Genomic DNA, 57,671 nt, shown 5'->3' with positions numbered 1-57,671 from the left:
GATTAAAACAATAAAAGCAAATGCAGCAATTTTCTGAACAACTGCATCGTGACTTAATCCTGCCATGAAAGGCGCCAAATCATTTGTATATCGCGCACCTAGAATAAGTGCACAGATCCAGCCGATCAGGTTAGCCAAGGATTTTATGAGTCCTTGTCGCAAACCACCTAACCCTCCAATCACCAGCACAATCAACAGGATAATATCAATAACATTCATAATTTATGATGTTTGCATTGCATTTACACTGTCCTGAATCAATTTTGGACCTGTGTAGATAAGACCACTGTATAGCTGAACTAAACTTGCACCAGCTTGCTGTTTCAAATGCGCTTGCTCACCCGATAGGATGCCGCCTACACCAATAAGTGGAATCTGATTTTTTAGAACAGCTGCAAAGTTTTTAAGACATGTCGTACTTTTATCAAATACGGGCGCTCCCGATAAACCGCCTGTTTCCTTTCCAAAAGGTAAATCTTCAACACCATCACGAGATAGTGTTGTATTCGTTACAATTAGGCCATCCACTTTATAATTCAAGAGTTGCTTGGCAATAAATGCAATATCGTCTGTTGTTAAATCTGGAGCAACTTTCAATACGAGCGGAACATAATGCCCAAACTCTTCTGCAAGCTCTGCCTGACGACTTTTCAAAGTTGCAAGCAAGTGTGTTAAGGCTTCGCCACTTTGTAAGCTACGGAGGTTTTTTGTATTCGGAGAAGAAATATTAACGGTAATGTAAGAAGCATAATTATACACTTTTTCTAAACAGATCAGATAATCATCAACTGCTTTTTCGACAGGCGTATCAGCATTTTTACCAATATTAATGCCAAGCACACCTTTGTAGCGCGCAGCTTTAACATTCTCAACTAATTTATCAACGCCATCATTATTAAACCCCATACGGTTAATAATCGCTTTTGCTTTAGGTAGTCTAAATAGTCGAGGTTGAGGATTACCTGCTTGAGGGCGTGGGGTTACAGTCCCAATTTCGATAAAACCGAACCCTAATGCAGCAAGTGCATCAATATAATCGCCGTTTTTATCAAGGCCTGCTGCTAATCCAACTGGATTAGGGAATTCAATTCCCATACAGGTCGTTGGCTTTGCAACAAATGGCCCATTGACCAAACCAATTTTATGACCAGTTTTTAGCCAAGATAATGTAAGTTCATGCGCACGCTCTGGTGCTAAAGAAAACAACAAAGGGCGAGCCAGAGAATACATCATAACGTCATCAAGTCTGTAGATTTGAGTTTGGCATATTATAGGCATGACAGCGGAAAAACGCTATGCTCTACAACGCTTTATTTATACGATTCGTAACAGACTCGATGCTAATTTCATCAATATTTTAGATCTTGAGTATTTTGAGAAAGCCTTTAGAAAACTTTCTCAAACGAAAGAATGATTTATACGTTAGGAATGAAAACAGCCTGCTGTGTAGATAAACCTTCGGCAATCACGGCTTGTTCATAAATACGTGCCTCAGCCAATGAAAATGGATGAAAATGCTTATCAGTTAGAATTTCCTCAATATAAGCCACAACGTTCATATGACAGACCACCACAATAGATTCATACGGTAGTTTTGATAACCACTCTACGGCTACTTCGGCATCATCATCAGGTTTAATATCATCACAAATCAACACTGGTATATTAGTGAACTTCTTTTGAATATAAGCCAATGTTTCTTGCGCACGAAGCAATGGACTCACCACAAAAACATCTGGTTGAATCTTTTCTGCTACAAAATCGGCAGTTTGTTCCGCTTGAGCATGTCCTCTAGCCGTTAAAGGTCTTTTGGTATCATTACCGTTTATTGGTGGTGCTGCTTCGCCATGACGAACTAAAGTCAGTTGCATATATATCCCCAGAAATACAACATAAAAAAACAATAACTCAGAAATATTTAACTTCGTTTACATTTGTTGGTGAGGTAGCACAAATTCAACATCACTGCGATGACCATTTTTCATCAATGAAAGTGCAATCGTGAGTGGTGGTGCATTTTCAAAAATGACTTCATACAAGGCATTGGTAATTGGCATATAGACATCAAGTGCTTTTGCTCGGGTTCGAACTTGAACAATGGTGTTAATACCCTCAGCCGTTTGCCCCAGCTCTTCTGTTGCCTGCTGCAATGTTTTACCTTTTCCTAAAGCAAAACCAACCTGATAATTTCGGCTTAATGGACTGTTACACGTTGCGAATAAATCCCCCACACCAGACAGCCCCAAAAAGGTTAATGGATTCGCCCCAAGCTTAACGGCGAAACGACTCATTTCTGCCAAGGCACGGGTTAAAATCATACTGCGCGTGTTTTCACCAATATTATGCGCAGCCGCCATCCCCATTGCCACAGCATAAATATTTTTAAGTGCTCCACCCAATTCAACACCATGCACATCATCACTTGCAAAAACACGGAATAATGCACTATGTAATGCTTGCTGAACCACTGAACGCACCAATTCTGAATGGCTCGCGATGACTGTTCCAGCAGGCATACCCGCCATAATTTCTTTTGCTAAATTTGGCCCAGACAATACCCCATAAGGAACTTCGGGTAATTCTTCCCGAATAATTTCACTCATAAAATAAAAGGTTTCAGCTTCAATACCTTTTGTAAGCGAAATAATGGCCTGAGACGTAATAAAAGGTCTAATTTGTTGAACAACACTGCGGAATGAATGACTCGGGATAGTCACCAGAATTAAATCACGATCACACACTGCTTGTTGCAAATCAGATAACACTTCTAAGTTTTTATCTAACTGGAAATCTGGCAAATATCTTTTATTGACATGCGTTTGATTAATTTCTTGTGCTGTTGCTGCATTACGGATCCAGAGTTTGGTATTACAACCATTTCGAGCTGCAATATTTGCAACGGCTGTACCAAAACTCCCACCACCTAATACTGTCACACGTAAGGCCGTGGTTTTATCTACATTGGATGGCTGAACCAAATCCGCAAAGTTTAATTCTGACATTCTATTTCTCTTTTAATTTTTAGATGGTGACCAAATTTGAACAAATTCATTAACATCATATTCAGGTCGAGGCGGAATTTGCTTGTCCGCAGTCCCGATATAAAGAACACCCGAAATCAAATCTCTGGCCTGTAAACCCAATGCCTGTTTTAATGTCTCAGATTCAGCAACCGCACCTGTTCGCCATATGCTTGAAAATCCCTGACTTTGCAAAGACAGCAAGAAGTTTTCGACTGCCGCACCCGTACTTAAAATTTGCTCATAGTGCGGAACTTTCAGATGATCTTGTAAAACAGTTAATGCTAAAACCAATAACGGCGCACGCAATGGATGGTTTTTGACACGTTCCACCTGAACAGGGTCAAGATCTGTAACTGCAAGAGATGACGAAAGCAACATCCCAAAAGCTTCACGTGCTTCGTGTGGAACAATAACAAAACGTGTTGGTTTTAAACGATGATGATCAGGTGCTGCCAATGCAGCCTCAAAAGCCAATTGCAATTGTTGTTGATTCGGTGCAGGTTCTACCAAATGCCCTACGGATTGACGCTGACCAATCGTGTCATGAATCATTTCTACAAGCGTGTTCGTCATGAAATTCTTAATCTTTCTCATCTTAACCAGACTGATTAGATTAGCACACTCTAAAAAATGAACTCCAGATAAATGCACAAAATCCATAAGATTAGATGTATCGATGATTAAGTAGAAGTCTTTACCTCTCTACACATGGCTGCATTTTGTATACAGAGTCAGCCTTGAATACGATATCGTTTCACCTCAAACTCAAATATGTATCTACGATAAAGGGAGATAAAAGTGAAAAACTGGCTGTATCTATGTTGCATAACAACAAGCCTTGGACTTACTGCATGCACTTCCAACCCGACATCAACACTTGCTATTCAAAAAGAAAATCAACAATTTGAAGTCACTGGCTTAGGAAAAACAGCAATCCTTTCTAAAAACAATGCCATTGTTGCTGCTAATCGAACCTGTGGTCGAAACACGACTATCGTCAAAGATGAAAAAATCGAATACAAGGGCGTTTTGAAAAATGTCGTTGATGAAAAAACAGGACAAACCATTGCCGCAGCGACAGAAGTTCTTGGTGGTATCATCGGGACAACCCCAACCCTACAACGAGATGATGATTATCAAACAACCTTATCTTTTTATTGTCAGAAATAATACTCAAAAAACCTCAATCTGATCGACTGAGATTTTTTAATGAAACATCTATTGTTCGAGCAAACAACTCAAGGGATTGCTCGAACAGCAGTAAGCTTTGATTAGCAATATCCGTCTAAACGTGTCAAAGGTAGTTTTTGACCAATCGCTTTTTCAATCTCAGGCAGTGAAAATGCGTCATCTTCGGAAAGGAAGCTGATGCTGACGCCATGAACGCCTGCACGACCTGTACGCCCAATACGATGCACATAATCATCAGAATGTTCAGGTAAGGTAAAGTTAATTACATGTGAAACGCCATCCACATGAATTCCACGCCCTGCTACATCTGTCGCAATCATGATGTTATGTTGACCGTTTTTAAACTGATCTAACATTTTTATACGTTTATCTTGTGCAATTTCACCAGATAACATCACTACCTTATAACCATCTCGTTTAAGGTGATCGTACAAATGTCGTACCTGATCTCGACGGTTGGCAAAAATCATCACTTTTTCAATTGGCTCGTCACTCAAAATTTCTTTAAGCAAACGATATTTATCGTGTTTTCCAACGACATAAACACGTTGTTCTACATCGGCATTAGTTTTTTTCTCAGGCTCAATTTCAACCGTGACAGGTTCAAACAACCATTGACGTGCTAAATTCAAAACGTCGTAACTAAAAGTTGCAGAAAACATCAACGTTTGTCTTTGCTCTTTACGTGGAGAATATCGCACAATACGTTTAACAGCAGGGATAAAACCCATGTCTAGTAAACGGTCTGCTTCATCAATGACCAAAAACTCAACCTGATCTAACCAGACTTCTTTTTGTTCAACGAAGTCAATCAAGCGTCCAGGTGTTGCCACAATGATGTCAACAAAATTTTGATCTAACTGCTTTTTCTGCTTATCAAAGTCAACACCACCCAAAAGCGTTACAACATTTAAGTCACTAAATTTTGTTAAAAATTTAGCATCACTTTCAATTTGCAAAGCCAATTCACGTGTCGGTGCCAAAATCAGTGCCCGAGGCTCTCCACGGTAACGCTGTTCTTTAATCGGATGATTGAGTAAATCATTAATAATGCTAATTAAAAAGGCAGCAGTTTTACCTGTTCCCGTTTGTGCACGCCCAATTGCATCATGCCCTGCAAGAGTAAACTTTAAAACCTTTTCTTGGATTGGAGTCATGTGAGTAAAGCCGAGCGCATCAATCGCCTGCTTTAACTGTGGATGTAAATTTAAGGTTTCAAAACCAGATGGCATAAATGAGTTAACCCATGTCCGCTTGAAAATAGCGCCCATTATAAACAAAAATATTAGACAAATTCATTTATTTCACAAGTTGTCATCGTTCACCTACAATTTGCGGGTGATCATACATCATGAAGATGCCGAAAAACGGCAATATATCGCGCAACAATATAGACATTATTTCCATTCAGTTAATTAAAATAAAAAATTATTTTTCAAATACTTATACCAAATAAGATAATAATTCATCATCTACAAAAACATCCGAACAACTTAACTCTGGTACGTTAGAATAAAAGATCCCTAATTAATCATTAAAAATAAAAAAACCAAGTTAGTATTCCTAACATACCAACTTGGTTTAAATCGACCAGATCAGGTGTTATTTTTGATTAGGATAGTCATAGTCGCCCCATTTACTGGTACGAATTCCCAGACCATGCAATGCCTCTATTAACTTCACGGCAGCAGTCACACCATCAATCACAGGAATATCAAGTACTTTCGAAATGTTTTCAGCATGTTTTGCCATTCCACCACAGCCCAAGACAATTGCACCAATTCCATCATCTTGTTTAGCAGACTGACACATTTCCAGTAACTTTTGATAAGTTTCCTGTTCATTGGTTTCAAGATCGAGCACAGGCAAATCTATACAATGAATTTTTGCACACTGATGTGTATAGCCGTATTGGATTAATAAATGTTCTGCGATAATTTTTGTACGGCTTAATGTCGTTACAATCGAGAATTTTGTCGCAATCAAACTTGCCACATGGAACGCAGCTTCGGCAATTCCAATCACTGGTGCTGTTGCCAACTCACGAGCAGCCGCTAACCCTGGGTCACCAAAACAGGCAATAATATGACCATCGACATGTTGTTGTTCTCCTTGCCGAATCAACTCTAACAAATGAAATGCTGCAATAGCCTCATCATAATGACCTTCTATAGAAACAACACCTTGACTCGGTGAAACTGCAATAATCTCTGTTTTTTCTGATGCAACTTGACTGGCACTTTTCCCAATTGAATTTGTCATTTCCAGACAAGTATTTGGGTTAATAACTTGAATACGCATAACCAACCTTCAGTATTTTGGCTTATTTAAAAATCTAGAAACGAATTGCAATTATTGATATTTCATCATGACATGTACTTTTGGCTCAAAAAAATGAAAGCAATTACCGAGTTTTATTGATGAAGCTCAAGTTCAAACATCTGTGAAATATCAACGGTGTTTCATTTGATCATTGTGAAAAAATATCCCCACTACGACACACGAATGGGGAGTTAACTCAGATTGTTGATTTCAATACTTTAACGGGTGACTTCATGCAAATGGTGCTATAAATTACAAGTCCTAACCCCATCCCCATAAACCAGCTAAAGTTTGCCAAGAAATGTAACTGTGGCAATAAAACACACAGAATTGGCAGCATTGCTGATGGGATCAAGGCATAAATTGCATTTGGGTTATAACCATTTTTGTACCAATAATGCCCTGAAATATTTAGAGTATATAAATCATCTACAATGATATTTTGCTTTTTAATCCAATAATAATCTGCAAGTAAAATACCAAATAAAGGACCAATAAATGCACCTAAGATATCGATGGTGTAGTGGATCACCTCTGGATTATTAAATAAATTCCACGGCGTAATAAAAATCGAACCTACTGCTGCAATCATCCCCCCTGTCCGCCAACTAATTTTGTTTGGTGCAACATTGGAAAAATCAAATGCAGGAGATACAAAGTTTGCCACAATATTGATGCCAACCGTTGCAATCATGAGGGTCAAGCTGCCTAAAATCACAACAACTGTATTATCCAATTGACCAACCATTTCCACTGGGTCTGTAATTAACTTGCCATAAATAGGCAGCGTTGCTGCAATACAAACCACCGTTAATAATGAAAAACCCAGAAAATTAATAGGCAAACCCCAGAAATTTCCCCGTTTTACAGCTTGGAAAGTTTTTCCATAACGTGAGAAATCCCCAAAATTTAAAACTGGCCCCGAAAAATAAGACACAACAATTGCAATCGCCCCAATCATTACAGGTAAAACCTCTGCGCCTTCATATTTAACGCCGCTCAGGTTTAGATCTATATTTTTCCATCCTGCTTGATAAACCAACCAAACAGCCATTGCCAACATCACCACATAAACGGCTGGCCCTGCCCAATCAATAAATTTACGAATGCTATTCATTCCAGACCAGAAAACTACAGCTTGTAAAACCCACAGCAGCATGAACCCAATCCAGCCGAGGTAAGATAACCCTAAGAAACCATAATGCTGTACGTTCGCATATACCGCCATGTCTGGGTAAAATTTAAGAATAACCAGAATAAAAGCACTTGATGCCAAATAGGTTTGTATCCCATACCAAGCAACAGCAATCAATCCTCTAATAATGGCGGGAATATTTGCTCCCAAAACACCAAAAGTTGCACGGCAAATCACGGGAAATGGTGTGCTAGTTTTTTGACTCGGCTTTGCAATCAAGTTAGCAAAAAGCTGCACAATCAAAATTCCCACGAGTAATGAAGTTAACACCTGCCAACAATTCAACCCTAATGCAAACAAACTTCCCGCTGTCACATACCCACCGACACTGTGAACATCTGACATCCAGAAGGCAAAAATATTATATGAGCCCCAAGTCTGCTTTTTTAATGGTGCTAAATCATGATTGGTAAGCGCAGGATCATAGCTGGGTTTAATCAATGCTTGTGTTTTGTTATCCATTGTGAACTCGCTTCTTATTTATTGGGGTCCATATAAAAGGTAGATTGACTACAGCCAAAGCACTCTTCTTCATCCATAAACAACACATCAGCTTTGTTTTACAATTCATCGTATTCAGCATTTAAATTGTTAATCATTAAATGAAAGGATTGTGCACAATCTTAATTATGCAAAATACAAGCCAACCTGAATCAAATTCGATATTCTGAAATTATTTTTGAATCTAAGTTGATATAAAATAAATAATATTCATATTTTTTTATTTTTATCTTTCAGCTATTCATTGTTCACATTCATTGATAAAATCACATACATGCGAAGCTTAAAATGCTGCTTTTGTCTAAAAAAGCCTCATTTTGAAGCCTTCATGCACCAAGGAGATTCAAACATGTCATCACAACCCAAAGGTCTTAATCATTCTTTAAAAAACAATGATATAGATGAGTATATTTACAATACAATTCTTGATGCCATTTTAAATCGCCAATTAATGCCAGGCACTCGACTGGTCGAAGCCCCTCTCTGCAAGGCTTTTGGAGTGACTCGTGGGGTAATTCGCCGTATTTTTGTGAAATTGGCTCATGATAAAATTATTCAGATTCAGCCCAATCGTGGTGCAATTGTGGCTCAACATGACCCTGAGGAAACATTTGCTATATTTGAAGCACGTAGTATGCTCGAACTTGGTACCGTGAAAAAGTTAGCCCAAAAATCAGCACAAATTAATTTAAAAAGTCTAAGAGATTTAGTACAAAAAGAAGAACAAGCCCTTTCTCACGGGCACTGGAAAGAGTGGATTAAACTTTCTGGAGAATTTCATCTAAAACTGAGCGAAATCAACAACAATGCGCTGATCACCAATTATCTTCAGACCTTAATTGCCAGAACATCACTCTTGATACGAATGTATGAAACCCCGACCCACCACAGTTGCTCCATTGAAGAACATACCGCAATCCTTAATGCTATCGAAAATGGAGATGAACAACTCGCAGCATCCTTAATGGAGGAACATTTAGACGATTATGGAAAGACGTTACTAAAAGAACAACCGACATCTCATCATACGGATTTATTGGAAATCTTTAAGAATAATAAGATTGTGAATTAAAACCCGATCAATCATCGTCAGATGAGCTTATCTCGTTATATTTTCCGTATACATTGCTATCCGTATAATTTTAGATAAACCTCAATATAGCAATCATCATACTAAACTGCTTTTGAAATGTGAGCCTAATCTGACCTATATCATTAAGCTGTGGAATGATACAAGACTGAGAAAGCCACTAAGAAGTAGTGAATATCGTATGGGCAGACATCACCATTTTCTCATCACATCTAACGATTTCTCTCGAATATTCATAATTTTCGGATCAGGTTTAAACTCGTCCGAACAAGTATATTCAGCCCCCATTACCACGACATTATATTGACCTGCTTTCACCCTTATCTATTTTCTTAAAATACTTTAAATTTAGTAAATTATGCAAAATTAACGATAACGCTTATTCCCATCAGAGGTATAACAATATGTACCACCTCTTGGCCCCACACAATCATTTGAGCCACTACATGGGCAAGAGCCCGAAGAACCTTCACTTGATGAACCTGAACCTCGATGGCTCCCTGATCTACTTTTTGAGGAATAACCATGACTACTACTAAAAGAGTGATACGATTTTCCTCCACCGCCACGACCGCCGCCGCGCGCTTCAGCATGCGTCAAAAAAACAATTTGAAGAATGATGACCCAAAATAAAACAAAAACTTTCATGATTACCTCTGTATTTATTAATCAATAGCTTGATGAAAACTTAAGTCACAGACCTCAACCACGGCGTAACTGTTAGGCCTGTTAATATTCCTTCTGGACTAAGAAACCGCGTAACTGACTGCCCCCAAGGTTCAACACGATGACAAACAAGCAATTGATATCCCTTAGACACCATCTCTACTGAGGCAGCTTCGATATCCTCCACTTCAAACTCAATCCAACTCTGAGGAATGTTCAACTCTTTTGGCCATTCATTGACACCAAAACAAGACTCTGCGGCCTGTGATAATGGCCATAAAGCAAAATGCTTAACACCATCAAGTCCGCCTTCTTCAACACTCATATATGATTCATTGCCTTGCATTGGGCGTAACGGAAGACCTAATGTGTCGACATAAAGTGACTTACTATCTTGATCTGACTGGGTAATCGGCCCAAAACCCGCAACAAAAAGAATATTTATAGGCTGCATTCGTATTGCTCTTTATTTTAATGATACCAGTACATTTTATACCTTAAATTATAAAATCATAAAACAATAGAAAAAGGCAAATATATAAATTCCTAATGACATTACTGGCAATCTTTTATATGACTTTCTAACAATTACAATAACTGGCTCAACCATCTACAAAATTCGATAAATGACGTACACAAAACACAAGTGAATTAAAAATAATATATTGTAATTTACAATGTTTTTAAGCATTATTCATTATTAAAATTCTCAGTAAATCTTAGCATTTTTCCTGTACTATATAGCCGAAATTATGTTGAGAGAAACCGTTTTTGTTGAAATATATACTGCCGCAAAACACTTTTGATCGGATTAATTTTTTTCTTTTAATACTTTGTGCAGTTGGACTAGCATATTTTATTCCAGTCAATGGTTCTATAGATCATGCACTTAGTCTGCCATGGGTTGATTCGACAGGAAATTACTATTTAAGAGAAAATCATTATTTAGTAAAAATAGGACACCAGTTTTTAAAAAATGTTGTGATTGGTATTGCGGTTATTCACTTAGCAATATGGATTGCAAGTTTCTGGAAACCTAAACTGGTTCAGTTTCGAAAAACTGCAATTTTTGTCATTTTTACTATGTTGGCATCAGTCTCTATTATTGCCATTTTGAAATCGACCTCACCACATGCCTGCCCTTGGAATATCGTGCAACTGCACAATCACGTTGTGATGTGGGATAAGATTCCCACTAAAAAAGGTGCTTGCTTCCCTGGAGGTCATGCTTCCGCTGGTTTTTCTTTGCTTGCACTTTATTTTGCTTATCGAGATCGTTTTCCTTTTCTATCCAAATTATGTTTAATTTTTGCTTTGATCATGGGTGGACTAATGAGTGGTGTTCAAATGATCCGTGGTGCTCATTTCTTAAGTCATAATTTATGGGCGCTGTGGTGGTCATGGTGTATTGATTTCTTCTTATATAAATGGTTTATCGTGAATCATGTGCATTTAAACTTCTTTGGAAAAAGTCGCAGGAACATGGCGTAAAGCAAACAATTGGATAAATAGAAAGCAATCAATCAAGTTTTATGTAGAAGCATCTTGCCTTTCATTATAAAAATGAATATGATGCAATCACTTTAGGCGTATAGCTCAGTTGGTTAGAGCGCTACGTTGACATCGTAGAGGTCTCCAGTTCGAGTCTGGATATGCCTACCAAAGATTAAAATTCATATGTCGTTACATAACTTTATATGAACAAAAAAGCTCTAAATCATAACGGATTAGAGCTTTTTTTATTGCTTCATATAACACTTTATTAAGATATATATTACTATTCTTAAAGGTGTACTAATCATTGGTCACAGTTTAAGAACCATCATTCTGTTATTTAAAAGAATTTAATATCTGTCGGTGTTGATATTTTTGCTGCATCGCCAGCAGGTTTTAATGTTCCTTTATTTGCATCAAAGCGGAACAAGCTAATGTTATTACTAAAAACATTCGCCACATACAAATATTTACCAGTCTCATCAAATGCAAAAGCACGTGGTTCAATACCATTGGCGTTATAAATAACTGGGTTACCTAACAACCCATTCTTTTGAATTTTAAACACCAAAAGTTTATTGTCTGCCCCCCGATTGGCAGTAATCACAAATCTGCCATTTGGACTAAGGATAATTCCACTCGCACTTTTGAATTTAGGTGCTTTATCTTCAGCAATCAGTTTTGTTTGGGCAACTTTTTTCAAATGACCATCTTGCACATTAAATGTCACAATTTCACTCGCCATTTCTGCTGTGATGTATGCCTGTTTACCATTTGTTGAAAACACCATATGACGCGGGCCAGAACCACGAGCAAACGTTACATCTCGGCTACTGTCCGCTTCAAGTGGTTGTGGTTTGTTCGGGCTATAGTGAAAAGCATAGACTTTGTCATTCCCAAGATCGGCTGCATATAAATATTGACCATCTGGGCTAAAAGTTGTTGAATGCGCATGACCACTCTCCTGACGACCTTTGACAACACCAGAACCTTCTGCAAAAACAATATTTTGTACTTGCTCACCCAATTTTCCATTTGGCAAAATTGGAAAAACGGCCACACCACCACGGCCTTTGTCGAATGCTGAATAGTTTGATACAAACAGGAATTTACCATCTAAACTCATTGATGCATGTGTTGGATGCCCACCATGACTATCCACCGTGTTCAACACTTCTACTTTTCCCTGTTGAACCGATAATGCAGTCACCGCCCCTACATTTTCTTCATTAGTTGTATATGCAAAACGACCATCTTTAGACTTCACAATCCACGATGGACTTCTCATTTTAAACACCTTAACTGGGGTTAAAGTCCCATCATGATTCATTTGCAATTGATACAAACCTTCACTGGCTTGATTTGGCTTTTGTACAAGCGGAGCATCAGGGATAGATGTCCATGTTCCAACTAAAGCGGTTTGTTGTGCAGCATTTACAGTAACACACCATCCAAATGATAAAAGCGTCAGTGACAATGTTGCGGTTAATTTTTTAATTAACCCACGATGCTTAGTATTTGTATACTTACTTGCAATGGCGCCCTTGCCATATTGATTTTCAATATCCGTATTCATTTTTATTCCTTAAAAAAATATACCTTCCTTGCAACTATCATTAAGTATAGTCAATCGTAATTTCACTTAATGATTCTAAAAATTAATTTATAAAGTGACAATTTTCAAGCGAATTCTATTGGAGGAAGTGGCTTAGCACCAAACAAGGTAAAATCAAATTAAATAGAAATTATGCTAACCCCAGTTACGTTATATCTAACCGAGAAATACAGCTATATTTAGCTCAATTTGCATACATCAATGCAAATTCCACTATTTTCATATTAAAATCCTACATAACAAAACCCCGATTAAACCTATATTTAATCGGGGTTTTCATTGGTTAAAGTAGATCTAACATCCACTTTATTGATTAGTTCGGTGAGGTATTACCTAACTTTGGATGATCCAGTGCATCCTTACACTCAGCTTTATCCTGCAAATAGATTTGCTGGCTTTCTTTTTCAGAAGCATCGCCCTCTTTGACTGCTCTGGCCCAAGTATCTAGACTCGTAAGTGCTTTTCGGCATAGTGCATACTTGCCTTCTGTCACTGCGTCAGTCATTTTGACATTAATCTTCCAAGCAGTCCCTAACTCACGTAAAGGTTTTCTGACTTTTTCATCAATCACGGCTTTTTGTGTTGCCGTAACCAAAGGCTCAACATCGTTCATCAGCACCCAAGCTTGTTTGGCATAAGCAGTTGCATCATTGCTCAACTTAGGTGCAGGCTTAATCACAACTTTTTTTTGTGCGTCATCAGACTGGTTACAACCCGCTAACCCAAAGAAAATTCCGAAGGTTAGCCATTTCATCAAATTACTTTGTTTTTGCAACATGAGCCTCAGACCATTCAATATTTTTCCGCACGATACGGATAATTTCATTTACAATCATTTCGCATAGTTTAGAGGATATTAGGGTGTATTGCACCTGACATTGTATGGATCAACAAGCAACTTTTTGGCACGGCGTAAAAGATGCTCAGGCAATTATGCTGACCTACCTCCCCGTTTCGTTTGCCTTTGGTGTCTCGGCATCACAATTCGGTTTTTCTGCATTTGAAGCATTGTTTCTATCTTGTACCATGTACGCAGGCGCTAGCCAGTTTCTTGTTGTTGCACTGTTAGCAAGTGGTTCTTCTATTTGGCTCGCTGCCTTAACCGTCATTGCATTAGATATTCGGCATGTCCTCTATGGCCCTGCTTTAAACTTTCTTATTCAAGACAGACTAAACCTACCTAAGACAGCACTATGGGCATGGGGACTGACAGATGAAGTCTTTGCTCGTGGCATGATTCAGCTTTCACAAAACAAAAAACAGTGGTCTGAGTCATGGATGTTGGGCGTGAGTCTATCTAGCTGGTTCTCATGGGCACTTGGTAGTTTTCTGGGTGGCCTGTTTGCAGATCAAATGCACCGGTTGCCTCATTTTTTACAGGCCGCACTCGATTTTCTACTCCCCGCCTTATTTTTAAGCTTTCTATTGGCAGCGTTTGATAAAAAACAAAGCCATGTTGTGATGACAAGTTTAATTGTTGCGAGTTTGTCTTGTTATTTTCTTAATTTATCTGCTGCGATTTTTTTAGGAATTTTAGCTGGAATTCTTGCTGGCTTATTTAAACATTACGTCTTACAAATCCGAGAAGAACATCCATGAATCTGTCTATTGTGCTGATTGGCATTATTGTTGGCATTGCAAACTTTTGTTCTCGTTTTGCACCACTCTGGTATGTGCAAACCAGGCACAAGCTTGGTCAGAAACGAGGGGCAATCTGGCTAAAAATTACTTTAGGCAGTATCGGAATCGCTGCTATTAGTTCTATGCTCATCGTTGCAACACTGCCACCTTTAATTCAGTCTCCTGATAAAACATTTGCAATGATCGTTGGATTTATTACTTTAATCATTTTATATTTTTGGTTAAAACGTATGGTGTTTGCTACATTGGTTGCTGCTTTGGTATATGGTGTTGTTTATACCTATTTACCCCATGTTTTTTAACGATAAATACTTTATATATGTATACAAATCAATCAACATACATAAGTTAAGATACTTTTTTGGTTTTTCTTTTTCCACAAGGCTTAACAGCTACGTCAGTTCTGTTATGCTAAAAGTCCACCTGAAATAAGGATGAATTGCATGCAAGTCTCTATCGGTACTCCTCTTCAATCTTCAGCATTTAAAGTCTTATTATTAGGCTCTGGTGAATTAGGTAAAGAGGTAGTGATTTCTTTACAGCGTTTAGGCGTAGAAGTTCATGCCGCAGACCGATATGACCATGCTCCTGCTATGCAAGTCGCCCATTATTCCTATGCAATTAATATGGCTGATCCTGAAGCCTTAAAGCAACTCATTCATCAGGTTCAACCTCATCTTATCGTTCCAGAAATTGAAGCCATTGCAACAGAAGTTCTGGTTGAAATTGAAGAAAATCAAAATGCTATTGTCATTCCTTCTGCAAAAGCCGTAAATTTAACCATGAACCGTGAAGGGATTCGTCGCTTGGCAGCAGAAGAACTCGGTTTAGCAACTTCAGCTTATCGCTTTGCCGACACACTTGAAAGTTTCCGTGCAGCTTGCGACGATATCGGCTATCCAAACTTTGTCAAACCTGTCATGTCATCATCAGGTAAAGGACAGTCTCGTGTTAAAAGCTTTGCCGAAGTAGATGCAGCATGGGGCTATGCCATGCAAGGCGGACGTGTCAATCAGGGTAAAGTCATTGTAGAAGCACAAATTGATTTTGACTTTGAAATTACCCTACTTACAGTTCGTTCTAAGAACCCTGAAACAGGTGCAATCGAAACGCATTTTTGTGATCCAATTGGACACCGTCAAGATGCAGGCGACTATGTAGAAAGTTGGCAACCTCAACCCATGTCTGCACTTGCGCTTGAAAAAGCACAACAGATTGCAGACAAAGTTACTGTCGCACTGGGCGGATGCGGTATTTTTGGTGTAGAACTATTTGTTAAAGGTGACGAAGTTTGGTTCAGTGAAGTTTCACCACGGCCACACGACACAGGTTTAGTAACACTCGCAACCCAATTTCAAAGCGAATTTGAATTACATGCACGTGCAATTTTAGGCTTACCTGTGAATACCAAACGCCATAGTGTAGGCGCAAGTGCAGTGATTTATGCGGGTGTCGATGCTACAAACTTGAGCTTTGAAAATATTGAAAAAGCACTGGCTCATCCAGATACCGATATCCGTCTGTTTGGCAAGCCCGAAGGTTTTACGCGTCGTCGAATGGGGGTTGTCACTGCCCGTGCCGAATCAACAGACCACGCACGTGAAATTGCACAACAAGCGGCTCAAACTGTTACTGTAAAACAAAATTCCTAATTCGTCACAATAGGCCAAAACCATGATTAAAACCTTACCCCTATTGGATTATATCAAAGATGATCAGGACATCCTTGCAATTAACCAATGGAAACCTGCTGTAGAGGCACAACTCGAACAGTTGTTTGAGGAAGGTCATAGTATTCGTCAAATCGTGCTTGCCCGTTCAAATATGATTGATGAAGCACTGACATTTTTATGGCAACACGCAGGACTACAAGACAGCGAACTGGGATTATTTGCTGTAGGTGGTTATGGTCGTAAGGAAATGCTGCCATATTCTGATGTTGATATCATGATTCTTTCCGAACAGGAATTAACACCAGAACTCGAAAAACAGGTTTCAGCATTTATTGCATCCTTATGGGACGTTGGTCATTTTAAACCGGGGGTAAGTGTTCGTTCTATTGAAAGTTGCATCGAACAAGCACGTGAAGATTTAACCGTTGCAACCTCTTTAATTGAAGCTAGACTGCTAACGGGTAATAAAAATCTTGCTAAATGGCCTAGACGAATTGTGGCCCAAACATGGTCGGATAAAACATTCTTCGATGCAAAAATGGAAGAACAAGCCAAACGCCATGCTCAACATCACAACACCGAAAGCAACTTAGAACCCGATATAAAAAATGCGCCCGGTGGCATTCGTGATATGAACCAGATTGGCTGGATTGCAAAACGTCATTTTCGGGTCAATCGGGTCTATGATCTTGTTCATTTAGGCTTTATTTCAGAATTTGAGCTTAAGGTGTTAGAAGAAGCCGAAGTCTTTTTCTGGGAAATTCGTCATTATTTACATCGTCTAACCAAACGTGATGAAAATCGACTTTTATTCGATTATCAACGTGAAATTGCCACAAAATTTGGTTATGAACGTGAAGAAGGTAAGTCTCCGAATTACCCGATTGAACAGTTCATGAAACGGTACTACCGTACTGCACAACAAGTTTCTACTTTAAATGAAATTTTGTTGGCCTATTTTAATGAATCGGTCATTACCCCACGCCTACCCGATTATCAACGAAACATTGAAGAGCTCAATCAAAACTTTAAATTGGTCGATGGCAAAATTGCCGTTCAACATCACAAGGTTTTTGCAGAAGACCCAAGTGCTGTTTTAGAGATTTTTTACCTGCTTACGATTAGCCCCGAAATCCAAGGCATTCGTGCCAGAACACTGCGTTTACTCACACTTGCAGCCAAACGTATTGACCAGACATTCAGGGAAAATCCGAAACACCAAGCGTTATTTATGTCCATTATCCGTACATCTTCACGGCTATATGAAATCCTTTCCGCCATGAAACGCTATGGTATCTTGGGCAACTATATTCCTGCCTTTGGGCAAATTATGGGGTTAATGCAGTACGATTTATTCCATATCTACACTGTAGACCAACATACATTATTGTTACTTCGCAATCTGAGTCGCTTTAAAGAACCTGAATTTGCTAAACAATTTCCTGTGGTCAGCTCAGTGTACCAACGCATGCAACGTCGTGATATTGTCATGATTGCAGCACTTTTCCATGACATTGCCAAAGGTCGTGGTGGCGACCATAGCGAACTTGGTGCAGAGGATGCGCTTGAGTTTTGCCGCCATCATGGTTTTACCGAACGTGAAGGTAAACTGATTGCATGGATGATTCAAAATCACCTACTGATGTCTTTGACAGCACAGAAAAAAGATATTTCAGACCCTAAAGTCATTAAAGATTTTGCAGAAAAACTTGGGGATATGGAACATCTAGATTGTTTATATGCGCTCACCGTTGCAGATATTAATGCCACAAATCCTAAACTCTGGAATACATGGCGCGCGTCATTGATGCGCCAACTCTATGCACAAACCCGTGACAGCATTCGCTTAGGGCTAGACCGACCTGTTGACTATCAAATGCTCATTGAAGACACAAAATTTACAGCGAGTGAATTATTAGTCAACGAATTTTCTCTTAATGATGTTGAAAAGGTTTGGCAAGAACTCGGTGATGATTATTTCTTAAAAGAGTCCTCTGAAGATATTGCATGGCACACCCGCGCTATTCTTGAGCATGGCGACAACCCAACACCACTTGTCATGCTACGTGCGCACCGTAAATCTGCACCCGATGCAGTTCAACTGTTTATCTACACACAAGATCAGCCGAACCTGTTCGCAACAACTGTGGCTGTACTCGACCGAATGAACCTAGATGTACAAGATGCACGGATTATTACCGCAACCAAAGCTTTTAGTTTGGATACCTATATCCTACTTGACCGTTTTGGCATCTTACTGACAGATCCAGAACGTGAACAAACGGTTAAAACTGCATTAATTCAGGCACTCAGCCATTCAGATAAATATCCGGGACTAATGCAACGCCGTATTCCGCGTCAACTTCGTCATTTTGATATTGAAAATACGGTTGAGATCAGCTTAAATCCTGTTTTAAATCAAAATATGATTGAAATTTCAACCCTCGACCATCCGGGTTTATTGGCACGTGTCGGTGGAATTTTTATGATGCAGGGACTCGATATTCATTCCGCAAAAATTGCAACGCTAGGTGAACGTGCAGAGGATATTTTCTTTGTCACCAAGAAAAATGGTATTCCGATGTCTGATGAAGAAGCTGCAATGTTTGCATCACAGTTAAAAGCAACACTAGATGAAGCTTCTAACCAAGTCGTTATTCAACATTAATTTTAAAGTTTGGTAATTGTTCCATGAACTCGAGTTTATCTCTTTTACATCCTTATCCATTTGAAAAATTGAATCAATTATTTCAGGATATTCAGCCTGTTGATCTCCCGCTGATTCCACTGTCAATTGGTGAACCAAAACACCCAGCACCAGAGTTTGTCAAAAAAGCCATTGCTGATCATTTTCAACACTTATCGACTTATCCAAACAGCAAAGGTGTACCTGAACTACACCAAAGTATTGCCAATTGGTTAACCCAGCGTTTTCATCTAAAAACAATGAGTGTCGAAGATCAAATCTTACCTGTTTCAGGGACACGTGAAGCATTATTTTCATTTGTACAGGCATTAATTAACCGCGAAGACGCGCCATATGTTGTAATGCCAAACCCGTTCTACCAAATTTATGAAGGGGCGACATTACTGGCAGGCGCTAAGCCGTATTTTATTAACTGTACAGAAGAAAACGGCTATTTAGGCGACTTTGATGCTGTACCCGCAGAGGTTTGGGAAAAAACAGCATTATTATTTGTCTGCACACCAGGGAATCCGACAGGTGCGGTTTTATCAAAAGCACAGTTTAAAAAGCTGATTGCGCTTTCTGACCAATATAATTTTGTTATTGCCTCAGATGAATGTTACTCAGAACTTTGGTTTGACCAAGCACCAACAGGTTTGCTCGAAGTCTGTGCGGAAATTGGTCGCCACGACTATAAAAATTGTGTCGTGTTCCATTCACTCTCTAAACGCTCGAACTTGCCGGGTATGCGTTCAGGTTTTGTCGCAGGCGATGCAGAGCTTTTAAAACCTTATTTGAAGTATCGTACCTACCACGGTGCCGCCATGCCTGTTCAACACCAAATTGCATCGATTGCTGCTTGGGATGATGAACAACATGTTGAAGAAAACCGTAAATTGTATCGGGCAAAATTTGACTTATTCCAAAGCGAATTGGGACATTTACTTCCACTTAAAAAGCCCGATGCAGGTTTTTATTATTGGTTACAAGTCGACAATGACGAAGCTTTTGCACGTCATTTACTAGAGAAAGCTAACATCAAAGTCTTACCGGGGCGCTATTTGTCACGAGATACAGTACAAGGAAATCCTGGTGAAAACCATGTGCGTATGGCATTGGTTGCCGATATTGCTCAATGCGAACAAGCCATTCAACGTTTGAAAAATATTCTATAATGAAAAAAAGGCTGATATATCTGTATATCAGCCTTTTCATTCGGAATAAATCTTCTATCTCACTGCTACTGTTCTTTTTGCTTAAAATGCTCAAAAACCAGATTGGTCAACTCATGATTATTCAATTTATTTTTATAAATAAAAATATTTTGCGTCACCACAACTTGCGATGTAGATAATTCAATTAATTTTTTCTGTTCCAATTCTTCTGTAATCGTGATTCTCGGCAACCAAGCCACTCCTGCACCTTGTAACACCAGTTGCTTTAAATTTTCTGCATTGTCGGTTTCATATAAAATATGACAATTCAAACTATTATTTTCGATGACCTGATCAACCAAATGACGTAAATATGCATTTTTACTATACGTCAATAATGGAAAATCTTTATTAAGATCGTAGGTCTGACGATTTTCTGTTGGTGCAAAAACAGGAATAATTTCTGTTTCACCAATTTTCACAGCCGCTAGACTTTCTGACTGTGCCTTTTGTTTCACTGTTTTTGAAGAATACGATACTAAAAAGTCGATTTTCCCTTCCTTAAGCAACTGCAACCCTTCACCAATATTGGTTGCCATAATTTCAAACTTAATCCCATGCTCTTCTATCGGCACAAAGCGCAAATAATGCGCAAAAAAACGATTCACTAAAGAATGAGCAACAGCAAATTTGATCGTGTTTTCCTTGGTATGTTTAATCTCATAAATCAAATGCATACTGTCGTTTAACTGTGACTGTAATGAGTGTGCCGTGGTTAATAAAATTTTCCCTAACTCGGTAAATGACACTTCTTTTGTATTTCTGTCAATAATATTAAACCCTACGGTTTCTTCCAAATGTTGCAGACGGCGACTAAAAGCAGACTGCGAGATATAGCGTTTTTCTGCGGCTTTTGAAATAGATCTTTCCTGATCCAAAGTAATTAAATCAAGCGCCCAGCGAATTTCCAGATTCATATAACACTTTTCAGATACTTTATATAATACCGTGCATTATAAATGGTTATGCAAAAAATGCATACTCAGTGCATTTTATACATTATCAATTTTATTTTTTTATTCCTATGATGACTTCACCATACTTTCATAAGTTAAGAAAATGAATACAAATGTCGCTGTTCGTACAGAAAAGGATCTTTTAGGCAATCGTGATATTCCAAACCATTTTTATTTTGGAGTTCAAACACTTAGAGCTATAGAAAACTTTAATCTGACTCAGAATAAAATTAGCAACCACCCAAACTTAATTCGTGCATTGGCGATGGTAAAATGGGCGTGTGCAGATGCAAACCACTCATTAGAAAAATTAAATCAGGATAAATATCAAGCGATTATCTTTGCTTGTAAACAGTTAATCGATGGTCATTACCATGAACAGTTCCCGATTGACATGTTACAAGGTGGTGCAGGCACTTCAACCAACATGAATGCCAATGAAGTCATCGCAAACGTGGCATTGGAACATATGGGTTATGCAAAAGGTGAATACAAAAACCTTCACCCAAACAACGATGTGAACATGTCACAATCAACCAATGACGTCTATCCAACGGCTATTCGTGTTGGTTTATTATTAAGTTTAGCTGGATTACAACAGGCTTTTGCAACCCTCATTCAAGGCTTTGAACAAAAAGCTGAAGAGTTCAAATCTGTACTTAAAATGGGACGTACCCAGTTACAAGATGCTGTTCCAATGACTTTAGGTCAAGAATTTGCCGCTTTTGCACACACATTGCAAAAAGATCTCGACAAGATCAACAGCATTGCGCCAAGCATGTTGGGTTATGTCAATCTCGGTGGTACAGCTATCGGTACAGGTATTAATACTGAAGCAGCCTATGCACCGTTAGCAATTGCAGCGCTTAGCAAAATTTCAAATCATGAAATTAAAGCTGCACCAGATTTTATCGAAGCAACTTCAGATATGGGTGACTTTGTCCTGTTCTCTGGTTTACTTAAACGTACAGCAACTAAACTTTCTAAAATTGCCAACGACTTACGTCTTTTATCTAGCGGCCCACGTACAGGTATTGGCGAAATTAACCTTGAACCACGCCAACCGGGCAGTTCAATTATGCCGGGTAAAGTGAACCCTGTCATTCCTGAAGCAGTCAACTTAGTTGCTTTTCAAGTGATCGCCAATGACTTGGCTGTTACACTTGCAGCAGATGCAGGTCAATTACAGTTAAATGCAATGGAACCATTAATTGCCTTCAAACTTTTTGAATCTGTCGATTTGTTGGGCAAAGCCATGTTGATGTTCAATGAAAAATGCATTAGCACCATTACGGCAAACGAAGCACATTGCAAACAGTTGGTTGAAAACTCTATTGGTATTGTGACTGCACTCAACCCATACCTTGGTTATGAAAACACAACACGTATTGCAAAAACAGCAAATCAGGAAAACCGTAACGTCCTTGATTTGATTCGTGAAGAAAACTTGTTGTCTGAACAACAACTATCAGAAATTTTGGCACTCGAAAACATGATCCAGCCTAAAGCTTCTGTTTAATCTTTAAAGTAAGATCAATCATCGTCATGATGGTTGATCTTTTTACATCTAGCGATTTTAAAAGAAATGGCTATTCAACTTGGTCAGAAATATCAAACGGCTACCATCTATCATGCTCTGATTCATTCCATAAACGATGTACTTGTATATTTACGGAAATTATTTTCAAAGATGAACGCATAAAAAAGGCAGAGTCATTGCTCTACCTCGATTTGAATACATAAGTTTAAATACGGCTCAGCATATTATAGCAATTAAACACATCATATTTTTTAATAACAAAACTTGAGTGCAACGCCACAACATTTTCAATTTTGGCAATACGACGCAGCAAAATCTCACTGTAGTCTTCCATATTTTTTGCTACAAGCTCTACAATAAAGTCGGCACTCTGCCCTGTAACCAAATATGCATTAATCACTTCGGGAATGGCTTCAATTTGTTCAAGAAAACGATCAAAAGTTTCACTATCATGTTTATTTAATGAAACTTGGAGCAAAATATGCAGTGTAAAGCCTAACTTGGCGTAATTAATCTCACGCTTCAAGTTGGTCATAATATTTGATTCGATTAAATTTTTAATACGGCGATGGACGGAGCTAACAGAAAGATTGATCCGTTCAGATAATTCATTCAGATTTAAATCTTCATGCGTTAATATTTCAAGAATTTGTTTGTCGTAACGATCTAATTGCATGAGGTTTTCCCTGTAGTTATAGGAAAAACAAAACAAAATGTAGGACTCGACTATATTTTTATTAAGTCAAGGGAAAACAAATGTTTACTTCAGACAACTTGACGTGGGTTACATCAAACCTGAACAAGCGACTTGTGGTCGATTGTGTCTAAAAGCCGAACTGTTACCTTTTCGGTACTGGCAAGCATTTATCTCCCAATAGAACTTGCCGATCAGTTCGATCCCTCTTACACCCTGACTCATACTATAGCGATCTTCATTTCGAATTATTTTTCTTTATCTGGATAATTTAATAGTTTTAAAGAAATATTTTTCTTAAATCAACAAGTTTTTAAGATAAAAAACCATATTGATATTTTTTAACCAGATTTTTTTCTTAAATTGAATCAAAAAATGCAATTTTTTCCTTTAAAGGATGCAAAAATGACACTACTCTTGCCTTGTTTCATTATTTTAGCCAATAACACAGAGCATAAATGACATATCACCACTAAAACTACACGCCTCGCCAATCCACCCGAGCATTCCGATGTGTTACATACGTTTGAACCACATATTGCCCCAACGGTAAATCCAGCAAGAAATTTTTCAATGCTAATGTTTCAGCATGAATGTGTATAGATGACTCTAGTTCCCATGGCGTACCCTCTATATTCAAAAGTGGTGCCAACATGCTACACACAGCAATATCCGCTAGGCTAAACCGCGAATTGACCATACAACCTGTAGACGATAGAAACTGCTGATTGAGTGTTTGTGCAATCTGCTGAATTTTTTTACTTACCCCTTTTCTATTTTCATCATTTAAATGAAAGCCTTTCGCCATAATGGTTTTAATGACAGGTTTTGAATAACGGGAAAATTTACGTAGATAACCATTTTCACCTAGCACAGTTTCTATGGCTTCATCTTGTTGCAATAAATCCGTCAGCAACCATTGCCAAACGTGCTGCCCAAGTTCATTACACAGCAGATCAACTTCTAAAATTTTTTCACGTGTCGAGAGTGTTGAACCTAACAATAAATGTTCTGGATAATGCTGATCAAGATGCACCGCTATGGCAGTCGATGTTGCGACCCAATGTGTTTCATCTTTTAAAATCGGCAAATGGTTTTGACCTGTTTTAAGTCGAGCAAATGCCTGATGCAGACCTGGAGTCAAATTCTGCGCAATATAATCCAGCTCTTTATAATCCAGCAACCATCGGGCTTTCTCACAATAATGTGATAATGGAAACTGGTATAAAATACGCATAACGATTCCCCATTAAATCCAAAAAATCATGTTTTTATCTGTCTGCTACTTTAGACAGCCCATCATCGAAACTCAATTGCATTTTTGCGCAGTTTTCACAAATATGAACCATTAGGGAAATTTAAGTTGCTAGATTCTGTTGAAATTCTATACAGACAAGCAACAACAACCTTATTTCATCAAATACAATTTCTTCATCTTTTAAAACCAGAAGATGAGCGCATCATTTTCAATACATCTTTTCATTCTAAATCCTCAAAATTGCCAAACCTTCAAACATTGTGACAAACCCATATTTAAACTTCGTTTCATCCCTCGTTTGTCAGTTATTTTCACCTGTAACATCAGTCATGGATAGAATGCCGATAAACCTTAAGCATTCACCCTCAGCAAAACCCCGAACATCCCCTGACTTTAAACAGACTTTGTAGTAGAATGACACCAATTTTGATAACAACTTTTTGTGAGTCTTGCATGGGTTTTAATTGTGGTATTGTTGGTTTACCGAACGTTGGTAAATCTACCCTGTTTAATGCGTTAACAAAAGCAGCGATTGCTGCTGAAAACTTCCCTTTTTGTACAATTGAACCTAACACAGGGATTGTACCTGTTCCTGATGCTCGATTAGACAAATTGTCTGAAATTGTAAAACCGCAACGCATTTTGCCAACCACAATGGAATTCGTAGACATTGCAGGTTTAGTTGCAGGCGCATCAAAAGGTGAAGGCTTAGGCAACCAGTTCTTGGCAAACATCCGTGAAACTGATGCCATTGCCCATGTTGTTCGTTGTTTTGAAGATGAAAATGTCATCCACGTTAACGGTAAAATTGATCCGCTTGATGATATCGCAACCATCAACACTGAACTTGCTCTGTCAGATCTTGAAACAGTGAATAAATCACTGCTTCGCCTCACTAAAATTGCTAAAGGCGGCGACAAAGAAGCGCTTGCAACCAAAGCAATTCTAGAAAAAATTCTGCCGTTGCTTGATGAAGGTAAACCTGCACGTGCGGCTGACTTGTCTGACGATGACAAGAAACTCATTCGTGGCTACGGTTTATTGACCCTTAAGCCAACCATGTATATTGCAAACGTAGCTGAAGACGGTTTTGAAAACAATCCACATTTAGATGCAGTACGAAAACTTGCTGAAGAAGAAAATGCGATTGTTGTGCCTTTGTGCAACCAAATTGAAGCTGAAATTTCATTGCTTGAAGATGACGAACGTGCAGAATTTTTAGAAGCAATGGGCATGGAAGAACCGGGTCTAAACGTGGTGATTCGTGCAGGTTATAAATTGCTTGGCTTACAAACTTACTTCACTGCTGGTGTACAAGAAGTTCGTGCATGGACAGTCAAAGTGGGTGCTACAGCACCGCAAGCTGCTGGTGTTATTCATACCGACTTTGAAAAAGGCTTCATTCGTGCCGAAGTCATCGCTTATGATGATTTTATTGCATTTAATGGCGAATCAGGTGCTAAAGAAGCTGGAAAGTGGCGTTTAGAAGGCAAAACCTATGTCGTTCAAGACGGCGATGTGATGCATTTCCGCTTTAATGTGTAATATTTTGTAACAAATACAATAAGCTGCATAAATATGCAGCTTATTTTTTATAGATAAAACCAACCAAAATAGTTGAAATTCCACACAAAATAAATAAAAGAAAATAGCGTGTCTTTGAAAAGATTAAAAATCATTAAAAACTTTCCGACAAGTAACAATTATACAAAATTGAATTATTATGTGAATTGCATCACAATAAATTAACTAAAAACACGAAAAATAAGCATGAAAACTAAATATGATAAATATCTCCCATCCTCAGATGGTTATGATACAGAGTTATGTCCATTACATTGGATCTCAGTTATTCATTTAAAGTACATACAAAAAATCGATGCTACTTTAAAAAAACATGGGATTGATACGTCACGGCATCAGATTATGAATGCATTATATTTAAAGCCCAATGCCAGTGTTTCTGAATTATCCGCATTTCTGGTCTATAAAATGTCAACAACCACCAAATTAGTCTATCGTTTAAAAGATGAGGGGTTTGTTGTGACAACATCTTGTATAGAAGATGCCCGTATTACTCGGGTAAAACTAACTGAATACGGTATAGCTACAGTACTCAAAGTGAATGATCTTGTTGGCATAAAGCTTGATCAGGCATTTAACGGCATGACGCCATCACAAATTGAAAAAATACTTCAAAACCTAAAACAGATTTTTCAAAACTTATCTCATTAATTTTTTAAACATAATATAGAGGTTAAATCCGGTATTTAATTTTCAGCTCTTCTTTATTTCTGAGTTGTTGTTGATGTTCAGCAATATAGGTTGTCATCATTTCTATTACCTGCTGATCAGCAAAGCCCAACGTATGTGCTTTCATGATAATACTACTTGGCAAACTAAAGAAAAAATAGTGTAGCTCTTGCTCTGAAACATGAGCGAACACTTGTTGTTGCTCTAAAAAAACCTTTAACTGCTGTTTATTCTGCTTTACGGTAAGAGAATCTTCATGCCAATAGCGAACACGCATTGCCATTAGATTATTATGTTTATAACTCACTTGCCCTACTCTATGTAAATACGCATGCTTTACTATACTGCTGTTTGAGCTTCGTGTCATATACCTGTTTTATTACGCCTGTTTTTAGGTTACATAAATAGAATACGATGAAAGAAGCTATCCACTCATGATAATATCTATCGGCTAATTGAGTAATATCTCTCCGAATGGCATCAATATCGCCCAAATCAAGTGTTTTAATGCCATTCATCGGTTATTTTAGATATAATACAAGCGTATTTCTCCCTTTTACTCCCAATTGAAGGTGTTTCAATGTCTGACCAGAAAGATAAATTAAAAAACTTAAAAACATCTTCTGTCGATAGACGTCTTTCAATTGTTAAAGCTTCATTACTTGCGGGTACACGTTGGGCAACTTCCAATGCAACATCTATTTTTTCAAGCGAAGAAGAAAAGGAAAGAAAACGTAAAAGAGCATTAAAAGAGCAAGCAGATTATTTGGTCAGCGAAATAGGCAAATTAAAAGGTTCAATTGTTAAAATTGGACAAATGATGGCGTTATATGGTGAACACTTTTTACCTGAAGAAGTCACTCAAGCACTCAATACTCTAAACAATCAAACTGTTGCATTAGAATGGAATGCCATTCAACCTCACCTTGCACAGGAACTTGGAAGCAAAATCCACGATCTTGAAATTAACCCCGAACCGATTGGTACAGCATCTTTAGCGCAAGTGCATCGTGCAAAACGAAAATCAGATGGTTTGGAAATCGTCCTCAAAATTCAATATCCCGGTGTGGCAGCAGCAATTGATTCAGATATGAATCTTTTTAAAAGCATGCTTAAACTTACGCATATTGTGCCTCAAACACGTGAATTTGATCAATGGTTTGAAGAAGTTCGGGAAATGATGCACCGTGAGGTGGATTATCATATTGAAGCCGCAACCACACGTCGTTTTGCTCAATACCTTCAAAATGACACGCGCTATATTGTTCCGCAAATTATTGATGAATACTGTACATCTCAAGTGCTATGTATGACGTTCGAGCAAGGACTTCCTGTTAATAGTCCTGTCATGCTGTCACTTCCACAGCGCAGACGCAATCAACTCGGCGAAGCTGCATTGGATATTGCTATTCGTGAATTATTCGAATGGGGTGAAATGCAAACTGACCCGAACTTTGGGAACTACTTGGTTCGTCTTGGTGATGGGGACGTACAACAAGACCAAATTGTACTCCTCGACTTTGGTGCAATCCGCCAGTTTGATCAAACCTTATTAAAAGTTGCACATGCATTAATTGCCGCAGGTTACCACCACGATTTAGACATGATGGTCAGTGCAATGACAGGTTATGACTTCTTCGATAATATTCCTGTGAGTATCAAACCAGATATGGCAAAAGTCTTTTTACTTGCAACTGAGCCTTTTAGCAGTTTAGACAATAATCCAGACATTCCAGCAGGAATCATGGATGAAGAAAACCGATACCACTGGAAACAAAGCCAATTACATAGTCGAGTCATGCAAAGAGCCAGCAAATCGATGGCTTCTCGTTATTTTAGTATTCCCCCTAAAGAATTTATGTTTATCAGCCGAAAATTTATTGGCGCATATACCTTTATGACGGTACTAGATGCACAGACCAATGTCCGAAAAATGGTTCAGCCTTTTATGTAAAGCACATTTGAGCATAAAAAAGACCGAATATCATCGGTCTTTTTTTATATGACGTGCTTAGATCAAAAATGTACAACTGTACGAATAGACTTACCTTCGTGCATGAGATCAAAAGCTTCATTAATTTGTTCTAACGGCATGGTATGCGTCACGAAAGGTTCAAGCTCAATTTCACCTTTCATTGCATCTTCAACCATTTTTGGCAATTGTGAGCGTCCTTTTACACCACCAAAAGCCGTTCCTTTCCATGTGCGTCCAGTCACCAACTGAAATGGACGAGTAGAAATTTCCTGACCTGCACCCGCAACACCAATAATCACCGACTGCCCCCAACCACGATGGGCACATTCCAACGCTGAACGCATCACATTCACATTGCCGATACATTCAAAGGAATGATCTACCCCCCAACCTGTCATTTCGACAATTACTTGCTGAATGGGTTTGTCATAATCTTTAGGATTTAAAAAGTCCGTTGCACCGAACTGTTCTGCAAGTTTAAATTTCTCAGGGTTCATGTCGACAACAATAATCCGCCCTGCCTTCGCCTGGCGAGCGCCCTGTACAACTGCAAGTCCAATTCCGCCTAAACCAAACACGGCAACACTGTCACCCTCTTGTACTTTGGCAGTATTATGTACAGCGCCAATACCAGTTGTCACACCACAACCTAACAAACATACTTGCTCATGGTTCGCTTCAGGGTTAATTTTTGCTAAAGACACCTCGGCAACGACTGTATATTCGCTAAAGGTTGAACAACCCATATAATGATAAATCGGCTGACCATTATAAGAAAAACGTGTCGTACCATCAGGCATTACACCTTTCCCTTGTGTTGCACGTACAGCTACACACAAGTTGGTCTTACCCGACTTACAAAACAGGCATTCGCCACATTCAGCAGTATATAAAGGAATCACATGATCGCCAGGTTGAACACTGGTCACGCCTTCACCGACTTCTACAACAACACCTGCACCTTCATGTCCCAATACTGCTGGGAATACACCTTCAGGGTCATCTCCAGACAATGTAAATGCATCCGTATGGCAAACACCTGTGTGGGTAATTTTAATTAGAACTTCACCTGCCTTTGGTGGTTCAACATCCAACTCCACGATTTGTAGAGGTTGACCAGGACCAAAAGCAACTGCTGCACGTGACTTCATAGAATATTCTTCCTGAGAATTGATTTAGAATAAATCCGCGTTGGCTTAAATTTTAAAAATGACTGACATAGTAGGCTAAAAACAAAGTTATCAAGATATACATAAATAGAGGCTGTTGATAATGGCTCTTTTTAGAATAACGTCATCACTATTTCGCTTGAGATTTCTAAAAATAGCGCAACCACACGTCTCTATAAAATATCAACAGACTTTAGGGAGAAAGTAATACCTTTTCAAAATTTAAAATCGTTTCTAGCTTTACATCAAAATAGCACAAAATATTATAATCTTGCAGCACAAAGACTATAACTTCGCACCACACATCAACACCCGTTTGCAAGCGTTCAAATTTGCAAACAAAATCATCCTTGATTGCGCAAATTTAGATTTATTACTCTATCTTCAAAGTGATTTTATTTTTGATTAAAGATTGTTCGATTTTTAGTTAATTTGATAAATTTTTAACCTGAGAGAATTACATAAGACTAAAGTATAATTCTTCAAGTATCTATTTTTTAGTCAAAAAATATAGGATTGAAGACTAACAAAAATACAGCTCATAAACATAACCAATTGTTATTAAATAATATTTATATAAAAACACACCATTTCTCTTATTTTTTTTAATTATTTATTCTAATTTTACATTTCCAAATTTTATGGCTACATTTCAGCTTCTAATATTTTTTTACAGTAAAATCCGTTTTGCACCTGAGCAATAAATTGGCAGCCACTATATTTGGAATATCTATAGGATTTTAATTAATGGACATTCACGCACACCAACCTCCAGTTTCGGAGAAAAAACCGAAGTTCTATCAAATACTCTATGTACAAGTTATCTTCGCAATTGCAATCGGTATTTTATTAGGACACTTTTATCCAAGCGTTGGTGAGAGCCTTAAACCCTTAGGCGATGCTTTCATTAATATTGTTAAAATGATCATTTCTCCTGTTATTTTCTTAACGGTTGTAACGGGTATTGCTGGCATGAATAACGTCGGAAGCGTTGGACGTGTCACAGGAAAAGCAATGATCTATTTCATTACTTTCTCTACACTTGCATTATTTGTAGGGATGGTCGTTGCCAATGTTATTCAGCCTGGGCATGGTTTAAATATTGATCCTGCGACATTACATGCCGATAAAGTGAGTGATTATGTCGAAAAAGCACATGACTCTAGTGTTGTCGGGTTCTTAATGGCAATTGTTCCAAAGACCTTGCTTAGTCCATTGGTTGGCGGAGACATTCTGCAAGTACTGTTTGTTGCTGTACTTTTTGGTATCGCACTTGCAACAACACATGAGCACTCTAAGCCAATTATCGAATTTTTAAACACACTCACTACACCTGTATTCAAGCTAGTGGGAATGTTAATGAAGCTTGCACCTATTGGGGCATTTGGTGCAATGGCGTTTACGATTGGTAAATATGGTATTGGCTCGATTGGTAATTTGGCTCTTCTCATTTTAACCTTCTATATCACAGCAGTCTTATTTATCGTAATCGTTCTTGGCGCTGTTGCGCGTTATAACGGTTTCTCTATCATTGACCTTGTTCGCTATATCAAAGATGAATTATGGTTAGTGTTGGGAACAAGCTCTTCTGAAGCAGCTTTACCTTCCTTAATGGACAAAATGGAAAAAGCAGGTTGTGAAAAATCTGTTGTTGGTTTGGTTATTCCTACAGGCTATTCATTTAACCTAGATGGTACCAATATCTATATGACTATGGCGGCATTGTTCATTGCACAAGCATGTAATATTGAACTGACAATTGGTCAGCAATTAACACTATTATTGGTTGCAATGATCAGCTCTAAAGGTGCTGCGGGTGTTACTGGTGCGGGCTTCATTACCCTTGCGGCAACTTTATCTGTTGTTCCAGATGTTCCTGTTGCAGGTATGGCACTGATTTTAGGTATTGACCGTTTCATGTCTGAATGTCGTGCATTAACAAACCTTGTCGGAAATGCTTGCGCTACAATTGTGGTGGCACGTTGGGACAAAGCTTTAGATAAAGAACAATGTGATGCTGCACTAAAAGGTCATAAAGTAAAAGCTAAAGCTTAAAATCAAAATTTATTGCCTACGCAAAAAAGCCGTGAAAATTCACGGTTTTTTTATTGCTATTTTTTGAGACTCATAAACCAAATTATTCCTATAAATCGGATAGTATTTACTGCTAAATTGAGCAAGATTTGGATATTTATTTATAAAAGATTGCGTACAATTACTTTTAAATACCACCAAATAATTACGCATGACAAGGAGTGTATGCTATGCGTTCATCCGATTACATCAGATTATTGTCTCTTGCAGCGATATGGGGCGCGAGTTTTCTTTTTATGAGGATTGCTGTTCCTGAATTTGGTGCGATAAATACTGCTTTTTTAAGAGTTCTGTTTGGATTTTTAGGGCTGACTCTTATTTTATTCACGCTTAAATCTTCATTTAATTTTCAGGGCAAATTTAAAGCGACACTCATCTTGGGTATCATTAACTCAGGTCTGCCTTTTTTGATGTATTGTTTTGCAGCAAAATGGCTACCTGCGGGCTACTCTGCCATTTTAAATGCAACGACACCACTAATGGGAGCAATGATCGGATTTAGCTTCTTTAGTGAAAAACTGTCTTTAAAAAAATGGATGGGGGTATTGCTTGGTCTATTCGGCATTATGGTGATTACAGCGATTGGGGAAGCGAAAACAGCTCAAGGAACAGCGTTTGGTATTGTGGCGTGTCTCATTGCGACAAGTTGTTATGCTTTTGCAGGATTTTTAACACGACGCTGGATTTCCAATCAAGGTGGTTTAGATCCAAAGATCGTTGCTTTTGGCAGTCAAGCGGGAGCACTCTTATTTCTTTTTCCATTTTTTATTTGGTCACTTTTCACAGGTCCACGTATTCATTGGCTACAAGGCAATGTGTGGGCCTGTGTGATTGCTGTTGGGCTAATTTGTACGGCTTTAGCTTATATTGTTTATTTCAAACTCATCGCAGATATTGGCCCACTCCGTTCTTTAACCGTAACCTTTATGATTCCACCTTTTGGCGTGTTATGGGGGTATCTTGCATTGGGTGAAACCATCACCAAAGGATTCGTTCTTGGTGCAGCCATCGTCTGTATTGCGGTATGGATGGTCGTCAGTCCAGATAAAACACCACTTCAGCAAAAGTCAGCTTAATACTCATTTCAAATGTAACTGCTTCAACTGCAAATTTATGCCATAAAAAACACTCCAGAAGTAAGACTACAATGTCCCGCTTTTGGAGTGTAATTCAACCTGAAAAGTACCGTCAGGATTGTTAGTGCAATGACTCGCTTAAACTGTGCCGTTTAAAACCGCGTCTGGCACATAATCTTTCCACTGCTCACGTAGTGTAGGCAAATAAAACTTTTCACCAATCTCGACCAAATCAGCATCGATTAAGGCATGTAAATCTTGTAAGAACAGATAATCTAATTGCAAATTACCCAATTGAGGACTTTTTTTACGTTTATCCTGACGCGCCACATTTGCTTTTTTCACAAACTGATCTGCATACGCCTTATCTTTATAACGTGTTAAGGCACTCAAGCGTAATTCAACCAACCCCCAACCATTTAAGAGCAATTTAAACATCTCGAAATCACGCGTTGTTGACTCCCATGTCATATCTTCTAAATTTTCATCTGAAGGCAAAACGGGTAACAATAACTCCATGACACTCGGAAAGATTTTTTTGAACTGTAAAATAAATTTGACAGGATGATCACCCGGATAATCTTGAAACTGAACGTGTTGTTGCGTATCGGTTAAATATATATCGAGCATAAAAAGATCATCAACTATTAATTTAGAGCGCTCTATTGTACGCATAAATTCTATAATTTTCACGTGGTTATAATTTGTATAAAATAAAAATATTTTCACACCACTCAAAAATCTCTGGCAAAACCAAAAAATTCAATACCTTGCTAGTGGCTTAATGCTCAGTCCATTCAAATCATCCATGCTATTGATGCCTAGTAACACATTCTATGCACTCAAACGGAACGCTATGACCCTTTTCTTCTATTACATTAGAAATAACAATAAATTATCGAATGTTATTAATACAGTAATATACAGTTTCATGAAAACCCACTACAATTTCAACAGTATTTTTTTAGCTATCAAAATTGGCTAGAGCACTTAGTGTTGGGCAGTATGAATAAATTTTCTCGTTTCAGTCGTATTTTGGGCACTTTATCGATTTTGACACTTTCGGTTGGCCTAGTGGCATGTGGAGATAAATCATTATTTTCACAAGATGATGAAAAACATCTCACAGAAAAACAAATTAAGCATCTGATCCCACCGCGTGTACATGATCGTGAGTCATGGGCTAAAGATATGAATGACATCATGGACAGTCTTAAAATCGAAAAAAATAAAGAGAATGTCTGTAGCATCATTGCCATTGTAGATCAAGAATCCAGCTTTGTAGCCAACCCTCAAGTGCCTGGGCTTGGTCGAGAAGCCGTTGCTGCGGTGAACACACGCTTACAAACCAAATTTTCAGATAAACTTGGCACAACCATCGGAACACCAATCGCACATTATTTCGAGCAGGTGCTTAAGACCCAGCCAACCCCAGAAGATAACTATTTAAAACAATTATCGAAAGTCAAAACCGAAAGAGATATTGATCTTTTATATCGACAAATTTTTGATTACATGTCCAAACATTATCATGTCAGCGCCCTGACAGGTGCAGCAAAATTGGTAGGACAGGATATTGGCGAACGCATGAACCCAATTACAACATTAGGTTCAATGCAGGTTTCAATTCAGTATGCGCAAGATCATCAAAAAGACCATATGAGTGTCAATGATTTGCGGGATGATTTATATACGCAATACGGCGGTTTGTATTATGGAATACATCGTCTGATGATGTATTCAAATCAGTATGATAAACCGATCTATCGTTTTGCCGACTATAACTCGGGCATGTACTCAAGCCGTAATGCCTCTGTGCAAAAAGCATTAAATGTTTTAACGGGTTCTGAGCTATCTCTAGATGGTGATTTATTGCAGTATGATAAAAATGATAATGTGCAAGCTGTGCAAAGTAACACCGAGCTTACGTTTATCAACTTATTCACACAGAAAAAAGTGATCATCACCCCACAACAACTTCGCAGTGATTTAAAAACTGAGAAAACCATCGACTTCGAAAAAACGCAAACATACTTAACCCTGACTAAACTCTATAAAGACCAAACAGGCAAAGAAATGCCTTATGCAGTTATGCCTCAAGTCATCATTACAGGGCCAAAACTGAGTCGGGACTACAACACCAATTGGTATGCAACTCGGGTTAATGGACGTTTTGAAAGTTGTATGCATCGTGGACGAAAAATGAAGTCATGAAAAAGGCGCTGGCACTCTTTGACTTTGACGGTACACTTTATTTAGAGGATAGCTTCACACAGTTTATTTTTTATACACTCTCTAAACGCCATATTATGCGTAGAGGTATAAAAATTTTACCGTGGATTCAGGCATATTATGCCAAGGTCTATCCTGCACATGCCATGCGACAAAAACTCTATCAACACATGTTTAAACATCAAAAATATGTGCATATCCAAAAATTGGCCGAGCGCTATAGCCATCGTTTGCTCAAACAACTAAACCCTGTTCTTCTGGCTCAACTCAAGCACCATCAGGCACTTGGTCATGAAGTTGTGATTGTGTCGGCTTCTCTAGATCTCTATTTACAACCTTTAAGCCAGCTATTGAATGTCAAACTAATTTGTACACAAACCGAACAGCGACACCAGCATTTAACAGGTGAATATCTCACACCAGACTGTAGTGGCGAACAAAAAAAATTTCGGATTCAACAACAATTTAAAATAAATGAATTTGATGAAATTTATGCCTATGGCAATAGTCATGAAGATTTAGCCATGCTCGCACTGGCCAAACATCGTTTTATGGTAGGTGTTGATCAGACCTTGCCGCCCTTACCTCATCCACAACAGTTTTTTGAAGCAGTTTAAAGGGATTTTTTAAAAATCCCTTTATTTTTCATTTATTCAACTATTAGTTGCTTGTACTTAAAAATGTACACGTTTTGACTCAGGCAGTCTTAAGCCACTTTGGGATAAATACTAGATTGTCCAGCAACGAGACTTTGAATACTTGCTGGATGGAATTGAACTTTCAATACATGATTATCAAAATGAATCATGTAACTTTGAATTAACGGCAAAGCTCCCATCTGTGTTTGAAATTGATATTCGTCAGCAATATTTAAAATGCCTTCAAGGTTAATTGAACTTGATGCACGGTCATGCCCGAAAACCTGATGATGAATTGATTGTAAGTTGAATTCGGCTTCTGTATGAGGATGTTTACGTAAATGATCCTCTAGAAACAAAACCAAGCGATGTGCAAAGAAAAAATAGTCGGGTTGATGTGTGTATTCCATATTCATTTCAAACTCCTTGATCACAACATTTTTTTGATATTTCGTGATCTTATAAAATAAGAATACTCCATTAAAATAAACTTAAAATAGTTTCAAAGTTACATTTATTATCATAATGTGAGTCTAAAACTATAAATCAGAGATTTAGCATTCAAAATCATACAAAGCATGACTTTGAAGCCTTAATCGGATTGATTCCAAAGTTATCGCTCCATGACAAAATGATAAAGAACCATCCCCACCAACATCGAAGCAATAAAATAACCAATCTCAAAATGCCCAAGCCCAATTAATGTAATTGCGGGCGCAGGGCAAATTCCAGATAACCCCCAACCAATCCCAAATAAAAGTGCGCCTGTGACCAAAGGAGCGTCCAGTGTTTTCTTTGAGGGCAATTCAATCGGCTCATGAAATACGGTTTGTACACGTGAATGTTTGACTGCATACTGAAATGGCAAAAACGCGACTAAGATTGCCCCACCCATTACAAATGCCAAACTGGGGTTCCAATCACCAAATACATCTAAGAAAGCCAAAACTTTTGCAGGATTAGACATTCCAGACAACATCAGCCCGATTGCAAAAAGACTGCCGCAAATGAACGCAAAAAACTGTTTCATCTCAACCTCCGATCACATGGCGAGTTATCAATACCGTTATCGCTGCAATCAACATAAAACTGCTGGTTGCAACCATTGAACGCTTAGACAGACGGCTCAGACCGCAAATACCATGCCCACTGGTACAGCCCGAACCCAAGCGAGTTCCAATTCCAACCAGTAAACCACTTAAAATTAATAACCAAGGTGAGGCATCTAGCACAATTGGAACAGCTGTCCATTTTGCATAAAAGAACGGCGTAACCAATAAACCTAAAAAGAACCATAATGCACTATTTTTAAAGCCATTCTTAAAAAATAATACTTGCGAAATAATGCCGCTAATGCCAGCAATACGCCCATTCAAATACAAATAACCGACAGCAGCACAGCCAAGTAGTAACCCGCCTAAGAAACTCAGTAACCATTCATGCATAATGATTCCTCCCAATAAAATGTGGCTTTAACTGATCACAGATAAAGTAAGAATAGATTTAATTACCATAAATAAAGCAATCACAACCACGACTGTTGCAAATGTTCGCTGAATCATGACAGACGATAAATAATGAACCCAGTAACGCCCAATGATTAAGCCGATTAGGCAACTTAAAGTAAACAAAATACTAATTTTTAATGGATAGTGAAAACCTTCTAATGCATGTAACCCTATGCTAATACCACCAATTAAACAGATGATCATTAAAGAGGTCGCAACGATTTGCTGCATTCCCAAATTAGTGGCTTTTTTTAAGGCTGGAATAATCACAAATCCTCCACCAACGCCAAGCAGCCCTGTTAGAAAACCAGCCAATAAACCAATCGCAGACAGCACCCAAAAGGTACTCCAGTCCCAAACCAGTTTGCCCGTCAATGGATTGATGCGACAAGGTGGGTTATGAAAGTCATCTTGTACATGTTTAAATAAACGATATGCAACGACAAACATCGTGATGGCAAACAAGAGTACAAGGATTGCAGTTGGAATTTTATGGCTAAGTGCAATTCCCCAATGTGAAGCAGGAATTCCCATTACTGCAATCCAGATTGCAGCCCGATACCTGATGGTTCTTTTGTACAGACCTTGGAGTGTGCCGATACATGTCGCAAGCGTAACGGCCAGCAACCCCACAGGGGCTGCCTGCGTTACCGTCCAACCTTGTATGGTCATAAGCACAGGAACCGCAAGGATTCCACCACCCGCACCTGTTAAGCCAAGTACACACCCAATGGCCAAACCTGAAATAAATAAAATGAGCATCATACTGCTCCTTAAATCCAAAAATTGGCCATACCTTGCCTGTCCCACAATAAAGAGGCGCTTTTAGTGAACCAACTATATGTATAGATGATCTATCAAATGAATAACAAAATAGATTATTTTGTGCTAATCACAATGACGTAGATCAAATGTTGGTTATATCTACCGACTTAACCCGCAACTTTTTCCTTCGGTTTAACTAGCCACTCTCGCCCTTTTAACATTCCTTGCCAATAAATAGCAGGTAGGCACTGTGCTTTTAATATCCATGCCAATGAAGTCGGTTGCCGTCCATCTAGCACCCAAGCTGGAAATGTCGGGAGTAGCTTTCCACCATAACCGAACTCCGCCAACACAATTTTTCCACGTTCGACAGTAAGCGGACAGGAACCATAACCATCATATTGGTAAAAGTCAGAGCGACCACATAAAAACAATAAGACATTCATTGCCACAATCGGAGCTTGCTTTCTTGCTGCTGCGGCGGTTTTTGCATTACTGGTATTCAGAACATCTCCCACACCAAAAATGTTGGGATAATGACGATGTTGCAATGTTTCAGGGTCAACATCTAGCCAGCCTGTAGCATCTGCCAAAGAACTTAAGCGAATAAAATCGGGCGCTTGTTGAGGTGGAACCACATGAAGCATATCGAATTTTGTTTCAACAACATGCTGCTGACCTTCTTGTTCATAAGCAAACCACGCGGTTTTATTCGCACCATCCACTCGAACCAACCGATGCTGAAAATACAAATGTGCCTGATACTTTTGCATATATTCCATTAATGCAGGCACATAATCTTTCACCCCAAATAACACTGCACCCGCATTATAAAACTCAACTGAAATATCATTTAAAACACCTTGTTTCAACCAATAGTCAGAGGATAAATACAACGCTTTTTGTGGTGCACCTGCACACTTGATTGGCATAGGTGGTTGGGTAAAAATTGCTTTACCTTTTTTCAGATTTTGTACCAATTGCCATGTATATGGTGCAAGGTCAAAACGATAGTTTGAGGTTACCCCATTTTTCCCCAGTGTTTCAGGTAAGCCTTCTATTGCTTCCCAATTCAACCGTAGCCCTGGGCAGACAATCAGCACCTGATAACCAATCACATCTCGATTTTGCAAAACAATCTGATTGTATTCGGGTTGAATATCAATAACCGCTTCTTTAATCCATTTAGCGCCAGCAGGAATCACATCCTGCATGGGGCGAGCGGTCGAAGCCTGTGTAAAAATGCCACCACCCACCATTGTCCAACCCGGCTGATAATAATGTGTCGTCGCTGGGTCAATTATTGCAATTTCAAGATAAGGCGAACGCGCCAATAAGCTTGCGGCAACAGAAATACCCGCAGAGCCTGCACCAATAATCACGACCTGAAACAAGGATGTATCTTGAGCATTTTCTAAATAAGACTGTGATTGCATAAAAATCTCCTTATTGGACGCTGGTCTGGTGCCCACATTCCTGATTTGCAGGAAGTGCTTCCTTGATTTTTGCTGGATATGGCAGTTTTAGATTGTTCATCAACTCGATAAAACCTTCACGGGTTTGCTGATGACCTAAACGCGGATTATATTGACGTTCATGCCCGATGGTAGATGACGTATTACCATGATAGTCATGCCCCGGAAAGACCTGTATATCATCGGGTAATGTAAATAATTTTTGATGAATACTATCGTACAAACGTCCAGCATCGCCTTCCTGAAAATCGGTACGCCCACAACCACCAATCAACAAAGCATCCCCTGTAAAAACTTTATTTTCCCAAACATAGCTCATACAGGCATTGGTATGCCCCGGGGTATAACGCGTTTCGATTTCTAGTTGACCAATTCTCAATAAACAATCATCGCCCAAAAGTAAATCACCACATTGCACATCGGCATTTCGATGTAACACCGATTTCGAGCCTAAACGCTCTCGTAAAATACCTGCTCCTGTAATATGGTCAGCATGAACATGTGTTTCCAGCGTATAGACCAAAGTCAGATGAAGCTGTTTTAGACGTTGAATGTATCGTTCAATTTCCGATTGCACTGGATCAATCAAGACTGCTTGCCGAGTTTCTTCACATGCCAGTAAATAGGTATATGTACTGCTTTCTGGTTCAAAAAGTTGTTCAAAAATCATTGCACTGCCCATCCTATGTCATGATCTGATATATGGCAAAATTAATGCCAACTTTTCATATTCTATAAATAGAATTAAATATCAATAACTTAAAATCAACCGACTCTCTATAACTTTATACTTATGTTTCATTGATGTTTCAATAAAATCCCTTTATCCTGTAGATATGAAACATTGCTTGAAACAACATAAATATGGACCTGCTTTCTTTTTCATCATTAAATCAAGTCAAATTATTTTTTAATCAACTCAAAAAGCTCTTTCCCAACGCAGTTAGCTTCATTCTGAATGATCAACACGAACTGATCTGGAGTTCATCTCCAACAGATGACAGCTCAGAAAATACCACCATACCTGATATTTCGATGACGACACACCCCCTCAGAATTGATCAACAAATTGTTACGCTCTACCTCTCACTCTCTGCAAACGATAACGCACCGACTGAAAACAAAAAACAAATTCTAAGTGCTGAAATTCAGGAACTTGCTCAGCGTTTTAATAGCAATGCACCCTCAATGCTGGCAATGTTTTCAATTATTCAGCGTGTAGCAAGCACCCAGTTTCCCGTTTTGGTACGCGGTGAGTCTGGCAGTGGTAAAGAATGGGTTGCACATGCGATTCATGACTACAGCCAAAGACGGGATAAACCGTTTATCGCAATTAATTGTGCCAGTTTAAATGCCAATATTTTAGAAAGTGAATTATTTGGTCATGTCAAAGGTGCCTTTACAGGGGCAATTCGAGATCATAAAGGCGTTTTTGAACGAGCCGCAGGTGGTACACTTTTTTTAGATGAAATTGCCGAAATCCCCTTAGAGCTACAGGCGAAATTACTTCGTGTTTTAGAAACAGGTGAATACACTCAGCTTGGGGGAGAAAAAACCTTAACCAGCGATGTGCGTATCGTGGCTGCAACGCATCGAGCTTTACGTGAAGAAGCACGATTAGGTCGATTCCGACAAGACTTATTATATCGTCTACGTGTTATTCCGATTTTTGTTCCGCCACTACGCGACAGAAAAGTAGATATCCCATTGATTATTGAAAAAATCTTACAAGAAAATAGCTTTCACCAACACCAGCAACCACCCCAATTAAGTATTGCAGCATTGCACACATTGTTACGTTATGACTGGCCAGGAAATATACGCGAACTCAAAAATACCCTGCTTTACGCCTTAACCATGGCACAAGAAAAGTCTTTGATAGAAGTTTCAGATTTACCTTATGAAATTTCAAATATTCAGCCTTCACTCAATTTTGCGAGACACGATCTTGCTGCTACGCCGCAATTGCTAAATAAAACTAATCTTGAAGCATTACTACACCAATATCCTCAAGATTTGCATAAAGTTGCAGAGATGTTAGCAATTAGCCGCACGACGTTATGGCGCTATCGAAAAAAATGGAACATCTAACTGAAAAATATAAAATTTATGCATTTTTTAGGCTCTTTTAAAATAACCATCAACTTCAATAAAAAAAGGGAACGTATTTGATACGTCCCCTCTTCAAAAGCAATTTCTGAATTAGAATGAATATTTCATTCCCAAATTTAAACCTAAATTATCAGCATTACGATGAGAAAAATCTGTATTTGCTGTTACCCATGCACTCATATTTTTAGAGTATTGTGTACTGAGCCCAATACTTGCAGATCCCCAATCTTTTTCAGGTGTATAACCCGTCATCATAAAACTTCCGCTCATGGTGTTTAACCCTGCACGGACAGATAACGGATCTGCCTGAAAATCATGATTCCACGCAAGTTCAGCAAATGGAGAGAAGATGACTTTTTTATAGTCCCAATCTCCTTTTAAACGCCACCCCAAAGTGGTCACAAATGAATCACGTTGTTGCTTACCAAACCACATCGCTGTGCTATCTGCACCATCTTCAGCAAAACGATTAATCTTGATCGTTTGCCATTCTGCATGTACAAATGGCCCTGTTTTTAAATCTTTAAAATTAAACCAGTAGCCGCCATCCAGACCGCCACCCATGTGATACCCTTGAGCATCTGCATTTTCAACCCGTGTTGTATTACCAAGCTGAATATGACGTTTTATATTATTGAAATGCAAGCTTCCCGCATTGGCAAACCCACCAAGATACATACCATCTTTATGATATAGCGCATAACCTAATGCACTGACATCAAATAAGGAGTATTTACCTAAATTATCCGCCATATGACCATCTTGTTGATTGAGGCTCATGCCAATACCCGCAGAAACCTGATCATTCACCTGCGTATCTGAACCAAAAGTCAGGTTCACATTATTATTGGTTAATGCAGGAGAATCTACAGAAGCTTTTAATTTCTGATGGTTATAGTCTAGGTTAATAAAAACCCGTGTATCCTTACCATCTGCATCATTTAGCATTTCATTTTTAATTGCACGGTATTGTGCATTGGTGATGCTTAAAGGAACCTCTGATAATAATGACATTTGCTTAGGTGCTGCAAGCTCAGCCAATACAGCCTGTGCCAATAAACGATGTGCTGCTGTGGTTGGATGAACATCATCAGCAAAAAGATAGCTCTTGTCTGTGCCCGCTGCATAGGTATATGTCGCACCTGAACCTTGTGGGCCACATTGTATAGATGAACCAGTACATGCCTTATCTGTTACATTGCTAAATCCATAAGCAGCGGGGTTGGCAATGACTTCATTTAATAAACCATACACATTAACAGGAACAATATTCAACCCTGAGGCACTTAAGTTATTCAATCCACTGTCTAATGTTAAATTATAGAGTGTCGCAAGCTGAGTGGCTGACGCAGAATTAGCTGTATTTACAAAACTTGGGGTTAAGCCAATATTTGGCAAATTATATACCACGACATAATTTGCACCTGCTGACTTTAAAGAAGACAACAGACCAATTTCATTAGTAGCAGCATTGCTTGTTCCAGAAACAACATCGGCCAATGTAATTTGACCGTTTTGTAAAGCATCCATTAAACCAAAGAGATCGTTAGCACCGCCCCACACTTGATAAAGGGTATGTGCATCCGCTACACCACCTGTTGAACTCAAATAAAGTGCTTGTTGTTGTGGCAGGGTTGGTACGCCCGCAATCAGGCTATTTGCAACACCCGCCCCGCCCCATGCATAGTTTGTTCCACCAGCAAGTGAAGGGGAAATTGTATAACCCAACCCTGCTGCAACCAGTTCAACTGCTGTATTGCCTGGGTTGGTTGTAAATCTTGACTGAGCTGCACCATTTGTATTGTATAAACTCAAATTTCCACTATCGCTTAGACTATCCCCAAAAATAACAACGTTATCAAATGCAGTCGCATGCGAGACCGATGCATGCATATACATCAACCCTGAAACGACCAAAGGCAATATTTTTTTGAACCGGGCCATCCTGTTCTCCTTTTGTTTTTCTTCCAAAACACGTGTGCCAATCTTCATTAATGTATACCTAAATCATTTTTAAAGGGAGGCATATGTTATATATTCATCGCATTTTATCAATAGTTTAAAACTATAAATATAAATTTAATGACGACGTGTCAGAACAGGAGATTCACTTTATTTCGCATTTGAATGAGGATTTTTCTTAGATTCTTCTTGTATTAGTTTATTTAATTCTTTCTCTAAATTATGCAATTCTAACTGTCTTTGAAATAATTTTTTTTCTAGACTTTGACACTCCATTTTAACTTTCGATATTTCTTTCAATTGCGCGCTAAGACTTAAACTAAATTGCTGTTTCATATATATTAATCAAATATCACGGATAAACATCATGTCTCTAGGGGCAAATGCACCATAAAAAACCGCACCAGTTTAATGCAAAATAAATGATAAATACATGTCTATTTCTACAAAAAATAATGTTTTTCAATAAATTATAGACTTAAGTCTACTAAATGATTATCTAGTAGACTTAAGTCACGTTTTATTTCTTAACTATACGACTATCCATTAACTTCTGTTGTGCAATATATCTTTCTTCATCATTTTTGGGTTGGCATTGCAACCATGTCCCATCGTTTTGTAATTCCCATGCACGCGTATTGTCCTGCAAATAGTTCAGTAAACCATCCTGAATAATTTGCTTACGTAACTTTTTATCTTCTATTGGAAAACATGTTTCAATTCTGGAAAATAAATTACGTCCCATCCAGTCAGCACTTGCGCAATAAAGTTTAGCATCGCCATCATTATGAAAATAGTAAACACGCGTATGCTCCAAGAAACGCCCAACGATTGAACGAACAAAAATATTCTCAGATAGCCCTTCAACTTGTGGTCGTAAACAACAAATTGAGCGAATAATCAAATCAATTTTTACACCCGCCTGTGATGCTTTATACAGTGCAGCGATCAGTTTAGGCTCAGTTAACGCATTTACTTTAATGATGATATAGGCTTTTTTACCCGCCTTCGCATGCACAATTTCTTGTTCAATTAAACTCAACAGCTGGCTATGTAAGGTAAATGGTGCATGGAAAAGCTTTTTAGGCTTCGCCATTTTACCCATTCCAGTTAATTCCTGAAAAATTTTATGTACATCTTCACAAATATCGACATTCGCAGTCAGCAAGCCATAATCGGTATAGATTTTTGCGTTAGTTGAATGATAATTCCCTGTTCCCAAATGAACATAGCGCTTAATACTTTCGCCTTCACGGCGCACAACCATGATCATTTTGGCATGGGTTTTATAACCCACAATGCCATATACCACGACTGCACCCGCTTCTTGCAATACATTGGCAACTGCAATATTTGACTCTTCATCAAACCTTGCGCGTAACTCAATCACTGCTGTAACTTCTTTCCCGTTTCGGGCAGCTTCAGCTAAAATTTGAACAATTTCAGAATGTGGCCCACTACGATAAAGTGTTTGTTTGATTGCCAATACGTCTGGGTCTTGTGCTGCATCTTTTAATAATTTGATGACAGGTGCAAATGAATCAAAAGGATGATGCAACAACACATCGCCTTTTTTCAATGAATCAAAAATAGGTTTATGTGGTTGAATACTTTTAACTAGAACAGGTTGATACGAATTAAATCTCAAATTTGGATAATCAAAGTTGGAAATAAACCGAGCCAAATTTACAGGGCCATCAATACAATAAAGATGCTCTTTATCCAGTTTAAATTGTTCTAACAGATAATCTGTTATTTTTTGAGGACAGTTTTTTGTCACTTCCAAACGAACTTCCCGACCAAAACGTCGTGAAGACAACTCATCTTTTAAGGCAACAGCCAGGTCATCAATATCTTCTGAAACCGTTAAATCTGCATTTCGTGTAACACGGAATTGATAGCAACCTGTCGCTGTCATTCCTGGAAATAAATCATCAATATGCTGCTGGATGATGGCAGATAATAAAATATAATGTTCCCCACCTCCCGAAATTTCATCTGGTAAACGAATCAGACGTGGTAAAGAACGCGGTGCTGGAACAATTGCAAAATCAATTTTTCGACCAAAGGCGTCTTTACCTTCTAAAGAAACAATAAAGTTCAGACTTTTATTGACCAAGCGTGGGAAAGGATGAGAGGGGTCTAAACTGATTGGAGTAACAACCGGTTGAACTTCCTTGAAAAAATAATCACGAATCCATGTTTTATGTTTTTCTAATATATCTTGATATTGAATGAAATGAATGCCATAGGCTTGTAATTGAGGTAATAAAGTATAATTGAGAATATGATATTGTTCTGCGACGGCTTCGTGTGCTATTTGAGAAATATTTTCTAATACAATTTCATTGGGAATGTTATCTGGTGCTGACGTTATTCTATTCAAATCGATTTGCTGTTTTAATCCAGCAACGCGTATTTCAAAAAATTCATCCAGATTTCTAGAAAAAATAATTAAGAAGTTTAGACGTTCTAATAGTGGGTGCTGCGTATCTTTTGCTTGTGCAAGTACACGCTTATGAAACTCTAATAATGATAGCTCACGGTTAATATACGTACCGGAGGTATGTTCAAACAGCTCATTTTCCTGAGCAGCATACATATTCATGTAAAACTCGAATCTACTAATAACTAAGTTTGATCAAAAAGCCTAAAGGCTGTTGACATTTCATCTATCGCCTGACGCGTTGGTTAAAATGACTTAGACAAGGTATGAAACCCAAACAAGGGCGATCCTAGCATCAAGTTTCATCACAGAGTTTTAGCCATCATCCTTCGAGATCAGGCTATTTTCAAATGGATGCGTTTGTCCACGCATCATTGTCCATCTGATTTATGTCATTATGATGACAAAAAACAATATATTAGATATTAAAATGACTTAGGCTAATAAAAATACTAAACTGACTTGTAAACCCTGTAATTGAGTTGATGGTTTCAATTCCATCTGTGCATTAATTTGTTCTAATGCTGTTTTAACAATAGACAATCCCAAACCACTGCCCATTGCCTGATGCTGTGTTTCAGGCAACCGAACAAAACGCTCTAGAACATGATTATAATATTCTGAGGAAATTCCCTTACCATTATCATGAATATCAACATAGGCAAATTTCCCTTGTTGATGAATCACAATGAGTACTTTGCCCTGTTCAGGATTATATTTAATCGCATTATCTAAGATATTCAATAATATCGTTTCAAGTATAGAAGGCGTAGCTTTTATATAAAGTTCATCTAGCTCATCTGCAAGAATAACCTGTATATCAATGTTTTTTCTTCTGGCATTTGCCCAAAGTTGCCCAACACATTGCCGTGCCATTTCTATCAGATTAACTGGCTCAAGTATAATTTTTCCCTGTACCTCATGATGTGCCAAACTCATCAACTGCTCAACCAAATGTGTCATCCGTTTTAAGCTTTGCTGCAAATCACCCAGATTTTCATGATACAAAGCATTCGATTGTGGCGTTTTTTCTAATAATGAAAGCTGTAGGGTAATTGCAGTGAGCGGAGTTCTTAACTCATGCGCGGCATTTGCAACAAACATTTTTTGGTGATTTTGTGCCTGTTCAATCCGATTAAAAAGATAATTTAACTCATTAATCGCAGGCTTAATTTCAGCGGGGAGATTTTCTATTCTGACCTCAGATAAGTCTGAATAATTTCGAATAGCAAATGCCTTTTTTAAATCATCCAGAGGTTTTAGATGATGCCGAATCAGTCGATAAACACCATACATTGCAAATGGCATAAACAGAACATAAGGAATCAGCATATTCAGTGCCAGTTGCTTCGCCAGATGTCGTCTCACTTTGATCAACTGGCTAATTTGAATCTGCTTATCAGCCAAAGGCAAAACATAAACTTTTAACTCTCCACGTGAAGAGTGGATCTTGGCAAATTTAGGCGATGACATGTAACTGAGTAAAAAATCTGGTTTATGTACAGGGTTTTCAAGCTCAGCTTTTGGAACAATATCAATAAAGATATCTGTTTCATCATATTTATGTTTTACATCATATTGTGAACTTTGCAAGGTCACATTATGTGTATTTAAAAAATTGGCCATTTCCTGCATTTGGCGGTCTAAAACTTCTTGTGACTCATCTAATGCGACCCAATATGCTGCTATTCCAATCAGGAAAAAAAGAACAACACTGAATATCAAAATACTCAGTGTCATCCTAAAACTTAAAGGCTGTTTATTATAATTGTTAAAATACTCAGGAAAATTCACAATCAAGTTTCTCTATTCTTTGATCATTTCAATACAATATCCCAGACCTCGCACGGTACGAATTAAGTTCTTCCCTAATTTTTGTCTTAAATTATGAATATGAACTTCTATCGTATTGCTGTTAATTTCTGTTTGCCAGTCATATAGTTTTTGCTCAAGTGTCTGGCGTGAGAAAATCTGATTCGGATACATCATCATCGGCTCAAGAATGGCCCATTCTTTATTCGAAAGTTCGACATTCTGCCCTTTTTTAAGCACGCGATGAGTATTTGGAAAAAGCTGAACATCACCAACTTTAAAACTTAACTCTTCTGCAATATTAAAATGGCTACGGCGCAATACAGATTCAATACGTGCGACCAATTCTTCAAAATCATAAGGTTTTACAAGGTAGTCATCCGCACCTAGTTTTAGCCCCTGTATCTTGTCGCGACTTTGGTCGCGTGCACTAATAATAATCACGCCCATACGATTCAAATCCGCTTTTTTGCGAATATGTTTCAATAGGTCCAAACCTTCAACTTCAGGTAAACCCAGATCAAGCAAGGCAACATGATAATGATTGCCAAATAACAGGTCTAATGCTTCCAACCCTGTTTGTGCCCAATCTACCTGAAACTTTGCATGCTGTAACAATTGGTAAGTTGTCTTGCCAATCATTACATCATCTTCGACATATAAGATACGAATCATACGATTAAATACGTCCTTGGCAATTCGATACCATATTGAGTTTTGGATTGAGTACTTGCGTTTGAATATCAAGTAATCCTAAAACTGTTGGGAACAAGTTGTCCTGACTTAATTTTGCTTTCTGTTGTTCATTTAGACAAGTACGCAACTGGTTTTGCTGTGGCCATTGTCCAGAGAACCAGAACAACATTGGAATGTGTGTTTGTTCTTTAGGCGACATCAAATAAGGAGCACCATGCAAATACATACCGCTTTCACCTGTCGACTCGCCATGATCTGATAAATACATCATGCCACTTGCAATTGGTAACTGTTTCAAATCCTGAATTAAAGTCGCCAATATATGGTCTGTATACACAATAGTATTGTCATAAGTATTTACTAATGTGTCATGGTCACAGTTCTGAATATTGTTCGTATCGCATGTTGGGGTAAATTTTCTAAATGCTTGAGGGTAACGCTCATAATAAGCAGGGCCATGACTCCCCATTTGATGTAAAACAATCAATTGATTTTGTTTCAAATGTGCCATATCTAAGGTTTTTAGATAATCTTTCAGCGCATCTAATAATACCTGATCCTGACATTCGCCATCTTTACACGACTTTTGATAACGTGGGTCGTCTTTCGGAGAAATATAATTCTGAATACGATCACAGGCACCCTTACAACCTGAATTATTATCAATCCAAGTCACTTTATAACCTGCCCGTTGAACCACATCCAAAAGCCCTTCACGATGAGATGCCAAGCTTTCATCATATTCATGACGTGGCATACCAGAGAACATGCAAGGAACAGAAACAGAGGTTTGTGTACCACACGATGAAACATTACTAAAATTAATAATATCTAATTTAGATAATTCTGGATTTGTAAGTTTGCCATATCCGTTTAGGCTAAAGTTCTGGGCACGTGCGGTTTCCCCGACAACAAGCACTAAAATTTTAGGCTGCTGCGATGATGCATTCATTACAACATGTGCATCTTCGCCATAACGAACCAAAGGTGCTTTTTTCTTATTATGTTGAAATTGTTTTTGGAGATAACTTAGTCCACTCGAAATCGCATTCATTGGACTAATTTTTGCTTTCAGCTCCCGATGCTCTCGGAAAATAGGCGCATATTGACCATAAAATGCAAATAAACAACCACCCGCACAGGCAAAAGCAATAATCAAACTCAGCAGCTTCATTAATAGCGTTTTTTTAACTGTCTGCGGTTTAATCTTTATAAAAGCAAAAATAATAATCAGTGGAATAATCACCGTGCCTGCAAACCAGATTAAAAATGGTGCAGCAGAGATGAGGTCTAAAGTTTCATGAAAATCTGTTTGGGCGACATTTTCCATTTGACTACGTGTAATTTCCACCCCTAATTGGTTGACAAAATACGAAGCCCCGCCCCCGACAAAAATCAAAAAAGCACTGATGACTTTTGCAGTTCGCTTCCAGTTGAATAACTGTAGAACGATAAAATATAAGCTCGTTAACAATAAAAATGTAGCGAAGATGAAAAAATAATGCGCCACTCCCGTGTACGAACTTAATTGAGAGATTTTCTGAAAGAAACTAAAATTTAATCCCCCTGCCAACCAAGCAGCAATTAACAGGTTGAACCCAGTAAGGGAAATTTCTATTTTCCTAGAAGAAGATAAGACTTGCATGTATTTTTTCATCACCTAAACAATATATACGCATTAAATCATTTAAAATTCAGCGAGGATTAATTTAATAAATATTTAAAAATAAATAACATAACAATATATTACAATATTATGTCACTTATTCTATGTCTATTTACATTTCAGTTGCACATCTTCTTTCAACTAAAGCATGATTTCAATATCTGATTACAAATATCATGCTGACGAGATAACCCCAAACTTCACTATTTTCTCAGTATTTTATAGGAATATATGTCTAAAATATTTGTGCTCGCACCAGACTCATTTAAAGAAAGTATGACAGCAATAGAAGCTTGTCAGGCAATGCATGCAGGTATCAAATCAATCTTCCCAGATGCCCGCTTTATTTATAAACCGATGGCAGATGGTGGAGAAGGAACCATTGATGCCTTACTTTTTGCCTTAAATGGAGAAAAAATCCCTGCGACAGTCACAGGTCCACTGCCTAATCAAAAAATAGAAAGTTATTTTGGCATGATCCACTCAGGTCAAACGGCTGTGATTGAAATGGCAAAAGCCAATGGGCTTGACTTACTGCCATCTGAACAACGCAATCCATTATTAACCACCACATTGGGGACTGGCGAGCTCATTCGCGCAGCACTGGATTATGGTGCAAAAAAAATCATTATCGGATTGGGCGGAAGTGCAACCAATGATGGCGGTGCAGGAATGGCACATGCTTTGGGCGTTCGATTTTACGATCAGCATGGACAAAATGTGGCTTTGGGTGGTGGTTACTTACATCAAACCCACACCATTGACCTTTCAGGTCTAGATCCCCGCTTACAACACACCGACATTGTCATTGCCAGCGATGTAGAAAATCCTCTGATTGGAAAAACAGGTGCAAGTCATATCTTCGCTCCACAAAAAGGCGCGACAGCAGCAATGGTAGAAACCCTTGAATCTAACATGCAGCATTATGCGCATTGTTTAACACAACAATTCCAACGAGAGTTTCATCACATTGCAGGTTCAGGTGCGGCAGGAGGCTTAGGTGCAGGGTTATTGGCTTTTACAGGGGCAAAAATTCAATCTGGGGTAAAAACCATTCTTGAAGAAATTGATCTTGAGCATGCTATCGCTCAAGCGGACTATGTTTTTACTGGCGAAGGTGGCATTGACTTTCAAACCCAATACGGCAAAACACCCTTAGGCGTTGCAAAATTGGCGCAACAATACCATAAACCTGTTTTTGCCTGTGCTGGGTATGTCGGTGATGGTATAGATGTATTGTACGATCAGGGTTTCACTGCTATTTTTGGGATTTTAGACCGTAGTTCGGACCTGAAAACCGCCTGTATCAATGGTCAGAAAAACCTACAACGTACCTGTGAAAATATTGCTCGTGTTTTAAAATAATAAGATATGCAGGAAACTTAGGATAATTAACCATTCATCACACTTTGTAATGACAAATACTCAGGTGCGACAAGACATAAAAGTAGTATTTCAACAATGTCTAAATGAATGGTTGGATTTCTTTATTCAACAAAGTGGCATAAACGCTGAGGTCGACATTACCACCTGTTAAAATCACACCAACACGTTTACCTTGAATTTGATCTGCCAATTGGGACAATGCCGCAGTTCCAAGACAACCTGTTGGTTCAACCACAATTTTCATGGTTTGAGTAAAAAACTGCATGACCTGAACCAATTCATTATCCGTGACCGTTAAAATATCCGTTACGTTTTGTTGAATGATGGGAAATGTCAACTTGCCTAAATGTTGGGTCTGAGCGCCATCGGCAATCGTCTTCGGTGTATCGATATGAACGATCTGACCTTGCTTTAATGACTGCTGTGCATCATTTCCTGTTTCGGGTTCAACACCGTAAATCTGGCAATTTGGCAATAACGCCTTCGTAGCAAGCAAACTGCCTGACAGCAAACCACCACCGCCAAGACCAACCAGCAACATATCCAGAGTCCCAACTTCATCAATCAACTCTTTTGCTGCCGTCCCTTGTCCAGCAATAATGTCGGCATGGTCATAGCCAGGAATCAAAGTTAAGCCTTTCTCTTCTGCCAGTTGCTTCGCAATTTCTTCCCGATTTTGTGTATAACGGTCATAAAAAATAACATCTGCACCATACGCTTTTGTTGCCATGATTTTGATCTTTGGCGCATCTTCTGGCATTACAATGATTGCGGGAATATTGAGTAATTTCGCAGCCAAAGCAATTCCTTGTGCATGATTCCCCGATGAAAATGCAATCACACCACGTTGACGCTGTACTTGATCAAATTGAGAGAGTGCATTAAAAGCGCCACGGAATTTAAATGACCCTGTCCGTTGCAGGTTTTCACATTTAAAAAATATTTCGGCTGAAAACTTTTGGTTTAAGCGTTCTGAGCATAGAACAGGCGTTGAATGTGCAACGCCATAAATACGTTGTTCGGCATCCAGAATATCATCAAAACATGGCAATTTAAAATCTGTCGCTTGAGGCATATCGACTCCCTTCACTCTGGATGAATACCTTTATGATTCTTTAATATAGGAATAAACCGTTGTACGTGAAATTCCGAGATATGTTGCAATCGTGTCAATTGAGTGACGTAATGCCAAGAAACCTTCCGCTTTTAAGGTCTGAACCAACTCACGTCGATCATTTGTTTTTAACGCCTGTACCGTACTCGCTTTTTGTGCGGCGAACTGATCAATACGTTCACGTAACCCTTGCGTATTTCGTGGATCTAAGGACTCTAATGCATCACTACTTTGAAAAGAAGTAAACTGACCTAACATATTTTGAACAGCTGAAAAAATAGACAAGTCAATATTCAGGCACAAGGCTGCTGCATAATCACCTTCTTCATTTTTAATGCCGATAGATGTGCTTTTCACCTGTCGACCATCTTTAAACTGGTTTTTATAGTTTGCAATAATAGCAGGATAGTCAGGATCATTCATGCGTGCATAACCTAATTCCGTTGCAGCACCACCCTGTTCCCGACCAGATAAATTATTATAAATATTATGAATAGCATGCTCTGGATCACTCAGATCATGCACAACGACTTCGCAAAATGGGCTAAAAGTCTGACTCAACGCTTCGCCAATTTTGCTTAGTTGTTCCAACAAATGTTGTTGTGAAATCGTCTTTTTTGACATGAATGAAATTTATACTCTGCAATCGATTTCTTTAGATTCTAACTAATTTTGGCACATTTAGAATCTTCGATTTGATCATTCTGGCATTTTTCCATACTACAGCACATTTATTATCCTTTAACATTAACGATAAATGATTTTAAATATTGATTAAGCATAGAAAGAGCATATTTTATTTACTCACAGCATGCTTAATATTGACCCTAAGAGTAAATAATCAGCAAAAAGTATGTTATTTCTTCACAGTTTAAATGATATTTTTTTTCAACAAATCCTAAGCCAGTCCTCATCATTTTTAATCCCATGATTTATGAAAATGCATCATGATCACAAAGATTGTAATTCATCTTCAGGATCTCTTTTATTTCGCTTTTTCCATTTGAACTCACTCAGAATCACGCCAATGATTACAAACATTGCACCCCAAAGTGCAGAAATACTAAGACGTTCGCCTGCCATGCGTCCAAAAAGCCCCGCCCAAACAGGCTCTCCAGCATAAATAATTGCAGCTTGGGACGCATCAACTGAACGCTGCGCCCAGTTCATCGTAAGTTGAATTAATGCGCTTGCGAGTCCCATCCCAACGGCGGTGATGATCAATGTCCAACTCAAGCTAGACGGTGCTACTTCCCCAACGACAGGCATACTTATAAATGCCACCAATGATGCAATTGCCAGTTGAATCACCGTGACGCATTGAATATTTACTTTATTTGAAAAATAACCAATTAAAATAATTTCAAGAGCAATGGCGATAGAACCGCATAATGTAATGATCTGCCCGAAGGTAAAAGAAATGTTATGCCAGCCATTATCTGTTAATAATACAACGCCTAAAAAGGCACAGCATATCCCAAGCCACGCCATCACACTTAAACCTTTTCGGAATAGAACCAATTGTAATAGTGGAACAATGGGCACATACAATGCCGTTAAAAAAGCCGATTCACTGCTTGAAATACTTTGTAATCCAACCGTTTGAGCACCATATCCTCCTGCGATCGCCAGCCCAATCACACTGCCTGCAAGCAGATCTTTCCATGTGATTTTCGAAAGTGCGCGTATTGAAAGACATCCAACAGCCAAAGTCGCAGCCGCAAAACGAAGCCCGACAAAGAACATCGGAGAACTCGAGGTTAATGCATGTTGCACCACCAAAAAAGTTCCCCCCCAGACCACTGTAATTAAAATTAAAGCGATTTGAGGGAGATATGAAACCTGACTCAACTTACCTAAACGAGGTGTACTCATGAAAAAAATGCAACCATGCTTTTACGGTTATGGATGGGTTATTTTATAGTGAGTCGTCATCAAGTCCACAACAGATGTTATTTTTTTATCTAAAAAGGCTTATACCGTTCTATATGGCAATAATTTATTTTGAATCAATGTTTGAATATATTCAGCATAGACAGATATTTTTTCATAAATATGCTCTGCATAAAACATATCTTCAATTAAGTGCGCCATCTGATTTGGTGTAAAAATATCACAGTGATACGTTAATTTACTGTTCATTTCTGAAAAAGTCCGACAAATCTGTGCATATTGTTCATCTTTCCCTTTAAACAATAATCGATGCATATTTAACTGCGAACTCATCGGAATTTTTTGCTCAGTTTGCTCTGTCGGCACAATAAAAATATCGACATTAAAAAAGGCTTCAAACTGAATCTTTATGTCTTCATCTAAAGCCTGATCAGATAAAATAAATATGCTTGAAACATCACTACGACATAACGCTTTAATCAGGCTGTAATGAATAAAGTCCTGTTTGGATAAAGATAAATCAGCTAACTCCAAATACAAATTCATGCTGCTTAGAATATCATCTGGTTTAAACGAATATTGGCTTTGTGTTTGATAATACTTGTTTAAAACCGTTGATACTGGCTCAGTCGCAGGTGTTGTATAAATCACTTTTTTATTCAAATTGGCAAGAATGAAAGGTGCAAATAAATAAGCTAAATTTGCACTTTCCTCTTCAATACGTGACTGTAAAAGATAAATAGTTTCTTTTTTTGCAAACTCACGTAATACCTTACCACGCAATAAAGTCGCTTCAATATTGATAAAGTCGTGTTGAAGCTGATGCCAAACTTTGTCTGAAATTTTTGATGCCCCGACAAGTTTCGGAAGCAAATTCAACTGTGGCGTTGTAAACATGAGCATATAGTCCTGTGACCTGTTAATCCAATCCATCCATTAGAGCTTGTCGAGATTCACCGCAATAATCACACCGACACAGAACAACAACGCATACAAAAAGAAGAATAAAATCATTCGTTTGAATGCTTTTTCAGAAATTCCACTCTCGTTACGTTTTGGTTTTTGTTCCGAATTATTCATGGTCATCTCTCTTTAAAGTGAATTACTTATCTTGAAATTATTTTGCTGTAACTTCGATATGAACACTAGTAACAGAACTGTATTAAAAAACTATAACAGATAATGTATTAACTTCTTATCTGTTATAGTTTTTATTAAATTTTCTGTATATACCAATACAGATAAGAATACAGCATGATTGTTCTCATCATTTTTATAAGAGGTTGTGCTTATGCAAATCATTCGACTGTGCCAGCTTATTTTTACTGTTCACAATATATCCAAATAAATTTTCTGAATATAACCTCAGATAAATCGATTGTGCTTTTTTACTATGTTTCATTTTTGTTTCAGCTAGACAAATATTAAACATTAATGGAACGAAATACGGCGTAAAATGAAACACAAGTATTTTTAGATAAATACAATTTGTTGATTTTAATAAGTATTTTTTATTTATTATTTTTGGCATTTTAATTGCAAAAATTAGAGAACAAGTGATTGAACATTCTTTATTTATTCTCCTATTTTTACAGATTTATCTTGGAAATACACTCCCGATTTTTGAGTGTGATTTAGATAGCTGACAAATAACGTTTGTTCTCTTTCAATTTTTTAGCATGTTCAAGAGGAGGTTATATGAGCCTTGGTCTAACAGCTTTAGAACTGGCACGTATACAATTTGCCTTTACCGTGTCATTTCACATTATTTTCCCTGCCACCTCCATTGGTCTCGCCTGTTTTCTAGCCGTCCTAGAATGGCGTTGGTTAAAAACCCAAAATCCCGTATACAAAGCCCTTTTTAAATATTGGATTAAAATCTTTGCCGTTGCTTTCGGGATGGGTGTGGTTTCAGGTGTCGTCATGAGCTATCAGTTTGGAACCAACTGGAGCGAATTTTCCCGTATCGCAGGTAGTGTGACGGGCCCTCTATTAACCTATGAAGTTCTCAGTGCTTTCTTTTTAGAAGCAGGTTTCCTTGGAATCATGCTTTTTGGCTGGGAAAAAGTTGGCTCAAGAGCACACTTTTTTGCAACAGTCATGGTCGCTATTGGTACCTGTATTTCGATGTTCTGGATTTTATCATCCAATAGCTGGATGCAGACACCGCAAGGTTTTGCCATAGAAAATGGCATTATCGTACCCAAAGACTGGCTTGCAATTGTCTTTAACCCTTCTTTCCCTTATCGCTTTGCACACATGGGTACAGCAGCCTTTTTAGTTTCTTCATTATTGGTTGTGGGGACTTCTGCTTGGCACTTAGTCAAAGGTCGCAGAGATGAACTGGTTAAAAAGTCTTTTTCCATGGGGCTTTGGATGGTACTTGCCACATCATGTTTACAAGTATTTATTGGTGATAACCACGGGCTAAATACTTTAGAACATCAACCTGCAAAACTCGCAGCCATCGAAGGACATTGGGAAACCAACTACAATGAATCGATGCCACTCTTGTTGTTCGCTATTCCCGACATGCAAGCTGAGAAAAATAAATTTGAAGTGGGTATTCCTCATCTAGGTAGCTTAGTGCTTACCCATAGTTTAGATGGGACAGTCAAAGGTTTAAAAGATTTCCCTGCT

General features: G+C 38.3%; 52 protein-coding genes, 1 tRNA gene and 2 pseudogenes (2 of these 55 only partly in view). 20 read left to right on the top strand and 35 right to left on the bottom strand.

Features of this window, described 5'->3' with window-relative positions; translation table 11 throughout:
* The 5 genes and pseudogenes from ABDV70_RS06305 to ABDV70_RS06285 form a co-directional block, all read right to left on the bottom strand.
* Window positions 1-219 (bottom strand): annotated as a pseudogene (locus ABDV70_RS06305) (CvpA family protein) (its annotated part extends 267 nt beyond the left edge of the window); the annotation flags it as partial.
* A gap of 3 nt (window positions 220-222) precedes the next feature.
* Window positions 223-1,233, bottom strand: a complete 1,011-nt coding sequence (locus ABDV70_RS06300) for a quinone-dependent dihydroorotate dehydrogenase (RefSeq protein WP_343596304.1) — start codon at window positions 1,231-1,233, stop codon at window positions 223-225.
* Between the two features lie 182 nt (window positions 1,234-1,415).
* Window positions 1,416-1,871 carry a phosphoglycerate mutase family protein gene (locus ABDV70_RS06295; RefSeq protein ID WP_343596303.1) on the bottom strand — a complete coding sequence of 152 codons (456 nt, stop codon included), beginning with the start codon at window positions 1,869-1,871 and terminating at the stop codon, window positions 1,416-1,418.
* Between the two features lie 57 nt (window positions 1,872-1,928).
* Entirely contained in the window at window positions 1,929-3,002 is a 1,074-nt protein-coding gene (locus ABDV70_RS06290) for an NAD(P)H-dependent glycerol-3-phosphate dehydrogenase (protein ID WP_343596301.1), read from the bottom strand.
* Between the two features lie 12 nt (window positions 3,003-3,014).
* Entirely contained in the window at window positions 3,015-3,596 is a 582-nt protein-coding gene (locus ABDV70_RS06285) for a nitroreductase (RefSeq protein WP_343596300.1), read from the bottom strand.
* Between the two features lie 225 nt (window positions 3,597-3,821).
* Between ABDV70_RS06285 and ABDV70_RS06280 the strand changes: the two genes are divergently transcribed.
* Entirely contained in the window at window positions 3,822-4,193 is a 372-nt protein-coding gene (locus ABDV70_RS06280) for a hypothetical protein (RefSeq protein ID WP_343596299.1), read from the top strand.
* 101 nt (window positions 4,194-4,294) lie between these two features.
* On the opposite strand, the gene rhlB is transcribed toward ABDV70_RS06280, so the two are convergent.
* The 3 genes from rhlB to ABDV70_RS06265 form a co-directional block, all read right to left on the bottom strand.
* Window positions 4,295-5,446, bottom strand: coding sequence for an ATP-dependent RNA helicase RhlB (rhlB, locus tag ABDV70_RS06275; protein WP_343596298.1), 1,152 nt, complete (start codon window positions 5,444-5,446; stop codon window positions 4,295-4,297).
* A 370-nt stretch (window positions 5,447-5,816) separates the two neighbouring features.
* Complete coding sequence (locus ABDV70_RS06270; protein WP_343596297.1) at window positions 5,817-6,515, bottom strand: aspartate/glutamate racemase family protein; 699 nt, start codon at window positions 6,513-6,515, stop codon at window positions 5,817-5,819.
* Between the two features lie 217 nt (window positions 6,516-6,732).
* Complete coding sequence (locus tag ABDV70_RS06265; RefSeq protein WP_343596295.1) at window positions 6,733-8,193, bottom strand: NCS1 family nucleobase:cation symporter-1; 1,461 nt, start codon at window positions 8,191-8,193, stop codon at window positions 6,733-6,735.
* 388 nt (window positions 8,194-8,581) lie between these two features.
* Between ABDV70_RS06265 and ABDV70_RS06260 the strand changes: the two genes are divergently transcribed.
* A complete protein-coding gene (locus tag ABDV70_RS06260; protein ID WP_343596293.1) occupies window positions 8,582-9,304 on the top strand; it encodes a GntR family transcriptional regulator in 723 nt (240 codons plus the stop codon).
* A 374-nt stretch (window positions 9,305-9,678) separates the two neighbouring features.
* On the opposite strand, the gene ABDV70_RS06255 is transcribed toward ABDV70_RS06260, so the two are convergent.
* Together ABDV70_RS06255 and ABDV70_RS06250 are read right to left on the bottom strand one after the other, a co-directional pair.
* On the bottom strand, window positions 9,679-9,915 hold the full coding sequence (locus ABDV70_RS06255; RefSeq protein ID WP_343596291.1) for a hypothetical protein: 237 nt from the start codon (window positions 9,913-9,915) through the stop codon (window positions 9,679-9,681).
* A 95-nt stretch (window positions 9,916-10,010) separates the two neighbouring features.
* Window positions 10,011-10,442, bottom strand: coding sequence for a glyoxalase (locus ABDV70_RS06250; protein ID WP_343596290.1), 432 nt, complete (start codon window positions 10,440-10,442; stop codon window positions 10,011-10,013).
* Between the two features lie 317 nt (window positions 10,443-10,759).
* Here ABDV70_RS06250 and ABDV70_RS06245 point away from each other — a divergent pair, with 317 nt between their 5' ends.
* Window positions 10,760-11,479 carry a phosphatase PAP2 family protein gene (locus ABDV70_RS06245; RefSeq protein WP_343596289.1) on the top strand — a complete coding sequence of 240 codons (720 nt, stop codon included), beginning with the start codon at window positions 10,760-10,762 and terminating at the stop codon, window positions 11,477-11,479.
* A gap of 94 nt (window positions 11,480-11,573) precedes the next feature.
* A tRNA-Val gene (locus ABDV70_RS06240) sits at window positions 11,574-11,650 on the top strand.
* 172 nt (window positions 11,651-11,822) lie between these two features.
* Here ABDV70_RS06240 and ABDV70_RS06235 read toward each other — a convergent pair.
* Both ABDV70_RS06235 and ABDV70_RS06230 read right to left on the bottom strand, forming a co-directional pair.
* On the bottom strand, window positions 11,823-13,064 hold the full coding sequence (locus tag ABDV70_RS06235) for a lactonase family protein (protein ID WP_343596442.1): 1,242 nt from the start codon (window positions 13,062-13,064) through the stop codon (window positions 11,823-11,825).
* A 346-nt stretch (window positions 13,065-13,410) separates the two neighbouring features.
* The gene (locus tag ABDV70_RS06230) at window positions 13,411-13,875 is read right to left on the bottom strand and encodes a hypothetical protein (RefSeq protein ID WP_343596288.1); all 465 of its coding nucleotides are present in this window, start codon (window positions 13,873-13,875) and stop codon (window positions 13,411-13,413) included.
* Between the two features lie 104 nt (window positions 13,876-13,979).
* Here ABDV70_RS06230 and ABDV70_RS06225 point away from each other — a divergent pair, with 104 nt between their 5' ends.
* The 5 genes from ABDV70_RS06225 (at window position 13,980) to dapC (ending at window position 20,272) form a co-directional block, all read left to right on the top strand.
* Complete coding sequence (locus ABDV70_RS06225) at window positions 13,980-14,696, top strand: AzlC family ABC transporter permease (protein ID WP_343596287.1); 717 nt, start codon at window positions 13,980-13,982, stop codon at window positions 14,694-14,696.
* Complete coding sequence (gene ygaH, locus ABDV70_RS06220; protein WP_343596286.1) at window positions 14,693-15,040, top strand: L-valine transporter subunit YgaH; 348 nt, start codon at window positions 14,693-14,695, stop codon at window positions 15,038-15,040. Before ABDV70_RS06225 ends, ygaH begins: the two co-directional genes overlap by 4 nt.
* A gap of 132 nt (window positions 15,041-15,172) precedes the next feature.
* Entirely contained in the window at window positions 15,173-16,390 is a 1,218-nt protein-coding gene (purT, locus tag ABDV70_RS06215; RefSeq protein WP_343596284.1) for a formate-dependent phosphoribosylglycinamide formyltransferase, read from the top strand.
* Between the two features lie 22 nt (window positions 16,391-16,412).
* Window positions 16,413-19,079 carry a [protein-PII] uridylyltransferase gene (gene glnD / locus ABDV70_RS06210; RefSeq protein ID WP_343596283.1) on the top strand — a complete coding sequence of 889 codons (2,667 nt, stop codon included), beginning with the start codon at window positions 16,413-16,415 and terminating at the stop codon, window positions 19,077-19,079.
* A gap of 23 nt (window positions 19,080-19,102) precedes the next feature.
* Window positions 19,103-20,272 carry a succinyldiaminopimelate transaminase gene (dapC, locus tag ABDV70_RS06205; protein ID WP_343596282.1) on the top strand — a complete coding sequence of 390 codons (1,170 nt, stop codon included), beginning with the start codon at window positions 19,103-19,105 and terminating at the stop codon, window positions 20,270-20,272.
* A gap of 65 nt (window positions 20,273-20,337) precedes the next feature.
* On the opposite strand, the gene ABDV70_RS06200 is transcribed toward dapC, so the two are convergent.
* A complete protein-coding gene (locus ABDV70_RS06200; protein ID WP_343596281.1) occupies window positions 20,338-21,228 on the bottom strand; it encodes a LysR substrate-binding domain-containing protein in 891 nt (296 codons plus the stop codon).
* Window positions 21,229-21,370: 142 nt separating this feature from the next.
* Between ABDV70_RS06200 and ABDV70_RS06195 the strand changes: the two genes are divergently transcribed.
* Entirely contained in the window at window positions 21,371-22,786 is a 1,416-nt protein-coding gene (locus ABDV70_RS06195) for an aspartate ammonia-lyase (protein WP_343596279.1), read from the top strand.
* Between the two features lie 226 nt (window positions 22,787-23,012).
* On the opposite strand, the gene ABDV70_RS06190 is transcribed toward ABDV70_RS06195, so the two are convergent.
* Window positions 23,013-23,483, bottom strand: a complete 471-nt coding sequence (locus ABDV70_RS06190; RefSeq protein ID WP_343596277.1) for an Lrp/AsnC family transcriptional regulator — start codon at window positions 23,481-23,483, stop codon at window positions 23,013-23,015.
* Between the two features lie 496 nt (window positions 23,484-23,979).
* Window positions 23,980-24,738 carry a glutathione S-transferase gene (locus ABDV70_RS06185; RefSeq protein ID WP_343596276.1) on the bottom strand — a complete coding sequence of 253 codons (759 nt, stop codon included), beginning with the start codon at window positions 24,736-24,738 and terminating at the stop codon, window positions 23,980-23,982.
* Between the two features lie 474 nt (window positions 24,739-25,212).
* Between ABDV70_RS06185 and ychF the strand changes: the two genes are divergently transcribed.
* Together ychF and ABDV70_RS06175 are read left to right on the top strand one after the other, a co-directional pair.
* The gene (gene ychF, locus ABDV70_RS06180) at window positions 25,213-26,304 is read left to right on the top strand and encodes a redox-regulated ATPase YchF (protein WP_343596275.1); all 1,092 of its coding nucleotides are present in this window, start codon (window positions 25,213-25,215) and stop codon (window positions 26,302-26,304) included.
* Between the two features lie 225 nt (window positions 26,305-26,529).
* A complete protein-coding gene (locus tag ABDV70_RS06175; RefSeq protein WP_343596273.1) occupies window positions 26,530-26,994 on the top strand; it encodes a MarR family winged helix-turn-helix transcriptional regulator in 465 nt (154 codons plus the stop codon).
* A 22-nt stretch (window positions 26,995-27,016) separates the two neighbouring features.
* Here the strand turns inward: ABDV70_RS06175 and ABDV70_RS06170 are convergent, their stop codons facing one another.
* Window positions 27,017-27,319, bottom strand: coding sequence for a hypothetical protein (locus ABDV70_RS06170; protein ID WP_343596271.1), 303 nt, complete (start codon window positions 27,317-27,319; stop codon window positions 27,017-27,019).
* Between the two features lie 273 nt (window positions 27,320-27,592).
* Here ABDV70_RS06170 and ABDV70_RS06165 point away from each other — a divergent pair, with 273 nt between their 5' ends.
* A complete protein-coding gene (locus ABDV70_RS06165; RefSeq protein ID WP_343596270.1) occupies window positions 27,593-28,966 on the top strand; it encodes an AarF/ABC1/UbiB kinase family protein in 1,374 nt (457 codons plus the stop codon).
* 62 nt (window positions 28,967-29,028) lie between these two features.
* Here the strand turns inward: ABDV70_RS06165 and ABDV70_RS06160 are convergent, their stop codons facing one another.
* Window positions 29,029-30,138, bottom strand: coding sequence for an S-(hydroxymethyl)glutathione dehydrogenase/class III alcohol dehydrogenase (locus ABDV70_RS06160; RefSeq protein WP_343596269.1), 1,110 nt, complete (start codon window positions 30,136-30,138; stop codon window positions 29,029-29,031).
* Between the two features lie 765 nt (window positions 30,139-30,903).
* Between ABDV70_RS06160 and ABDV70_RS06155 the strand changes: the two genes are divergently transcribed.
* Together ABDV70_RS06155 and ABDV70_RS06150 are read left to right on the top strand one after the other, a co-directional pair.
* Complete coding sequence (locus ABDV70_RS06155; protein ID WP_343596268.1) at window positions 30,904-32,211, top strand: dicarboxylate/amino acid:cation symporter; 1,308 nt, start codon at window positions 30,904-30,906, stop codon at window positions 32,209-32,211.
* Window positions 32,212-32,420: 209 nt separating this feature from the next.
* Complete coding sequence (locus tag ABDV70_RS06150) at window positions 32,421-33,326, top strand: DMT family transporter (protein WP_343596267.1); 906 nt, start codon at window positions 32,421-32,423, stop codon at window positions 33,324-33,326.
* Between the two features lie 138 nt (window positions 33,327-33,464).
* On the opposite strand, the gene ABDV70_RS06145 is transcribed toward ABDV70_RS06150, so the two are convergent.
* The gene (locus ABDV70_RS06145) at window positions 33,465-33,956 is read right to left on the bottom strand and encodes a hypothetical protein (RefSeq protein WP_343596266.1); all 492 of its coding nucleotides are present in this window, start codon (window positions 33,954-33,956) and stop codon (window positions 33,465-33,467) included.
* 375 nt (window positions 33,957-34,331) lie between these two features.
* On the opposite strand from ABDV70_RS06145, the gene ABDV70_RS06140 reads away from it, so the two are divergent.
* On the top strand, window positions 34,332-35,540 hold the full coding sequence (locus ABDV70_RS06140; RefSeq protein WP_343596265.1) for a DUF1615 domain-containing protein: 1,209 nt from the start codon (window positions 34,332-34,334) through the stop codon (window positions 35,538-35,540).
* A complete protein-coding gene (locus tag ABDV70_RS06135) occupies window positions 35,507-36,175 on the top strand; it encodes an HAD family hydrolase (protein ID WP_343596263.1) in 669 nt (222 codons plus the stop codon). Before ABDV70_RS06140 ends, ABDV70_RS06135 begins: the two co-directional genes overlap by 34 nt.
* Before the next feature lie 89 nt (window positions 36,176-36,264).
* Here the strand turns inward: ABDV70_RS06135 and ABDV70_RS06130 are convergent, their stop codons facing one another.
* The 6 genes and pseudogenes from ABDV70_RS06130 to ABDV70_RS06105 form a co-directional block, all read right to left on the bottom strand.
* Entirely contained in the window at window positions 36,265-36,612 is a 348-nt protein-coding gene (locus ABDV70_RS06130; protein ID WP_343596262.1) for a hypothetical protein, read from the bottom strand.
* Between the two features lie 197 nt (window positions 36,613-36,809).
* A complete protein-coding gene (locus ABDV70_RS06125) occupies window positions 36,810-37,226 on the bottom strand; it encodes a DUF6691 family protein (RefSeq protein ID WP_343596261.1) in 417 nt (138 codons plus the stop codon).
* 1 nt (window position 37,227) lies between these two features.
* Window positions 37,228-37,641, bottom strand: a complete 414-nt coding sequence (locus ABDV70_RS06120) for a YeeE/YedE family protein (RefSeq protein WP_343596260.1) — start codon at window positions 37,639-37,641, stop codon at window positions 37,228-37,230.
* A 27-nt stretch (window positions 37,642-37,668) separates the two neighbouring features.
* Window positions 37,669-38,466 (bottom strand): sulfite exporter TauE/SafE family protein, encoded by a 798-nt coding sequence (locus ABDV70_RS06115; RefSeq protein WP_343596440.1) that lies wholly within the window; start codon window positions 38,464-38,466, stop codon window positions 37,669-37,671.
* Between the two features lie 170 nt (window positions 38,467-38,636).
* A pseudogene (locus tag ABDV70_RS06110) lies at window positions 38,637-39,854 on the bottom strand (FAD/NAD(P)-binding oxidoreductase); the annotation flags it as partial.
* 61 nt (window positions 39,855-39,915) lie between these two features.
* A complete protein-coding gene (locus ABDV70_RS06105) occupies window positions 39,916-40,614 on the bottom strand; it encodes an MBL fold metallo-hydrolase (protein ID WP_343596258.1) in 699 nt (232 codons plus the stop codon).
* A gap of 194 nt (window positions 40,615-40,808) precedes the next feature.
* Here ABDV70_RS06105 and ABDV70_RS06100 point away from each other — a divergent pair, with 194 nt between their 5' ends.
* Complete coding sequence (locus ABDV70_RS06100; RefSeq protein ID WP_343596256.1) at window positions 40,809-42,035, top strand: sigma-54 dependent transcriptional regulator; 1,227 nt, start codon at window positions 40,809-40,811, stop codon at window positions 42,033-42,035.
* A gap of 111 nt (window positions 42,036-42,146) precedes the next feature.
* Here ABDV70_RS06100 and ABDV70_RS06095 read toward each other — a convergent pair whose 3' ends face one another.
* From ABDV70_RS06095 to ABDV70_RS06070, 6 genes are all read right to left on the bottom strand, one after another.
* Entirely contained in the window at window positions 42,147-44,000 is a 1,854-nt protein-coding gene (locus ABDV70_RS06095; RefSeq protein ID WP_343596255.1) for an autotransporter domain-containing protein, read from the bottom strand.
* A gap of 168 nt (window positions 44,001-44,168) precedes the next feature.
* Window positions 44,169-44,354 carry a hypothetical protein gene (locus tag ABDV70_RS06090; protein WP_343596254.1) on the bottom strand — a complete coding sequence of 62 codons (186 nt, stop codon included), beginning with the start codon at window positions 44,352-44,354 and terminating at the stop codon, window positions 44,169-44,171.
* A gap of 184 nt (window positions 44,355-44,538) precedes the next feature.
* Window positions 44,539-46,620 carry a polyphosphate kinase 1 gene (gene ppk1 / locus ABDV70_RS06085; protein WP_343596438.1) on the bottom strand — a complete coding sequence of 694 codons (2,082 nt, stop codon included), beginning with the start codon at window positions 46,618-46,620 and terminating at the stop codon, window positions 44,539-44,541.
* Between the two features lie 279 nt (window positions 46,621-46,899).
* Window positions 46,900-48,204 (bottom strand): HAMP domain-containing sensor histidine kinase, encoded by a 1,305-nt coding sequence (locus ABDV70_RS06080; RefSeq protein ID WP_343596252.1) that lies wholly within the window; start codon window positions 48,202-48,204, stop codon window positions 46,900-46,902.
* Window positions 48,205-48,270: 66 nt separating this feature from the next.
* The gene (locus tag ABDV70_RS06075) at window positions 48,271-48,951 is read right to left on the bottom strand and encodes a response regulator transcription factor (RefSeq protein ID WP_343596250.1); all 681 of its coding nucleotides are present in this window, start codon (window positions 48,949-48,951) and stop codon (window positions 48,271-48,273) included.
* A 4-nt stretch (window positions 48,952-48,955) separates the two neighbouring features.
* Window positions 48,956-50,617 (bottom strand): phosphoethanolamine--lipid A transferase, encoded by a 1,662-nt coding sequence (locus ABDV70_RS06070; protein WP_343596249.1) that lies wholly within the window; start codon window positions 50,615-50,617, stop codon window positions 48,956-48,958.
* A gap of 252 nt (window positions 50,618-50,869) precedes the next feature.
* Between ABDV70_RS06070 and ABDV70_RS06065 the strand changes: the two genes are divergently transcribed.
* Complete coding sequence (locus ABDV70_RS06065; RefSeq protein WP_343596248.1) at window positions 50,870-52,003, top strand: glycerate kinase; 1,134 nt, start codon at window positions 50,870-50,872, stop codon at window positions 52,001-52,003.
* A 100-nt stretch (window positions 52,004-52,103) separates the two neighbouring features.
* On the opposite strand, the gene ABDV70_RS06060 is transcribed toward ABDV70_RS06065, so the two are convergent.
* The 5 genes from ABDV70_RS06060 to ABDV70_RS06040 form a co-directional block, all read right to left on the bottom strand.
* Window positions 52,104-53,099 carry a threo-3-hydroxy-L-aspartate ammonia-lyase gene (locus ABDV70_RS06060; protein ID WP_343596247.1) on the bottom strand — a complete coding sequence of 332 codons (996 nt, stop codon included), beginning with the start codon at window positions 53,097-53,099 and terminating at the stop codon, window positions 52,104-52,106.
* 30 nt (window positions 53,100-53,129) lie between these two features.
* Window positions 53,130-53,762, bottom strand: coding sequence for a PAS domain-containing protein (locus ABDV70_RS06055; RefSeq protein WP_343596245.1), 633 nt, complete (start codon window positions 53,760-53,762; stop codon window positions 53,130-53,132).
* A gap of 327 nt (window positions 53,763-54,089) precedes the next feature.
* Window positions 54,090-55,013 (bottom strand): DMT family transporter, encoded by a 924-nt coding sequence (locus ABDV70_RS06050; protein ID WP_343596244.1) that lies wholly within the window; start codon window positions 55,011-55,013, stop codon window positions 54,090-54,092.
* Window positions 55,014-55,112: 99 nt separating this feature from the next.
* Window positions 55,113-55,928: a hypothetical protein gene (locus tag ABDV70_RS06045; protein ID WP_343596243.1), complete on the bottom strand. Its 816-nt coding sequence runs from the start codon at window positions 55,926-55,928 to the stop codon at window positions 55,113-55,115.
* Window positions 55,929-55,967: 39 nt separating this feature from the next.
* Window positions 55,968-56,111: a hypothetical protein gene (locus ABDV70_RS06040; RefSeq protein WP_343596242.1), complete on the bottom strand. Its 144-nt coding sequence runs from the start codon at window positions 56,109-56,111 to the stop codon at window positions 55,968-55,970.
* Between the two features lie 618 nt (window positions 56,112-56,729).
* Between ABDV70_RS06040 and ABDV70_RS06035 the strand changes: the two genes are divergently transcribed.
* Window positions 56,730-57,671 carry the 5' portion of a cytochrome ubiquinol oxidase subunit I gene (locus tag ABDV70_RS06035; protein ID WP_343596241.1) on the top strand. Its footprint extends 498 nt past the window's final position, so only the first 942 of its 1,440 coding nucleotides appear in the window; it begins with the start codon at window positions 56,730-56,732; its stop codon lies beyond the right edge, outside the window.

This window comes from Acinetobacter sp. (genome assembly GCF_039596015.1).
GTDB lineage: Bacteria > Pseudomonadota > Gammaproteobacteria > Pseudomonadales > Moraxellaceae > Acinetobacter.
Note: the sequence above shows the minus strand (reverse complement) of the source record. Positions and strands in the feature narration are given on the sequence as shown.

Coding starts and splice junctions, on each gene's coding strand:
- ABDV70_RS06300 (WP_343596304.1), bottom strand. CDS start 1,233: ATGATGTATTCTCTGGCTCGCCCTTTGTTGTTTTCTTTAGCACCAGAG.
- ABDV70_RS06295 (WP_343596303.1), bottom strand. CDS start 1,871: ATGCAACTGACTTTAGTTCGTCATGGCGAAGCAGCACCACCAATAAAC.
- ABDV70_RS06290 (WP_343596301.1), bottom strand. CDS start 3,002: ATGTCAGAATTAAACTTTGCGGATTTGGTTCAGCCATCCAATGTAGAT.
- ABDV70_RS06285 (WP_343596300.1), bottom strand. CDS start 3,596: ATGACGAACACGCTTGTAGAAATGATTCATGACACGATTGGTCAGCGT.
- rhlB (WP_343596298.1), bottom strand. CDS start 5,446: ATGCCATCTGGTTTTGAAACCTTAAATTTACATCCACAGTTAAAGCAG.
- ABDV70_RS06270 (WP_343596297.1), bottom strand. CDS start 6,515: ATGCGTATTCAAGTTATTAACCCAAATACTTGTCTGGAAATGACAAAT.
- ABDV70_RS06265 (WP_343596295.1), bottom strand. CDS start 8,193: ATGGATAACAAAACACAAGCATTGATTAAACCCAGCTATGATCCTGCG.
- ABDV70_RS06260 (WP_343596293.1), top strand. CDS start 8,582: ATGTCATCACAACCCAAAGGTCTTAATCATTCTTTAAAAAACAATGAT.
- ABDV70_RS06255 (WP_343596291.1), bottom strand. CDS start 9,915: ATGCTGAAGCGCGCGGCGGCGGTCGTGGCGGTGGAGGAAAATCGTATC.
- ABDV70_RS06250 (WP_343596290.1), bottom strand. CDS start 10,442: ATGCAGCCTATAAATATTCTTTTTGTTGCGGGTTTTGGGCCGATTACC.
- ABDV70_RS06230 (WP_343596288.1), bottom strand. CDS start 13,875: ATGTTGCAAAAACAAAGTAATTTGATGAAATGGCTAACCTTCGGAATT.
- ABDV70_RS06225 (WP_343596287.1), top strand. CDS start 13,980: ATGGATCAACAAGCAACTTTTTGGCACGGCGTAAAAGATGCTCAGGCA.
- ygaH (WP_343596286.1), top strand. CDS start 14,693: ATGAATCTGTCTATTGTGCTGATTGGCATTATTGTTGGCATTGCAAAC.
- purT (WP_343596284.1), top strand. CDS start 15,173: ATGAATTGCATGCAAGTCTCTATCGGTACTCCTCTTCAATCTTCAGCA.
- glnD (WP_343596283.1), top strand. CDS start 16,413: ATGATTAAAACCTTACCCCTATTGGATTATATCAAAGATGATCAGGAC.
- dapC (WP_343596282.1), top strand. CDS start 19,103: ATGAACTCGAGTTTATCTCTTTTACATCCTTATCCATTTGAAAAATTG.
- ABDV70_RS06200 (WP_343596281.1), bottom strand. CDS start 21,228: ATGAATCTGGAAATTCGCTGGGCGCTTGATTTAATTACTTTGGATCAG.
- ABDV70_RS06195 (WP_343596279.1), top strand. CDS start 21,371: ATGAATACAAATGTCGCTGTTCGTACAGAAAAGGATCTTTTAGGCAAT.
- ABDV70_RS06190 (WP_343596277.1), bottom strand. CDS start 23,483: ATGCAATTAGATCGTTACGACAAACAAATTCTTGAAATATTAACGCAT.
- ABDV70_RS06185 (WP_343596276.1), bottom strand. CDS start 24,738: ATGCGTATTTTATACCAGTTTCCATTATCACATTATTGTGAGAAAGCC.
- ychF (WP_343596275.1), top strand. CDS start 25,213: ATGGGTTTTAATTGTGGTATTGTTGGTTTACCGAACGTTGGTAAATCT.
- ABDV70_RS06175 (WP_343596273.1), top strand. CDS start 26,530: ATGAAAACTAAATATGATAAATATCTCCCATCCTCAGATGGTTATGAT.
- ABDV70_RS06165 (WP_343596270.1), top strand. CDS start 27,593: ATGTCTGACCAGAAAGATAAATTAAAAAACTTAAAAACATCTTCTGTC.
- ABDV70_RS06160 (WP_343596269.1), bottom strand. CDS start 30,138: ATGAAGTCACGTGCAGCAGTTGCTTTTGGTCCTGGTCAACCTCTACAA.
- ABDV70_RS06155 (WP_343596268.1), top strand. CDS start 30,904: ATGGACATTCACGCACACCAACCTCCAGTTTCGGAGAAAAAACCGAAG.
- ABDV70_RS06150 (WP_343596267.1), top strand. CDS start 32,421: ATGCGTTCATCCGATTACATCAGATTATTGTCTCTTGCAGCGATATGG.
- ABDV70_RS06145 (WP_343596266.1), bottom strand. CDS start 33,956: ATGCTCGATATATATTTAACCGATACGCAACAACACGTTCAGTTTCAA.
- ABDV70_RS06140 (WP_343596265.1), top strand. CDS start 34,332: ATGAATAAATTTTCTCGTTTCAGTCGTATTTTGGGCACTTTATCGATT.
- ABDV70_RS06130 (WP_343596262.1), bottom strand. CDS start 36,612: ATGAATATGGAATACACACATCAACCCGACTATTTTTTCTTTGCACAT.
- ABDV70_RS06125 (WP_343596261.1), bottom strand. CDS start 37,226: ATGAAACAGTTTTTTGCGTTCATTTGCGGCAGTCTTTTTGCAATCGGG.
- ABDV70_RS06120 (WP_343596260.1), bottom strand. CDS start 37,641: ATGCATGAATGGTTACTGAGTTTCTTAGGCGGGTTACTACTTGGCTGT.
- ABDV70_RS06115 (WP_343596440.1), bottom strand. CDS start 38,466: ATGCTCATTTTATTTATTTCAGGTTTGGCCATTGGGTGTGTACTTGGC.
- ABDV70_RS06105 (WP_343596258.1), bottom strand. CDS start 40,614: ATGATTTTTGAACAACTTTTTGAACCAGAAAGCAGTACATATACCTAT.
- ABDV70_RS06100 (WP_343596256.1), top strand. CDS start 40,809: ATGGACCTGCTTTCTTTTTCATCATTAAATCAAGTCAAATTATTTTTT.
- ABDV70_RS06095 (WP_343596255.1), bottom strand. CDS start 44,000: ATGGCCCGGTTCAAAAAAATATTGCCTTTGGTCGTTTCAGGGTTGATG.
- ABDV70_RS06090 (WP_343596254.1), bottom strand. CDS start 44,354: ATGAAACAGCAATTTAGTTTAAGTCTTAGCGCGCAATTGAAAGAAATA.
- ppk1 (WP_343596438.1), bottom strand. CDS start 46,620: ATGTATGCTGCTCAGGAAAATGAGCTGTTTGAACATACCTCCGGTACG.
- ABDV70_RS06080 (WP_343596252.1), bottom strand. CDS start 48,204: ATGACACTGAGTATTTTGATATTCAGTGTTGTTCTTTTTTTCCTGATT.
- ABDV70_RS06075 (WP_343596250.1), bottom strand. CDS start 48,951: ATGATTCGTATCTTATATGTCGAAGATGATGTAATGATTGGCAAGACA.
- ABDV70_RS06070 (WP_343596249.1), bottom strand. CDS start 50,617: ATGCAAGTCTTATCTTCTTCTAGGAAAATAGAAATTTCCCTTACTGGG.
- ABDV70_RS06065 (WP_343596248.1), top strand. CDS start 50,870: ATGTCTAAAATATTTGTGCTCGCACCAGACTCATTTAAAGAAAGTATG.
- ABDV70_RS06060 (WP_343596247.1), bottom strand. CDS start 53,099: ATGCCTCAAGCGACAGATTTTAAATTGCCATGTTTTGATGATATTCTG.
- ABDV70_RS06055 (WP_343596245.1), bottom strand. CDS start 53,762: ATGTCAAAAAAGACGATTTCACAACAACATTTGTTGGAACAACTAAGC.
- ABDV70_RS06050 (WP_343596244.1), bottom strand. CDS start 55,013: ATGAGTACACCTCGTTTAGGTAAGTTGAGTCAGGTTTCATATCTCCCT.
- ABDV70_RS06045 (WP_343596243.1), bottom strand. CDS start 55,928: ATGTTTACAACGCCACAGTTGAATTTGCTTCCGAAACTTGTCGGGGCA.
- ABDV70_RS06040 (WP_343596242.1), bottom strand. CDS start 56,111: ATGAATAATTCGGAACAAAAACCAAAACGTAACGAGAGTGGAATTTCT.